60 protein-coding genes and 1 tRNA gene (2 of these 61 only partly in view) are annotated in these 54,542 nt (G+C 64.8%); 33 read left to right on the top strand and 28 right to left on the bottom strand.

All coding sequences use genetic code 11. From position 1 onward, the window contains the following. From ppk2 to H6979_07505, 3 genes are all read right to left on the bottom strand, one after another. Positions 1–577 carry the 5' portion of a polyphosphate kinase 2 gene (gene ppk2 / locus H6979_07515; protein ID MCP5139687.1) on the bottom strand. 203 nt of this gene lie to the left of the window's left edge, so 577 of the gene's 780 nt are visible here — the first part of the coding sequence; its start codon is at positions 575–577; its stop codon lies beyond the left edge, outside the window. Between the two features lie 15 nt (positions 578–592). Further along, on the bottom strand, positions 593–1,096 hold the full coding sequence (locus H6979_07510) for a cytochrome c5 family protein (protein ID MCP5139686.1): 504 nt from the start codon (positions 1,094–1,096) through the stop codon (positions 593–595). A gap of 133 nt (positions 1,097–1,229) precedes the next feature. After that, the gene (locus tag H6979_07505; GenBank protein MCP5139685.1) at positions 1,230–1,952 is read right to left on the bottom strand and encodes a helix-turn-helix domain-containing protein; all 723 of its coding nucleotides are present in this window, start codon (positions 1,950–1,952) and stop codon (positions 1,230–1,232) included. 132 nt (positions 1,953–2,084) lie between these two features. Between H6979_07505 and H6979_07500 the strand changes: the two genes are divergently transcribed. Next, positions 2,085–2,161, top strand: a tRNA-Arg gene (locus H6979_07500). Positions 2,162–2,233: 72 nt separating this feature from the next. On the opposite strand, the gene H6979_07495 is transcribed toward H6979_07500, so the two are convergent. After that, positions 2,234–2,443 carry a hypothetical protein gene (locus H6979_07495; GenBank protein ID MCP5139684.1) on the bottom strand — a complete coding sequence of 70 codons (210 nt, stop codon included), beginning with the start codon at positions 2,441–2,443 and terminating at the stop codon, positions 2,234–2,236. 127 nt (positions 2,444–2,570) lie between these two features. Here H6979_07495 and H6979_07490 point away from each other — a divergent pair, with 127 nt between their 5' ends. The 7 genes from H6979_07490 (at position 2,571) to H6979_07460 (ending at position 6,434) form a co-directional block, all read left to right on the top strand. Further along, on the top strand, positions 2,571–3,146 hold the full coding sequence (locus H6979_07490) for a carboxymuconolactone decarboxylase family protein (protein MCP5139683.1): 576 nt from the start codon (positions 2,571–2,573) through the stop codon (positions 3,144–3,146). 101 nt (positions 3,147–3,247) lie between these two features. Then, on the top strand, positions 3,248–3,574 hold the full coding sequence (locus H6979_07485; protein MCP5139682.1) for a hypothetical protein: 327 nt from the start codon (positions 3,248–3,250) through the stop codon (positions 3,572–3,574). A 127-nt stretch (positions 3,575–3,701) separates the two neighbouring features. Beyond that, a complete protein-coding gene (locus tag H6979_07480; GenBank protein MCP5139681.1) occupies positions 3,702–4,070 on the top strand; it encodes a hypothetical protein in 369 nt (122 codons plus the stop codon). Positions 4,071–4,087: 17 nt separating this feature from the next. Continuing rightward, positions 4,088–5,110, top strand: a complete 1,023-nt coding sequence (locus tag H6979_07475; protein MCP5139680.1) for a hypothetical protein — start codon at positions 4,088–4,090, stop codon at positions 5,108–5,110. Positions 5,111–5,127: 17 nt separating this feature from the next. After that, positions 5,128–5,730 carry a nucleotidyltransferase family protein gene (locus tag H6979_07470; protein ID MCP5139679.1) on the top strand — a complete coding sequence of 201 codons (603 nt, stop codon included), beginning with the start codon at positions 5,128–5,130 and terminating at the stop codon, positions 5,728–5,730. A 9-nt stretch (positions 5,731–5,739) separates the two neighbouring features. Continuing rightward, a complete protein-coding gene (locus H6979_07465) occupies positions 5,740–5,979 on the top strand; it encodes a MoaD/ThiS family protein (GenBank protein MCP5139678.1) in 240 nt (79 codons plus the stop codon). After that, complete coding sequence (locus tag H6979_07460; GenBank protein ID MCP5139677.1) at positions 5,976–6,434, top strand: molybdenum cofactor biosynthesis protein MoaE; 459 nt, start codon at positions 5,976–5,978, stop codon at positions 6,432–6,434. The genes H6979_07465 and H6979_07460 overlap by 4 nt, the downstream gene beginning before the upstream one ends. Positions 6,435–6,473: 39 nt before the next feature. On the opposite strand, the gene H6979_07455 is transcribed toward H6979_07460, so the two are convergent. Then, positions 6,474–7,328, bottom strand: a complete 855-nt coding sequence (locus tag H6979_07455; GenBank protein MCP5139676.1) for a thiol:disulfide interchange protein DsbA/DsbL — start codon at positions 7,326–7,328, stop codon at positions 6,474–6,476. Positions 7,329–7,360: 32 nt separating this feature from the next. After that, positions 7,361–8,014 carry a cytochrome c4 gene (locus H6979_07450; protein MCP5139675.1) on the bottom strand — a complete coding sequence of 218 codons (654 nt, stop codon included), beginning with the start codon at positions 8,012–8,014 and terminating at the stop codon, positions 7,361–7,363. A gap of 97 nt (positions 8,015–8,111) precedes the next feature. Here H6979_07450 and H6979_07445 point away from each other — a divergent pair, with 97 nt between their 5' ends. Further along, positions 8,112–8,708, top strand: a complete 597-nt coding sequence (locus tag H6979_07445; protein ID MCP5139674.1) for a YihA family ribosome biogenesis GTP-binding protein — start codon at positions 8,112–8,114, stop codon at positions 8,706–8,708. 213 nt (positions 8,709–8,921) lie between these two features. Here the strand turns inward: H6979_07445 and polA are convergent, their stop codons facing one another. From polA to H6979_07390, 11 genes are all read right to left on the bottom strand, one after another. Beyond that, positions 8,922–11,684 (bottom strand): DNA polymerase I, encoded by a 2,763-nt coding sequence (polA, locus tag H6979_07440; GenBank protein MCP5139673.1) that lies wholly within the window; start codon positions 11,682–11,684, stop codon positions 8,922–8,924. A gap of 16 nt (positions 11,685–11,700) precedes the next feature. After that, positions 11,701–11,901: a lipoprotein gene (locus H6979_07435; protein ID MCP5139672.1), complete on the bottom strand. Its 201-nt coding sequence runs from the start codon at positions 11,899–11,901 to the stop codon at positions 11,701–11,703. Between the two features lie 41 nt (positions 11,902–11,942). Next, the gene (gene argH, locus H6979_07430; protein ID MCP5139671.1) at positions 11,943–13,139 is read right to left on the bottom strand and encodes an argininosuccinate lyase; all 1,197 of its coding nucleotides are present in this window, start codon (positions 13,137–13,139) and stop codon (positions 11,943–11,945) included. Between the two features lie 22 nt (positions 13,140–13,161). Further along, entirely contained in the window at positions 13,162–14,097 is a 936-nt protein-coding gene (argB, locus tag H6979_07425; protein ID MCP5139670.1) for an acetylglutamate kinase, read from the bottom strand. A 26-nt stretch (positions 14,098–14,123) separates the two neighbouring features. Further along, the gene (locus tag H6979_07420; protein ID MCP5139669.1) at positions 14,124–15,137 is read right to left on the bottom strand and encodes an N-acetylornithine carbamoyltransferase; all 1,014 of its coding nucleotides are present in this window, start codon (positions 15,135–15,137) and stop codon (positions 14,124–14,126) included. Between the two features lie 14 nt (positions 15,138–15,151). Next, complete coding sequence (locus tag H6979_07415) at positions 15,152–16,303, bottom strand: aspartate aminotransferase family protein (protein MCP5139668.1); 1,152 nt, start codon at positions 16,301–16,303, stop codon at positions 15,152–15,154. A gap of 5 nt (positions 16,304–16,308) precedes the next feature. After that, positions 16,309–17,367 carry an N-acetyl-gamma-glutamyl-phosphate reductase gene (gene argC / locus H6979_07410; protein MCP5139667.1) on the bottom strand — a complete coding sequence of 353 codons (1,059 nt, stop codon included), beginning with the start codon at positions 17,365–17,367 and terminating at the stop codon, positions 16,309–16,311. Next, the gene (locus tag H6979_07405; GenBank protein ID MCP5139666.1) at positions 17,364–18,419 is read right to left on the bottom strand and encodes a hypothetical protein; all 1,056 of its coding nucleotides are present in this window, start codon (positions 18,417–18,419) and stop codon (positions 17,364–17,366) included. The genes argC and H6979_07405 overlap by 4 nt, the downstream gene beginning before the upstream one ends. Then, positions 18,416–19,651 carry an argininosuccinate synthase gene (argG, locus tag H6979_07400; GenBank protein MCP5139665.1) on the bottom strand — a complete coding sequence of 412 codons (1,236 nt, stop codon included), beginning with the start codon at positions 19,649–19,651 and terminating at the stop codon, positions 18,416–18,418. Before argG ends, H6979_07405 begins: the two co-directional genes overlap by 4 nt. Positions 19,652–19,672: 21 nt before the next feature. Next, a complete protein-coding gene (locus H6979_07395) occupies positions 19,673–20,143 on the bottom strand; it encodes a hypothetical protein (GenBank protein ID MCP5139664.1) in 471 nt (156 codons plus the stop codon). A gap of 82 nt (positions 20,144–20,225) precedes the next feature. Further along, a complete protein-coding gene (locus tag H6979_07390; protein ID MCP5139663.1) occupies positions 20,226–20,555 on the bottom strand; it encodes a hypothetical protein in 330 nt (109 codons plus the stop codon). Positions 20,556–20,732: 177 nt separating this feature from the next. Between H6979_07390 and H6979_07385 the strand changes: the two genes are divergently transcribed. Then, positions 20,733–21,647 (top strand): hypothetical protein, encoded by a 915-nt coding sequence (locus H6979_07385; GenBank protein ID MCP5139662.1) that lies wholly within the window; start codon positions 20,733–20,735, stop codon positions 21,645–21,647. Beyond that, a complete protein-coding gene (locus tag H6979_07380) occupies positions 21,644–22,012 on the top strand; it encodes a hypothetical protein (protein ID MCP5139661.1) in 369 nt (122 codons plus the stop codon). The genes H6979_07385 and H6979_07380 overlap by 4 nt, the downstream gene beginning before the upstream one ends. Before the next feature lie 51 nt (positions 22,013–22,063). On the opposite strand, the gene H6979_07375 is transcribed toward H6979_07380, so the two are convergent. Further along, positions 22,064–22,756, bottom strand: a complete 693-nt coding sequence (locus H6979_07375) for a DUF4197 domain-containing protein (protein MCP5139660.1) — start codon at positions 22,754–22,756, stop codon at positions 22,064–22,066. 87 nt (positions 22,757–22,843) lie between these two features. Between H6979_07375 and H6979_07370 the strand changes: the two genes are divergently transcribed. From H6979_07370 to H6979_07330, 9 genes are all read left to right on the top strand, one after another. Further along, positions 22,844–23,323 (top strand): LEA type 2 family protein, encoded by a 480-nt coding sequence (locus H6979_07370; GenBank protein ID MCP5139659.1) that lies wholly within the window; start codon positions 22,844–22,846, stop codon positions 23,321–23,323. A gap of 148 nt (positions 23,324–23,471) precedes the next feature. Next, positions 23,472–24,494 carry a MoxR family ATPase gene (locus H6979_07365; GenBank protein MCP5139658.1) on the top strand — a complete coding sequence of 341 codons (1,023 nt, stop codon included), beginning with the start codon at positions 23,472–23,474 and terminating at the stop codon, positions 24,492–24,494. A 12-nt stretch (positions 24,495–24,506) separates the two neighbouring features. Next, a complete protein-coding gene (locus tag H6979_07360) occupies positions 24,507–25,427 on the top strand; it encodes a DUF58 domain-containing protein (GenBank protein MCP5139657.1) in 921 nt (306 codons plus the stop codon). Continuing rightward, positions 25,424–25,882 (top strand): DUF4381 domain-containing protein, encoded by a 459-nt coding sequence (locus tag H6979_07355; GenBank protein MCP5139656.1) that lies wholly within the window; start codon positions 25,424–25,426, stop codon positions 25,880–25,882. The genes H6979_07360 and H6979_07355 overlap by 4 nt, the downstream gene beginning before the upstream one ends. Next, on the top strand, positions 25,879–26,910 hold the full coding sequence (locus tag H6979_07350; protein ID MCP5139655.1) for a VWA domain-containing protein: 1,032 nt from the start codon (positions 25,879–25,881) through the stop codon (positions 26,908–26,910). The genes H6979_07355 and H6979_07350 overlap by 4 nt, the downstream gene beginning before the upstream one ends. Next, entirely contained in the window at positions 26,907–28,943 is a 2,037-nt protein-coding gene (locus tag H6979_07345; GenBank protein MCP5139654.1) for a VWA domain-containing protein, read from the top strand. Before H6979_07350 ends, H6979_07345 begins: the two co-directional genes overlap by 4 nt. After that, a complete protein-coding gene (locus H6979_07340) occupies positions 28,940–30,670 on the top strand; it encodes a BatD family protein (GenBank protein MCP5139653.1) in 1,731 nt (576 codons plus the stop codon). Before H6979_07345 ends, H6979_07340 begins: the two co-directional genes overlap by 4 nt. A 50-nt stretch (positions 30,671–30,720) precedes the next feature. Further along, positions 30,721–31,698, top strand: a complete 978-nt coding sequence (locus H6979_07335) for a DUF3365 domain-containing protein (protein MCP5139652.1) — start codon at positions 30,721–30,723, stop codon at positions 31,696–31,698. A 24-nt stretch (positions 31,699–31,722) separates the two neighbouring features. Beyond that, positions 31,723–32,343 (top strand): hypothetical protein, encoded by a 621-nt coding sequence (locus H6979_07330; protein ID MCP5139651.1) that lies wholly within the window; start codon positions 31,723–31,725, stop codon positions 32,341–32,343. A gap of 9 nt (positions 32,344–32,352) precedes the next feature. On the opposite strand, the gene H6979_07325 is transcribed toward H6979_07330, so the two are convergent. Further along, positions 32,353–33,378, bottom strand: coding sequence for a hypothetical protein (locus tag H6979_07325; GenBank protein ID MCP5139650.1), 1,026 nt, complete (start codon positions 33,376–33,378; stop codon positions 32,353–32,355). Between the two features lie 140 nt (positions 33,379–33,518). Here H6979_07325 and pyrF point away from each other — a divergent pair, with 140 nt between their 5' ends. After that, positions 33,519–34,238 carry an orotidine-5'-phosphate decarboxylase gene (gene pyrF, locus H6979_07320; GenBank protein MCP5139649.1) on the top strand — a complete coding sequence of 240 codons (720 nt, stop codon included), beginning with the start codon at positions 33,519–33,521 and terminating at the stop codon, positions 34,236–34,238. Here pyrF and H6979_07315 read toward each other — a convergent pair. Then, positions 34,207–34,854, bottom strand: coding sequence for an arylesterase (locus H6979_07315; protein MCP5139648.1), 648 nt, complete (start codon positions 34,852–34,854; stop codon positions 34,207–34,209). The two genes, pyrF and H6979_07315, sit on opposite strands and share 32 nt — an antisense overlap. A 31-nt stretch (positions 34,855–34,885) precedes the next feature. Between H6979_07315 and H6979_07310 the strand changes: the two genes are divergently transcribed. Genes H6979_07310 through H6979_07300 form a run of 3 tightly spaced genes read left to right on the top strand, consistent with a single transcriptional unit; the run spans position 34,886 to position 38,532 of the window. Further along, positions 34,886–35,560 (top strand): ATP-binding cassette domain-containing protein, encoded by a 675-nt coding sequence (locus H6979_07310; protein MCP5139647.1) that lies wholly within the window; start codon positions 34,886–34,888, stop codon positions 35,558–35,560. Continuing rightward, positions 35,557–38,055 (top strand): ABC transporter permease, encoded by a 2,499-nt coding sequence (locus H6979_07305; GenBank protein MCP5139646.1) that lies wholly within the window; start codon positions 35,557–35,559, stop codon positions 38,053–38,055. Before H6979_07310 ends, H6979_07305 begins: the two co-directional genes overlap by 4 nt. A 3-nt stretch (positions 38,056–38,058) precedes the next feature. Next, on the top strand, positions 38,059–38,532 hold the full coding sequence (locus H6979_07300; protein MCP5139645.1) for an NUDIX domain-containing protein: 474 nt from the start codon (positions 38,059–38,061) through the stop codon (positions 38,530–38,532). An 11-nt stretch (positions 38,533–38,543) separates the two neighbouring features. Here the strand turns inward: H6979_07300 and H6979_07295 are convergent, their stop codons facing one another. After that, on the bottom strand, positions 38,544–39,764 hold the full coding sequence (locus tag H6979_07295; GenBank protein MCP5139644.1) for a succinylglutamate desuccinylase/aspartoacylase family protein: 1,221 nt from the start codon (positions 39,762–39,764) through the stop codon (positions 38,544–38,546). A 231-nt stretch (positions 39,765–39,995) separates the two neighbouring features. Between H6979_07295 and H6979_07290 the strand changes: the two genes are divergently transcribed. The 6 genes from H6979_07290 (at position 39,996) to htpG (ending at position 46,138) form a co-directional block, all read left to right on the top strand. Beyond that, positions 39,996–41,534 (top strand): LysM peptidoglycan-binding domain-containing protein, encoded by a 1,539-nt coding sequence (locus H6979_07290; protein ID MCP5139643.1) that lies wholly within the window; start codon positions 39,996–39,998, stop codon positions 41,532–41,534. Positions 41,535–41,537: 3 nt separating this feature from the next. Further along, positions 41,538–42,053 carry a L,D-transpeptidase family protein gene (locus H6979_07285; protein MCP5139642.1) on the top strand — a complete coding sequence of 172 codons (516 nt, stop codon included), beginning with the start codon at positions 41,538–41,540 and terminating at the stop codon, positions 42,051–42,053. Beyond that, the gene (locus H6979_07280) at positions 42,054–43,421 is read left to right on the top strand and encodes an LOG family protein (protein ID MCP5139641.1); all 1,368 of its coding nucleotides are present in this window, start codon (positions 42,054–42,056) and stop codon (positions 43,419–43,421) included. Between the two features lie 153 nt (positions 43,422–43,574). After that, positions 43,575–43,865: a hypothetical protein gene (locus tag H6979_07275; GenBank protein ID MCP5139640.1), complete on the top strand. Its 291-nt coding sequence runs from the start codon at positions 43,575–43,577 to the stop codon at positions 43,863–43,865. Between the two features lie 45 nt (positions 43,866–43,910). Further along, complete coding sequence (locus H6979_07270; protein MCP5139639.1) at positions 43,911–44,129, top strand: hypothetical protein; 219 nt, start codon at positions 43,911–43,913, stop codon at positions 44,127–44,129. 116 nt (positions 44,130–44,245) lie between these two features. Continuing rightward, positions 44,246–46,138 (top strand): molecular chaperone HtpG, encoded by a 1,893-nt coding sequence (gene htpG, locus H6979_07265; GenBank protein ID MCP5139638.1) that lies wholly within the window; start codon positions 44,246–44,248, stop codon positions 46,136–46,138. On the opposite strand, the gene H6979_07260 is transcribed toward htpG, so the two are convergent. Then, complete coding sequence (locus H6979_07260; GenBank protein MCP5139637.1) at positions 46,135–46,557, bottom strand: CoA-binding protein; 423 nt, start codon at positions 46,555–46,557, stop codon at positions 46,135–46,137. The genes htpG and H6979_07260 overlap by 4 nt on opposite strands. A gap of 194 nt (positions 46,558–46,751) precedes the next feature. Between H6979_07260 and H6979_07255 the strand changes: the two genes are divergently transcribed. After that, complete coding sequence (locus H6979_07255; GenBank protein MCP5139636.1) at positions 46,752–47,690, top strand: hypothetical protein; 939 nt, start codon at positions 46,752–46,754, stop codon at positions 47,688–47,690. Positions 47,691–47,883: 193 nt separating this feature from the next. Next, positions 47,884–48,987: a PD40 domain-containing protein gene (locus tag H6979_07250; protein ID MCP5139635.1), complete on the top strand. Its 1,104-nt coding sequence runs from the start codon at positions 47,884–47,886 to the stop codon at positions 48,985–48,987. A 31-nt stretch (positions 48,988–49,018) separates the two neighbouring features. Here H6979_07250 and H6979_07245 read toward each other — a convergent pair whose 3' ends face one another. Then, on the bottom strand, positions 49,019–50,401 hold the full coding sequence (locus H6979_07245; GenBank protein MCP5139634.1) for an L-serine ammonia-lyase: 1,383 nt from the start codon (positions 50,399–50,401) through the stop codon (positions 49,019–49,021). Positions 50,402–50,433: 32 nt separating this feature from the next. Further along, on the bottom strand, positions 50,434–51,393 hold the full coding sequence (locus H6979_07240) for a cation transporter (GenBank protein ID MCP5139633.1): 960 nt from the start codon (positions 51,391–51,393) through the stop codon (positions 50,434–50,436). 104 nt (positions 51,394–51,497) lie between these two features. Here H6979_07240 and H6979_07235 point away from each other — a divergent pair, with 104 nt between their 5' ends. After that, on the top strand, positions 51,498–52,151 hold the full coding sequence (locus tag H6979_07235) for an alpha/beta hydrolase (protein ID MCP5139632.1): 654 nt from the start codon (positions 51,498–51,500) through the stop codon (positions 52,149–52,151). 30 nt (positions 52,152–52,181) lie between these two features. On the opposite strand, the gene H6979_07230 is transcribed toward H6979_07235, so the two are convergent. From H6979_07230 to H6979_07215, 4 genes are all read right to left on the bottom strand, one after another. Next, positions 52,182–52,682 carry a DUF4426 domain-containing protein gene (locus H6979_07230; GenBank protein ID MCP5139631.1) on the bottom strand — a complete coding sequence of 167 codons (501 nt, stop codon included), beginning with the start codon at positions 52,680–52,682 and terminating at the stop codon, positions 52,182–52,184. Between the two features lie 76 nt (positions 52,683–52,758). Beyond that, positions 52,759–53,343, bottom strand: a complete 585-nt coding sequence (locus tag H6979_07225) for a YggT family protein (protein MCP5139630.1) — start codon at positions 53,341–53,343, stop codon at positions 52,759–52,761. Positions 53,344–53,347: 4 nt separating this feature from the next. Next, positions 53,348–54,178 (bottom strand): pyrroline-5-carboxylate reductase, encoded by an 831-nt coding sequence (locus H6979_07220; GenBank protein MCP5139629.1) that lies wholly within the window; start codon positions 54,176–54,178, stop codon positions 53,348–53,350. Positions 54,179–54,192: 14 nt separating this feature from the next. Beyond that, a protein-coding gene (locus H6979_07215; protein ID MCP5139628.1) for a YggS family pyridoxal phosphate-dependent enzyme crosses the window boundary here: on the bottom strand, positions 54,193–54,542 show its 3' end. The gene runs 361 nt beyond the window's last position; 350 of the gene's 711 nt are visible here — the last part of the coding sequence; its start codon lies beyond the right edge, outside the window — the gene reads right to left on this strand; its stop codon occupies positions 54,193–54,195.

Genomic DNA, 54,542 nt, shown 5'->3' with positions numbered 1-54,542 from the left:
CCCGGAACATCGCGTCGCGGGCGCGGCCGTATTCCGCGTAGAGCGTGCGCGACTTGAGGTCGATGGGTGACAGCTTCCAGCGCTTGAGCGGATCCGTCGCCCGCTCGGCAAAGCGCTCTTCCTGGTACTTCTGGTCCACGGCCAGCCAGTACTTGAAAAGCAGGATGCCGTCGTCTACCAGCATCTTTTCAAACAGCGGCACCTGGCGGAGAAACTCGCGATACTCGGTGGCGGTGCAGAAGCCCATGACTTTTTCCACGCCGGCCCGGTTGTACCAGCTGCGGTCGAAGAGCACGAGTTCGCCGGCCGCGGGCAGATGCGGGACGTAGCGCTGGAAGTACCACTCCGTGCGTTCCCGTTCAGTCGGCGTAGCCAGTGCGACGATCCGTACCTGGCGGGTATTCAGGGATTCGGCAATCGCGTTGATGGTGCCGCCCTTGCCGGCAGTATCGCGGCCCTCAAGCAGAACGACCATCCGCTTTCCCGTATGCCGCAGCCAGCGCGTGAGCTTGTTCAGCTCAAGCTGGAGCGGCGCGAGATGGTCTTCGTAGTCGCCTTTCTTGAGTTTGTTGCCCAAGTGCCGGTGTCGCCGCTAGCGGCTTTTCGACACCATGAAGTCGACCGCACCCATCACCTCTGCGTCCGAGAGGTCGGTCCGGCCACCCTTGGGCGGCATGAAGCCCGCCGCGCCCTGGAATCCTTCCAGTGCATGCTTGTGCAGCGTGTCCGTGCCCGTTGCGATACGCGCTTTCCAGGCACCGGCATCGCCGAACTTCGGTGCACCAGCCACGCCGCTGCCGTGACAGGCCACACAAGCTGCGCTGTAAACCTGCTCGCCGTCGAGTGCCTTGGCTGCGGCCGCCGGGGCTTCAGCAGCCGGGGCAGCATCCGCAGTCTGACCAGCGACGGCCGCGGGCTCGGCTACCGGTTCTTCGCCGGCTACGCTGACCCGGCCGACCGGCGCAATCCGCTTGTCAACGGCGGCGGCGTAATCCGGGTCCGCCTGTACCCAGGCGAGCTGGGTCTCGCTGCCGACCACGCGTGCCGTGACGATCAGCACCACGGCAATGCCGACCAACACGCCGATCACCACCATGAAGAGGTTGAAGAAATTCTGGTCCTGGCTGCTCAAGGTCGGCCTCTCCGTCTGATTGCTGGGCTTGGGAATCGAAGTACAAAAGTATAGGTGCGAGGGGCGACAGTTTATACGGAATGCGCATTGCTGCGCGTTACATGGATTGGGCAATCCGGCGCGGGGAGGCAAAATCCCGGATGCCGGCCAGCTCTCTCAATGCGGCCAGGTCGAGCACCCTGACATGATGGCTCCCCGATCTCAGGATGACCTGGTCAGTTTCGAGTTCCTTGAAGCTGCGGCTCACCGTTTCCTTCTTGAGACCGAGGAAGTCCGCGATGTCTTCACGACTCATCGGGATATCGATTTCGGTCAGGCGCGGATCGTTGTCGTTGGCCAGGTGGTCGGTCAGCCGGCGCCAGTGGCGCAGGTAGAGCAGGAATACCGCCAGCCGTTCCCGCGCCGTGCGCTGTCCGAGGCTGTAGACCACATCGAGGACGTCCTCGACCACCCGCAGCATCATGTTCAGAAATGCCCGCTCGGCGACCGGGTCGCTGGCCAGCCGCGCGTCCAGCACGTGGCGGGGGCAACAGGCGATCCTCGACGGGGTGACCGCTTCCACGCTGAAGAAGTAGGTCTCGGTGGCCGTCAGACCCACGAAGTTGTCGGGAAACAGGAAAGACAGCACCTGACGTCGCCCGTCAGTGCCCGTACGGCAGACCCGCAGCACGCCGGAGACGATATTGAAGACCTGATCCGCCTTCCCGCCGGCGCTGATGACGACCTCGCCCGGCACCAGGTCGCGCAGCGGCGCTGCATCGAAGATGTCCAGGAAAACGTCCTGGGGAAGATCGAGTGTGGGCGGCTGAGGCGCGGGCATGCGGAAAGGATGGCGGGGCTGCGCCGGACTGGCAAGTGGGCGCTGCGAGCTCCGGCTCTAGACACCTGATGGCGACGAGCCCCTGCGTTGGACGCCATGCGCGGGCGGGCGGTATCATCGCGGCCCCGCCACGCGCCCGTAGCTCAGCTGGATAGAGTACTGCCCTCCGAAGGCAGGGGTCAGAGGTTCGAATCCTCTCGGGCGCGCCACTTTCCAAAGGTCCATACCGGACACATGGTCAGAGTTTCATGCCGGCGACACTGCCGCCGTTCTTCCGGCAATCAGCGATTGTGTGCGTGCAGCCAGGCCATGAGCTGGATCTTGCGGCCCTCGACGATCTCGGTCGCGGTATTCGCGGCCGCTTCACCCGCCACACTCTGGCTGGCGGCGCCGATGAGTTCGACGATATAGGGATCCCAGCCGGTGGAACTCACGTCGGTATCGGAATCCGTGGCGCGTCGTCGGGGTGGAGAGTTGTCTTGAGTAGCCATTGTTGTTCTTCTTGTACAGGCCAGACTTGGCCCGAATATAGTCCCGCTACAGCTTCTTGCGGCGAAGATTGTACATAAGCTTCACACTGATCCTCCATCCGGACTTTCCTCAACGGAGTAGAAGACGATGCGCATTCAGGCAAGGCCAGCCGGCAGCTACCCCTGGTATCTCAAACCGTTTTTCTGGAGCCAGAAGCGTCGCTATGGCGAGGTGCTGCTGCCCGGTTTGCTGTGGGGCCGCGTGCCGCGCCTGTTCATGACCGTGGCCATGCTCTATGGCGCGCTCGATGCGCGCCGCTCGCCGCTCGATCCGGTGCTGCGTTCGCTGCTGACGGTGCGCGTCTCGCAGCTCAACTGGTGCCGCTTCTGCGTGGACATCAATTCGGCGACGCTGGCCCGGCGGGCCGGTTCGATGGCCAGGGTTGAGGCACTGGAAGAGTGGCGAACGAGCGAGCTCTATTCAGCGTCGGAGCGCGCAGCACTGGATTACACGGAGGCCATGACGATCACCGGGCGCGGTGTGACCGATGAGCTCATGGCCGAGCTGCGCCTGCACTATTCCGACGACGCCATCATCGAGCTGACAGCGCTGATCGCCTTCCAGAACCTGTCGAGCAAGTTCAACAGTGCCCTGGATGTGCCACCGCAGGGTTTCTGCCGGTTGCCTTCAGCCACTCCGGACGGGTCTGACGATGCATCCTGATCGGCTAGACTGGCTTCCGGAAACTGAACCGGATCCGCTCCATGCATGCATCGCCTCCACCACGCCCGGGGACCATTGATGGTCCGGGGCCGCTTTCGGATTTGGAGCGCAGCGTTCTGACGGCGCTGCTGCGGGGCGAGGGCGAAGCGCTTTCCGCCCTGCGTGCCCAGCTGGCGCAGGCCCGCGTCGTCTCGCGTACCCACAGCGGTGTCGGTTTCATGACCCGCTTTGCGGTGCCGGATGATGCACCGGCGATTGGCACGGGAGCAGCGCCGCGGCTGCGACCGCTTATGGCCGGTCATCCGCAGCTGTCCGAACCGGCCGAATTCGTTCTGCAGTTGCGCGATGGGCGGCTGGCGAGCCTCGAGGCCTTCTGTTTTGCCGGCAGTTGGCCAGCCGATGCAGGGCACTTTCGCGTGCTGGAATGATGATGGTGCACCAAAGGGTGGATTGGAGAGCCGGCAGCCCTTGCGCCGATCTGGTCTGGGATCCCGGCAGCAGGTACCTTAGGCACTCCTTCCGAGGGAAGCTGGGCTGATGACGGGATACGGCAGGATGAATCTGGCAGGCATGCTGTTGCTGCCTGTGGCGGCGTCAGTGGCTGCGCTGATCGTGTTCGGCACACGCAGCGATACGCTCCTGACGGTATTCGCACTGAATCTCGTCCCCATGCTGATCAGCGGACTGGTGTCGTGGCTGCTGCTGCGCGGAGCCATGCGTGCCGGCAAGGGGCAGGGCATCGCGCTGTGGCCGACGCTCATCCCGGCCACTCTCGGCGCGGTCTGGTATCTATGGCGGGCCTTCATGCCGGATCCGGTAGCGCCGGGTGCCGAATATATTGCCGGCCCCCAATACCTGCTGATGGCTGTCGTATTGCTCAGCGTTGTCGCCTGGATCGGCTGCCGGATCGCCCGCGCCCGCTGAGCTGGCCCCGTCCGTCCGTGCGTTTCATTCCCTGCGCCGAGGCGCGTCAGCAGCCGAATATCGTCGTCGATGGTGCGCCGCTGCCTTCCAGCCTGCTGACCCTTTCCCACTGGCCGAACAACCAGTCCCCCGCGGCCGTCCGGCGTGATACGTCCACGGCCACGGTCTTTGCCTGGCTCGACCGGCCTGAGCCCCGGGTTTCCGTGCCATTCGTTACCAACAATCATTTCGACGAAGACGGACTGTTCAGTGTCTTTGCGCTCACCGAGCCGCAACAGGCAATGGAAGCGCGCGAGCTGCTCATCGCGGCATCCTTCGCCGGTGATTTTGGCGTGGTCCGGCGGCGCGACGCGGCGCGCCTGTGTTTCATCATCGAGTCGCTGACTGATCCGGCGAGCGGCGCCTTGCCGGCCGCCGTCTTTGCCGCGCCCGACCGGGTGGTGGCGCTGTATCAGGCGGTGCTGCCGCTGTTGCCGGAAATCATCCGCGACCTGCGGGATGGCTCGCCGCGTTATGGTGCGCTGTGGGCCGCACAGGACAAGCATCTGGCCGACAGTGAAGCCTTGGTTGCCGACGGAGCGGTGACGATCGAGGAACTGCCGGACATCGATCTCGCCATCGTGCGTATCCCGCCGCAGCTTTCGCCGCGTCCGGTGCGCCGCTATCTGGAGGACGAGCAGGCCGCGGTGCATCCCTTTGCGGTGAATACCGCGACCCGCTGCACGCGCTTGCTGCGTGTGCAGGGACAGCACTACGAGTTCGAATATCGCTACGAGAGCTGGCTGCAGATCGTCTCGCGCCGGGTGCCACTGCGGGTCCGGCTCGATGGCCTGGTCGACCGGCTGAATGCGCTGGAACCGGATGCGCCGCGGTGGATCGCCGATGACCCGATGACCGGCATCGTGCCGCGCCTGCGGCGCAGCGATGCTTCGCCATCGACGCTGAGCCTGGAAACCATGGTCGATGAACTGCGCAGCGCCTTCAACTCGGCGCCGGTCGCCTGGGATCCCTATGACTGGACCCGGCCCGCACCGGCCTGATCGGGCAGACCCGAACGATGAACGTACACAGGCAATCTCCCCAGCTCGCGGGCCTGGTGTTCGCCGCAGGGGCCTCGCTGCGTTTCGGTACACCGAAGCCCCTGGCCCTGTTTCGCGGCATACCGCTCGTGCGCCACACCACTACCCTGCTCGCGCAATTTTGTCCGGTCGGCGTTTATGTCGTGGCGGGCACGGCCGAACAGGCCATACGGGAGCTCGTTGCGCCGGATGGTGTGCAGCTTGTCGTGAATGAGGACTGGGCGAGCGGCCTCGCCAGTTCGCTTGCTTGCGGCATACGCGCCCTGCCAGTTGGCGCGGATGCCGTACTCGTGATGCCCTGTGACCTGCCGGCCGTCACCGCAGATGACCTGGCCCGGCTGGTTGCGGCGTGGCATGCAGCGCCCGAGCTGATGGCGGCGGCGCAGTTCGACGGCCACCCGGCACCGCCGGCGATCTTTCCCCGTGCGGTCTGGTCGCAGCTTGCCCTGCTGCGCGGTGACCAGGGCGCGCGCGCCGTGCTTGAAAGCGCAGAGCAGCGCAGCGTGGTGGCGATGCCCTCGGCAGCGCTCGACGCTGATACCCCGGACGAGCTCACTCGCCTCGAGCGCACGCTGGGCTAAACTGCGCCCATGGTCAAGGTACGCGTCGAATACTTTGCAATCCTGCGTGAGCATGTCGGCTCTGCGCACGAAGCCCTCTCCACCGCCGCCGTGACGGTGGGCGACCTCTATGAGGAACTCGACCGGCGCCACGCCTTCCCGCCGCTCGGGCGTCTCAAGGTCGCGGTAAACGATGAATTCCGTGACTGGAGCACGCCACTGCGGGATGGCGACATGGTGGTGTTCATCCCGCCGGTAGCTGGCGGATGAGTCACTTCGGTTTCAAGCGCGAGCGTTTTGATCTGGCGCCGTACCGGGCGCTGCTTGCTGATCCGGTGGCGGGAGGCTATGCGAGTTTCGAAGGCTGGGTGCGCAATCACAACGATGGACGCGCTGGCGTGCTGTATCTCGAGTATGAAGGCTACGAGCAGCTGGGCGTCAAGGAAGGCGAGCGGATCATTGCCGAAGCTTTCGCCCGCTTCGGTATCAGCAAGGCGCACTGCATCCACAGGCTCGGCAAGCTGGAAATCGGCGAGCTGGCGGTCTGGGTCGGGGTGTCAGCGGCGCACCGGGATGCTGCCTTTGCCGCCTGCCGCTACATCATCGACGAAGTGAAACACCGCGTGCCGATCTGGAAGAAAGAGCACTTTGCCGACGGTGATTCCGGCTGGGTCAACTGCGAGGCCTGTGCCGCTCACGCGGCTGAGACACCGTCGCTGAAATAGTCGGCAATCCGGAACTACGCGCCGCTTCCGGCGCGAGGCTCAGCGATTCTGCCGCTCGCGTTGCACCAGCTCTTCGGCCACGGCCAGCAGGTCGTCGTGGCTCTTGATCTTCGGTCCGTCCGTCAGGTACTTGCCGTCGACGACGAGCAGGGGTACGCCCTTCACGTGGTACTTGGTTGTCAGATCCTTGGCACGGCGCAGCTGGCTTTCGACCGCGAAGGAACGGAAAGTCTTGTTGAAGGTATCGGCCGATACGCCGAATTCCGCGAACAGCTTCTGGATGTCCTGTTCGTCGGTCATCGGCCGGTTTTCGATATGGATGGCCTTGAAGACCGCCGGAGAGATCTGCGCGCGCTTGCCCAGCGCTTCAGCCGTATAGAAGATCCGGCCGTGAATCTCGTTGGTCGGGTTCCACATCACCGGGATGCGCACCAGATTGACATCAGCGGGCAGCCGCTTCTCCCATTCCCCGATCACCGGCTCCAGGTTGTAGCAGTGCCCGCAGCCATACCAGAATATTTCGGCCACCTCGATCTTGCCGGCCGGGCTGCTGCTGCCCTGCGCTGCAGTCAGGGTGGTGTAGTAATCGCCTTCCTTGTACTGCCAGTTGGTCTGCTTGGCGGCCGGCTGGCTGTTCGCCGGCAGCACGATATCCCTGGCCGGAAGCGGCGATTGCGCAGCCGCCTCGACGGTTTCGTCAACCGATGCGGCAACCGCTTCGGCCGTCGGGGACACTTCTGCTGCGGGCTCGACAGCCGGAGCAGCGATGGTCGCGACGCTGTTGTCTTCCGGCGCGCTGGCGGGCGTTGCCACCGCCTGGGGTTCCGATGCCTTGCCGCAAGCCGCGAGGACGCTGAGCAGCGTGATGACGAGAACGGAGCGGAAGAGCTTCATGGCGCGATCTCCGGGAAAGCTGCGGGGGTGGCTCAGGGGTGCAGGCCCTGCAGGTAGGACGTTACCGCCTGGATTTCTTCATCGGTCAGCCGGGATGCGGTGGTGCGCATCATCTGGGTATCGCCATCGGTGGCGCGCTGTTTGCTGCGATAGGCAAGCAGCTGATTGGTGGAATAAGTGGCATGCTGCCCGGCAATCGCAGGCCAGCCCGCCGCACTGTTGCCCTGGCCGCCGGGGCCGTGACAGGCGCCGCAGGCCGGTACGCCGCTTGCCTTGTTACCACCCCGAAACAGACGTTCGCCGCTGCTGACCAGCGCGGGATCGGCCGTTTTGCCGGCAAGCTTCTGCGCGCTGAACCAGGCTGCGAGGTCCTGCATGTCCTGATCGCTCAGCGCCGCCGCCTGGGCATTCATCAGCACATTCTGCCGGCTGCCGTCCTTGAAGGACTGCATCGCCTTGACCAGGTAGCTTTCGTTCTGGCCGGCGAGACTCGGCCACTCGGGGTTGAAACTGTTGCCATCTGCACCATGGCAGCCCGCACAGACGATCGAGCGGGCCTGGCCTGCTTCAGCCGAGCCCGCGGCATGTGCGGGGCTGAGCAGCAGCAGACCGGTGGCGAGGGTGCCGGCACAGCCCAGAAAGCGCCACAGGGAAATCGTTCGACGCAGGGTTTTTGCGGTGTCCATAAGCTTGTTCTGTAAGGAAAATAAGGGGCGAGTCACGTGCTAGACTCGGGCAGCGCCGCATTGTACACGAAAAAATTCTCGCTCCATTCGCCCGCAAATGTCCCTGTATCCCGAAGCCCGTTTCATCACGAGCGCTGCACGCGCTGCCCAGTTCATCACTGATGAGGGCCGCGAAGTTGCCTTCGCCGGGCGCTCGAACGCGGGGAAATCCAGTGCCATCAACGCCATCCTCAACCGCCGCGACTTTGCGCGTACCAGCAAGACCCCCGGCCGCACCCAGCTCATCAACTTCTTTGCGCTGGACGACGTGCGCCGGCTGATCGACCTGCCGGGTTACGGCTATGCACGGGTCTCGAAAGAGATGCGTGATCACTGGCGGGAGCTGCTCGACGACTACTTCCATGCGCGCGATTCGCTCACCGGCCTTTTCCTGATCGTCGATAGCCGGCGGGGACTTGGCGATATCGACTGGCAGATGCTGGAGTGGGCGCACTCCCTGAATGGTCCGATTCATGTGCTGCTGACCAAGGCTGACAAGCTGTCACGCCAGGAAGCCGCAGCGGCGCTGGCAAAAGGGCGGGAAGAGCTGGGCGCCGAAGTGAGCGTGCAGTTGTTTTCTGCGACCAAGAAGCTGGGTCTGGAGGAAGCGCGCGCTCACCTGAATGCCATGCTTGAGGCGCGTCCTGTTGCGTGAATGACCGGCGCGGCCGGTCGCCAGGGGGATGGCCGGTGGCGGAATAAAATTGGCCCCGGACGCCAAGGGGGGATGAAGCGTCCGGGGCCAGCCAGCACTACCGGTCAGGGGTTACCGGCTCACGCTTCGGGCCGGGGGGGCGGGCCGAAGCGGCTTGGTCATGGTTTTTGATGGATCCGGACAGGCGAAGTTCCCGCCGCATGGCGGCGGAAATCAGTGCGCTTCGTCCCAGTTCGCGCCATGCCCGACGTCCACCCGCAGTGGCACGCGCAGCTGAGCTGCCGCGGACATCCTTGCCACGACCTGGCTGCGAACGGTGGCCAGGCTCTTTGCCGGAACTTCCAGCACCAGCTCATCGTGGACCTGCATGATGAGCTGTGCGCCCGTGCCGCTCTGCTGCAGCCAGGCATCGGTGCTGATCATGGCTCGCTTGATGATGTCCGCGGCGCTGCCCTGCATCGGGGCATTGATCGCGCTGCGTTCCGCATACTGCCGCCGTGCCGCCTGCCGCGCACGGATATCCGGCAGATACAGGCGGCGGCCAAACACGGTCTCCACATAGCCCTGTTCGCGAGCCTGTTCGCGGGTGCGCTCCATGTACGCCTTGACGCCCGGATAGCGCAGAAAATACAGCTCGACGTAGCGCGCCGCTTCCTCGCGACTGATGCCGAGCTGGCGGGCCAGCCCGAAAGCCGACATGCCGTAGATCAGGCCGAAGTTGATCGCCTTGGCGGAGCGGCGCTGGTCCTTGCTGACCTCGGCAAGCGGCGTGTCGAAGACTTCGGCGGCAGTGGCCTGGTGTATGTCACGGTCTTCGGCAAAAGCGCCGAGCAGACCTTCGTCACCGGAAAGATGCGCCATGATCCGCAGTTCAATCTGCGAGTAGTCCGCCGCGAGCAGCACGCAGCCCTCGCGCGCGATGAACGCCTGCCGGATACGCCGCCCTTCTTCGGAGCGGATCGGGATGTTCTGCAGGTTGGGATCGGATGAGGACAGGCGTCCCGTTGCAGCGACTGCCTGGTGATAGGAGGTATGGATGCGCCCGGTGCGCGCGCAGACCTGTTCGGGCAGCTTGTCCGTGTAGGTGGATTTCAGCTTGCTCAGCGAGCGGTAATCGAGGATCAGTTTTGGCAGCGGAAATTCATCCGCCAGTTCGGCCAGTGCATCCTCGTTGGTAGACGGTTGCCTGGTCGGCGTGTATTGCCGGACGGGCAGCTTGAGTTCGTCAAACAGCACGGCCTGCAGCTGCTTCGGTGAATTCAGGTTGAAGGGATGACCGGCTTCCTCGTGGGCAAGCTTCTCCAGCACCGCCATCTTTTCGGCAAACTCGCCGGACATGGTGCGCAGCAGCCGCGTATCGACCAGCACGCCCGTTTCTTCCATCCGGGTCAGAACCGGCACCAGCGGCTGTTCGATATCCTCGTACAGCGCGCTGAGTCCGGGCGCCGCAGTGAGCTGCGGCCAGAGCTGGTGATGCAGGCGCAACGTGATGTCGGCATCCTCGGCCGCATATTCGCTGGCCAGCTCGACGCTCACCTGGTCAAAAGTAATCTGCTTCGCGCCCTTGCCGGCCACATCCTCGAAATGGATGGTGTCGACGCCGAGGTATTTCCTCGCCACTGAATCGAGATCGTGTCGGGTAGCCGTGCTGTCCAGTACATAGGACTCGAGCATGGTGTCGTAGCGCATGCCGGCCAGCCGGATGCCGTGGTTGGCGAGCACGTGTGCATCGTACTTCAGATGGTGACCGACCTTGTGTGCGGCCGGGTTCTCCAGCCAGGGTTTGAGCGTCGCGAGCGAGTCTTCGCGATCGAGCTGATCGGGTGCGCCGACATAGCGGTGCGCGACAGGCAGATAGGCTGCGTCACCGGCATCCAGCGCGAAGGACAGCCCGACGATCTCGGCCCGCATGTAGTCGAGGCTGGTGGTTTCGGTATCGAAAGCGACCAGCGCGGCGCTTTCGATGCGCTTCAGCCAGGCCGCCAGCTGGGCCTTCGTGACGATGGTCTGGTAGTTCCGCGTGACTGGATCAGGCAGCCTGGCTGGCGGTGCATCGCTTTTCGTCGTTGCCGGCTCAGCGGCGGCAGGTGCTGCACCTGCCGTTCCTTCGCCCGCATCAGCCTTCGGCTCGATGCCTTTCAGCAGGCTGCGGATTTCGAGCAGTTCAGAAAGCCGCGTGAGCTCTTCCGTATCGGGGTCGCCGGGCCGCATGTCCTCCGGCTTCTCGTCCAGCGGTACGTCGCAGTGAATCGTTGCGAGCTGGCGCGACAGGGGCAACTGGTCCAGATGTGCGCGCAGCTTTTCGCCGACCTTGCCCTTGATCTCGCCGGCCCGCGCGACGATGGCGTCGAGACTGCCGTATTCAGTGAGCCACTTCGCCGCCGTCTTCGGCCCGACGCTGGGCACGCCCGGGATGTTGTCCGAGGTGTCACCGACCAGGGTCAGCCAGTCGATCATGCGTTCGGGCGGGACGCCGAATTTTTCCACCACGCCGGCCGGATCAAGCACCCGCCCGCTGATGCCGTCGAACAGCCGGATGCGTTCGTTGACGAGTTGCGCCATGTCCTTGTCGCTGGTCGCAATCAGCGTGTCGAGTCCTGCCGCGTATGCGCGCTTCGCGAGCGTCCCGATCACATCGTCGGCCTCGACGCCGGATTCGCGCAGCAGCGTGATGCCGAGCGCTCTCACCATTTCCATCAGCGGCGGGATCTGCGCCTGCAGGTCGTCCGGCATTGCTTCGCGGTTGGCCTTGTAGTGCGCGTACAGCTCATCGCGGAAGGTCGGCCCCGGCGCATCCATCACCACGGCGATCAGGTCCGGCGCCTGGACCCGGCGGATCTGCCGCAGCATGTTGAGAAAACCGAAGATCGCGCCAGTCGGCTGACCTCTGGAAGTGGTCAGCGGCGGCAGGGCATGAAAGGCGCGATAGAGATAGGAGTTGCCGTCGATCAGGACCAGGCGGCGTGGTGCAGGCATGCCCGACGCTACCCGTTCAGCGCGACAGTGCGGGATCTGGTGTGGCAGGGATCGTCTTGCGCTCGCCCCGGTCGGCCTGATCCGTGTCGGCGTCGGCCGCAACGGGCGCGGCAACGCTCCCGGCCGGCGCTTCCGGCGGCGGCAGATAGAGATCACCCTTCAGGCCGCAGGCGGCGAGGGTGAATGCCATCATCAGCGCTGTGCCTGCGCGCAACATGCACACAGTATACGGCGATCGCCGGGCCATCACGGTGCGCCTCATTGCCCGCGCTTCCTCTTCAGGTCCGCGGCCACGCGCAGGTAGGCGTCGCGAAAACTCAGGCCTTCTTCCAGCACCAGGCGATTGGCCCGCCCGGCAGCATGAATGGAGTCGTCGAGCCGGATGTTTTCAGGCAGGAACCTGACTCCGTGAATCAGCTGCGCCATCACGCGTGCCGAATCGCCGGCGAGGTCGATGGCCCGGAACAGCGGCGCCTTCATGCGCTGCAGGTCGCGCTGATAGCCTGAGCCGAGCTTGGCCGGCAGACCGAGTATCTCGACGAGTGCTGCCTGCATCGTCGGCCCCGCACCGCGCACCAGTTCGAGCACGTCAGGGTTGCGCTTCTGCGGCATGATCGAAGAGCCGGTCGTCATGTTGTCGGGCAGGCTGATGAAACGGAACTCCTGCGTATAGAACAAGAGCAGGTCAGCAGCGATCCGTCCGAGGTCCTGTGTCAGCAGGCACAACTCGAAGACCAGTCCGGCCTCGGCCTTGCCGCGCGAGATCTGCACGGCGGTCACGGGCTCATGCACTGTGTCGAAATGCAGGCTGCGCCGCGTCGCTTCGCGGTCGATGGGCAGGCCCGGAACGCCATAGCCGGCCGCACTGCCTAGCGGATTGCGGCTGATCCGCCGCCGGCTCGCTTCGATGCCCGTGGCATCGTCACGCAGTTCGGCTGCGAAACCGCCGGCCCACAAGGGTACCGAGCTCGGCATGGCCTGCTGCATGTGGGTATAGCCTGGCAGATCGGTATCGGTTTCCCGCGCGGCGAGTTCGTTCAGCGCGACGGCGACATCCTGTGCGGCTTCGGCGATGCCCGCAGCGGCGTCCAGCAGATAGAGCCGCAGCGCTGTCAGTACCTGGTCGTTTCGCGAGCGGCCGAGGTGCACGCGTTTGCCGGCGTCACCGATCGCCTGGGTCAGGCGCCGCTCGAGCGCGGTATGGCAGTCTTCTTCTTCAAGGCTGATCTGCCATTCGCCGGCCGCATGCGCCACGCCGAGCAGTTCCAGCCCGCTGACGATCGCCGACAGGTCCGCGTCAGACAGCAGCTTCTGGGTGTGCAGCATCTGCGCATGGGCGATGGACGCCTGCACGTCATAGGCGACCAGACGTGCGTCGAGCAGATGATCTTCGCCGGCGGTGTAGCGCAGGATCCGCGCATCCAGCGGCTCGCCCTTGTCCCAGAGACGTTTCATGGCATGCACCTCGATGCTGCGTTCAGGCGCCGGCTTCCTGTTCTTCAGGCGTCAGCGTATCGGTGTCCTCGACGACCAGCGTCCCCGTGCCTTCATTGGTAAAGATCTCGAGCAGCAGGCTGTCGCGAATCTTGTAGGAAATCAGGTGCACGCGCGGCACACCGCCACGCACCGCTGCTTCGATGGCACGCGCCTTGGGCAGCATGCCTTCGGCCAGCGAGCCGTTCTTGCGCAGTTCCTGCAGATCATCGAGATCCAGGTAGGAGACCAGCGAGGAGGGGTCCGCGCGATCCTCGAGGATCCCGGGCATGCCCATGGTCAGGATCAGCTTCGAGGCGCCGAGCGCTGTTGCCAGCGCGGCAGCGACCGTGTCGGCATTGATGTTCAGCACCGTGCCGGAATCATCCGCCGAAAGCGGGCTGACGATCGGCACCAGGCCATTGTCGAGCTGGGCCCGCACCACGTCCGGATTGACGGAGTCGATGTCGCCCACGAAACCGAAATCCACGGGGCCGCCGTCATGTCCTTCGACATTCACGGGCGGACGCTTGTGCGCCTTGATCAGTCCGCCATCCACGCCGCTGATGCCGACCGCAGGCAGGTGCAGTTCCCGGCAGGCCGCGAGGATGCGCGTGTTCACCTGGCCGTTGAGGACCATGGTGCTGACATCGAGGGTCTGCTTGTCGGTGACCCGCCTGCCGCCGATCATGCGCGTCGGCACGCCGAGTGCCTGGGCGAGTTCCGTGGACTGCGGGCCGCCGCCGTGCACGAGCACGACCCGTATGCCGACCTGGTGCAGCAGGGCGACCTGCTCCAGCAGATGATGGGTCGCCGAGTCCGACGCAAAGACCTCGCCACCGGCCTTCAACACGAAGATCTTCTTCTTGTAGAGGCGGATGTAAGGCGCCGCGTGTTTCAGGGCGGAGACGACAACGTCGCGCTCGTGAGTGTTCTGCATGGTCATGTTCCTGCTGGTAGCTGTTGTCAGGCGCCGGGGCCCATCATCTGGTAGACCACGGCCATCTGTCCCCACATGCGGTTCTGCGCTTCGTGGATCACCACGCTGCGTGGCCCGTCGAGGATACGGTCGGTGACGGCGACGCCGCGCCGCACCGGCAGACAGTGCATGAAGCGCGCATCGGGCTGTGCCGTGGCGAAACAGGGCTCATCCACGATCCAGTCCTGCAACTGCTCGCGCAGCTTCTGGTCGCCGACACGGTCGCCGTAATGCTGTGTCGAGGCCCACTCCTTGGCATAGATCACGTGTGCACCTTCGTAGGCCTCGGCGCGTTCGTTCGTTTCGCGCACCGAACCGCCGGACAGCTTTGCGGCCTGCTCGGCCTTGGCCATGATCGAGGGCGGCAGCGCAAAACCGTCCGGGCGTACCACGGTCACGTCCATGCCGCGCATCGCCGCCATGTGCAGCGTCGCGGAGGGCACGGCCAGCGGCAAGGCTTTCGGGTGCCACGACCAGGACAGCACGAACTTGCCACCCTGCTTCGGGATGCCGAGCTCGTCCATGGTCTTCCAGTCGGCCAGGCTCTGGCAGGGATGCTGGATCGCCGACTCCATATTGATGAGCGGCACGTTCACCAGCTCACGCATCGCCATGAATTCCTTGTCAGCCAGGTCGTCGGCGAGGCTCACGCGATTGGCGAAGGCGCGGATGCCCAGCGCATCGCCATAGGAACTGATCACCGGAATCGCCTCGCGCAGGTGCTCCGCCGCGACGCCGTCCATGACGATGCCCGAGCGCGTTTCCAGCCCGTGTATCGACATGTCCGGCGAGATCACGAAGGATCCGCCGCCCAGCCGGATCATCGCTGCCTGAAACGAGGACAGCGTACGCAGCGACGGACTCAGGAACAGGAGCGCCAGCACCTTGCCGGCCAGTGCCTGCGGTTCCGGTTTTTTCTGCAGCCGGCCCGCCAGCTTGAGCAGCGCTTCGACCTCCGGAATGCCGAGTTCGGCCAGATCGTTGAAAACCTTGAGAGCCATGAATGTTCCCTTGTTCAGCCAATATCAGCCAGCGCCGCGCAGAGTGTCTGCACGTGCTGGCGCTCGAGTGTCAGCGGCGGCAACAACCGGACCACGGCCGGGTCCGAACTCGTGCCCACCAGTATGTCGCGATCCAGCAGCGCGGTCTGCACGTCCTTCGCGGGCCGGTTGCAGCGCAGGCCGAGCAGAAAGCCCCGGCCCTGCACACTGGTAACCGGTCCGGTGAGCGCGGATTTCCGCAGCTCGGCGGAGAGCGTGCGGACGTTTTCCAGCAACCGGTCGCGCCTGATCACTTCGATCACCGTGCTGACCAGCGCGCAGGCCATCGGCCCGCCGCCGAAGGTCGTACCCAGGTCACCGGACTTCAGCTTTGCCGCCAGCTCTTCGCCAAGGAGCAGCGCGCTGCAGGGGAAGCCGCCGCCGAGCGCCTTGGCAGTCGTCAGCATGTCCGGCTGCACGTCGTAGAGTTCAGCTGCAAACGCTGCGCCAGTCCGGCCTACACCGCTTTGCACTTCATCGACGATCAGCAGCACGCCATGCTGCTTGCAGGCAGCCGCGACCGCGGCGACAAAGGCCGGGTCCAGGTCGAAAGCACCGGCCAGACCCTGTACCAGCTCGATGATCACGGCCGCTGTCTCTCCGTTGATCAGCGCTTCGGCTTTCGCGATATCGTCGCGCGGAATGAAGTCCACGTCGAAGGGCGTGCGCGGAAAGCCGTACCAGCTTTTCGCTGCACCCCAGGTCACGGCGGCGCTTGCCGCGGTCCGGCCGTGAAAGCCGTGTTCGAGCGCGACCACCCGCGAGCGGCCGGTGGTCCGGCAGGCGATGCGCAATGCGTTTTCGTTGGCTTCCGCACCACTGTTCGCGAAGAACACGCGGCGGAGTCCCGGCGGCGCAATGCTGACCAGCGCGTCGGCAGCCTGCGCACGGACTTCGAGCGCCACAGCGTTGCTCTGGAAGTACATGCTTTTCGCCTGCCGGCTCAGCGCGGCAAGCAGATCCGGGTGCGCATAACCGAGTGCAGCTACGGCGTGGCCGCCGTAGAAGTCGATGATCCACCGCGAGCCGCAGTGGAGGTAAACGCCTTCAGCCGATTCGGGTTCGATCGGCAGCTGCGCATAAACCTGCAGCAGGTGTCGGGCTTCGGACTGTTGTGCTGTGGTCATGTTGTTCAGATCCAGCCGGGTGCGGGCGCATCGAGGCCGGTTTTTTCCGGCAAGCCGAGCAGGCGATTCATCCACTGGACCGCGCCGCCGGCGGCGCCCTTGATGAGATTGTCGAGAGTCACCATCACGGCCACGCTGTGCCCTGAGCACTCCACGCCGATATGACAGTAGTTGCTGCCGGCCACGTCCTTGATCCGCGGCATGCCATCGACTACCTGCACGAATTCACAGCCGGCATAGAAGGCGGCCAGGCGGTCGCGCAGCTCGTCGCTGGTTTGCGGTGCCTTCAGTCGTGCCTGCAGCGTCATGTGTATGCCGCGTGCAAAGGGCCCGGAGTGCGGCACGAAGTTGAGTTCGGGCGCGACGCCGGTGAGCTGTGCACAGATCTGCACCACTTCCGGGGCATGCCGGTGGCGGAGCGGGTTGTAGGCAAACAGGTTCGAGTGCCGCTCGGGGTGATGCGTCGTCGGCGTCGGCGTGCGGCCCGCACCCGTGCTGCCGGTGATGCCGGTGGCATAGATCCGTGGCTCGCAGATCCCCAGCTTGAGCAGCGGCACGGCACCAGCCAGCATCGAGGTCGCGAAGCAGCCCGGATGGCCGATGTGCGGGCCGGGAATGCCGCTGACATGTTCGGGCAGCGCGCAGCTGAACAGCGGCAGCAGTTCCGGTGCGCCATGCGGTGTCTTGTACACGGCCTGGAAATCGACCGCGTTCCTGAAACGGAAGTCCGAAGACACATCGACCACTGTCAGCCGGCACTGCCGGGCCTCTGCTGCCTGCAACAGCGTGGCAATCACGCCGGCGCTGACGGCATGCGGTGCGGCTGCAAACAGCGCCATCCGCGGCGACGTCATGCGCGCGGCGAGATCGGCCTGCGTGATGAAGCCCTCGGCTTTCAGCAGCGGGGCGAGGTGCGGGAACGCGGCGCTGATCGCCGTACCCGCCGCGGTTTCCGAAGACACGCCATGCAGCTCCAGCTGCGGATGTCCCGCCACCAGGCGCAGCAGTTCGCCGGCCACATAGCCGGTGCCGCCGACGATCAGCGCGGGAATCCGTTCGCTCATGTCAGCTTCAGCCCCAGGTGACGCGTAACCTCGTCACCGATCTGCATGGACTCGGTCACCGCATTGATGGCCTTGACGCCCATGCGCTGCACGATGATGTCCTTGCCGACATCGTTGTCGGTGGCCGGGCCGGTGACGATGTGCGGCTCGATACCGAAATCCTCCCGCAGCAGTTTCACGCCACCCCAGGCCGCGACCGGATCGTTGGCGCAGAGCACGAGACTCGACAACGAGGCGCTGACGCCGGCATCGCGCAGGATCGCCTCGACGCCATAGGCGCCGAGAATGCCATCGCCCAGTTCGAAGACGATGCAGTCGGGCTTTTGCGCAGCCAGCCGGTTGAGCATCATGCGCGTGACCGCCGGGCCGTTCTTTCCTGTCGTGCAGGTGACGCCGAAGTCGGAGAAGATCAGCGTCGAGCGCGCGCCGGCGTCCTCCATGGCGAGGATGTCCCGTCGCAGGGCAACGCCGGTGGCCTTGAAGGCATCGACGATGTGGCCGTGATGCCGGAGCCGGCTCACGATGGCGCTCGCCGCGGCAGTCTTGCCCGAATTCATGCAGGTGCCGGCGATGGCCACCACCGGAATGCCCAGCGTGTCCAGCGGTGGCTCGACCGCCAGTTTCTCCATGCCGATGCGCACCGGCACACCGATGCGCTCACCGAGAAACGGAAAGCCGAGCACCACGCCGAGCACGCGCACATCGAAGGGCGGGCCGAAACTCGCGTTGATCGAGTCGCAGGCGCCGATCACGCCGCCCATGTTCAGGAGTTGCAGGGTATCGCCGACGGCGATCTTCTCGGGGATATGTCCGGAGTAACCGAACAGCGCCTTCCGGTGGCCGATCGCACCCACGACGATATCGCCCCGCTTCACCACCGCCATCCGGCCGCTGGTGAGCTCGAGCTGGTTGTAGGTGCTCTTGTTGTTCAGCACTTCCGCGGCGATGAGCACGCCTTCCTCGCAGGGAATATCGGCGCTGACCCGGATCTCGCGCTTGAGGTTCAGGTGCTGGGCGACCGAGGCGATCTTGTCGGCGACGATGGTTTTCATGCTGTGCCTGCCCCCTTGCCGCCGGCGGCCCGCGTTTGCAGGATGCCGGGCAAAGACAAAATCCGTGAATAGCCAAGCGCATCGGCTGGCGTCCACTCGCCGGCCTTCTCGCCGTACACGCCCTTGGTCGCGGCCATGAGCGAGTGCGGCGAAATGACGCCCTCGATGAACAGGTTGCCGGGCCGGAGCACGATCTTCACGTCGCCCGTGACCCGCTGCTGCGATGAGCCGAGCAGCGCCTCGATGTCACGGCACACGGGATCCAGCTGCTTGCCTTCATGCACGAAGTCGCCGTACTGGGCCGCAACCTGGTCCTTGATCCGCTGCTGCGGGCCGGAGAGCACGAGCTTTTCAAGTTCGCGATGGGCGTTGAGCAGGATGTCTGCCGCAGGCGCCTCGAAAGCCACCCGGCCCTTGGTGCCGAGCACGGTGTCGCCCACGTGCACGCCGCGGCCGATACCGTAGGCACCGCCGATGGTTTCCAGGGCTTCGATCAGCGCGACCGGATCCATGGCCTTGCCATCCAGTGAAGTTGGCACACCCTGAGTGAAACCGACGGTATGCCGCGCGGCTGGCTGCGGCTTTTCCAGTGCGTTCGGCGACAGTACCCACGCGTCCTCGGGGATCGATTCCCGCGAGTCCAGCGTTTCCCGGCCGCCGATGGTCACGCCCCACAGGCCGCGATTGATCGAGTACGACGAGCCGCGCACCGGTACCGGCAGCTTCCGGTCTTCCAGGTACTTCTGCTGCTCGCTGCGGATGAAGCCCTCATCCCGCACCGGTGCCAGCACTTCGAGGCCCGGCGCGATCGTGCGCAGCGCGACCTCGAACCGCACCTGGTCGTTGCCGGCTGCCGTGCAGCCGTGGCCCACGGTCTGGCTGCCGCGTTCCCGCGCGAGTTCGGCGAGCAGGGTCGCCTGAATGCCCCGCTCGGCGCCGACGCACAGCGGATACAGGTGCCCGCGCCGGACGTTGCCGAAAATCAGGTACTTGATGACCCGCTCGAAAAACACCTGACGGGCTTCGACCAGGACGTGCTCGACGGCACCCAGCTGCTTCGAGCGCTGTTCCAGGTCCTTGACGGCTGCGGCATTGAGGCCGCCGGTGTTGATCGTCACGGTCACCACCGGCCGGCCCAGCTGTTCTTTCATCCACGGCACCAGGAACGAGGTGTCGAGCCCGCCCGAAAAGCCCAGGATGATCGGCGATTGGTTTTTCTGCTGTGTCGTCATCATTCTCTCCAGGCGCCGGACTCAGTTGCCGGAACCGCTGCTGAACCGGGCCCGAAGCCGTGCCACGAGCCGTTTCTGGTCGCCACCGCTGCCGGTGGCAACAAATATGGTGTCGTCGCCGGATACCGTGCCGACGATCTCCGGCCAGCCCGAGCGGTCCAGTGAAAGCGCCACCTGCTGGGCGCCGCCTTCCACCGTCTTCACCACCGTCTGATAGGGCCCTGCGGTCCGGATCTCCTTCACGAAGTCCGCCAGCACCGCCATGTCCCGGCTGGTGTCCGGCTCCTCATCTTCAGTCACCGGCCGGTATTCCTGGCCCAGCTTGGAGATCCCCAGCTGGCGCAGATCCCGGCTGATGCTCGATTGCGTCGCTTCGATCCCGCGCTTGCGCAACAGCTCGACAAGCTCGTCCTGCCGCGACACATGCCGCTGCCGCAGGATTTTCAGGATCGCCTGCTGTCGTTCATCGCGCTGTTCGGCGCCAACCGGCATTCACAACCCCATGCGCATAGACATAGAAGGATGCGCATAGTATCCAGATTAGGGGTGGTGTCAAGTGGTCGGCCGCAGGGACCTAGCCGAGATACGGTGCCAGCATCGGATGCGACTGCTTCAGGTCCGCGAGCAGTCGGTCGGTGTGGTGGACTCCGCGGATGGCCCGCACGACCAGATAGGCGCCGAGCAGCACCAGGCCGGCGTTGATCACCATGATCGGGATGAAGAGGCTCAGCACCTTCTCGATGTCATAGTATTTCGAGGTGGCAATCAGCGCGCTGATCGTGGCGAGTGGCAGCGCAAAGACCGCGATGCCGGTGCGCATCAGCGACAGCGCCGTGCGCTTTTCGGCCAGTATGAGCTGGGCGGCGCCGACGACCAGCTCATCGTGTCCATCAGGGGTGGCCATAGCCGCTGAGAATAACAGCCGCCACCGGCCTCGCGATGCCAAACCGGGGCTGTCGTGTCTGCGGCATTTGGCGCCGCAACAGTCCCGGCGGAAGCCGACACAATTGATTGCAATGTCGATAAACCGGCGTAGACTCTGTCCAGGCACCTCTTGAGACAACGCCAGCGAGGCCAGACCATGACAGCAACCACTGTTGATGCAGCGCCATCCAACCCGATCCTCCGTGCCATTTATCGTCCACCTTTCATCGGCATCATGGCGTTCACCGCCGCGCTGATGATCATTCCCATCGCTCACGGCGTAATGGTGCTCACCGAACACCTGTTCGGTGAGGAACATCGCTACACAGCAGCCTTTCTGATGGGTGCGATTGGCATCTACATCCTGTGGATCGGCGTCAAGCTCCGCAGGGAAGCGATCGGTACGTGGCTGGGGTTCTTTGCCGGCACCCTGCTGTGGACCAGCTGGGTCGAGTTCGCATTCATGTTCTACGGCCGGATACTTTACGGCGTACCTGTGCAGCTCGAAGGTACCGAGATCATTCAGCTGCCGGAATACATGATGATGACCACCTCGGTGGGCGTCATGATGACGTCGTTTTTCTATTTCTTCTTCAACAAGGAAACCCGCTGCAATTTCTTTGTCTGGTTCCACCAGCGTCTCGGCATGTACATGGGTGAGCGGACCAGCGGCCGGGACCGCAACTTTGCCGCGATCACCTTCATGGAGACCGTGTTCATTACCTGGTTCTTCTATCTGGCCCAGCTGACAATCTATGACCCCTCACTGGTTGGCGCCCGTCACTGGATCGCCTACGCATCGTTCTTCGCCTGCTTTGTCTGGGGGATCTACCTGTTCATCCGCCTGATGAAGTACAGGCGGGTCTCGTCGGCCGTACGCTATGCCATTCCGACTTCGATCATCCTCTGGGTTGACGTCGAGTTCCTGAGCCGATGGAACATGTTTACCGAGGTCTGGTTGCACCCGCAGGACTATATTCTCGAGTGCACGATGATCGTCGTCGGCTGCGTCATCGTGACAATCCTGACCATGCGCACGCCAAAAAAACCTTCCGAGCTGGAGGCATCATGAGAACCGCCTTTCTCACTCTGGTGATGACGCTGGTTTCGACGGCCAGCGCGGCCTTCGATACAGGCGGGTCTTCATTCGGGGCGGATGATCCCGCTGCGATCCACTGTGAACTGCTGGAGAAGATGTACGAGCGTGCGCCAACCGGTACCGAGCGGCAGTTCTATAACTGGGCGCAGGGCTATTTTGCAGGTCGCAGCGCGAGCGGTCCGGCGGCAGCAAAGCGCGCATTACCGGCCACCGGTGAGGCCAGGGAACACGCATTCAGCAAGATGCTTGCGTTCTGTGCAAGAAATCCCGAGGCAACGTTCAGCGAGGCCGTGCTCGCCGAGTGGCAGGCTTCAGCGCCATTGCCGGCACCCAACTGATAACTGATGTGCAGCGCGTCCTGCCCGCGATAGCCATGGACCAGGCGCCAATCAGAGCGCGCTGAAGACCTTCCGGGCGAGGCCCGTCGCGGCGCCCAGCGGATCCTGACGCATTGCGCGCTCCTGCTCGCCGATGACCAGGAACAGGCCGTCCAGGGCCTTGCGGGTCACGTAGCTGTCGATACTCGCGTCTTCCGATTTCACGAGGCCCAGTCGCTCGCCCTGGCCGGCAAGGCTGTTGTATTGCTCGGCCAGCTGCACCTTGGCGGTCGCCCGCTGGACGATGGGCAGGAACTTGATCGTCAGCGTTTCCGACGTGGTCTTGCGAAAGTAGTCGGTCGCAGCCGTATCGCCGCCGGTGAGGATGCCCTTTGCATCCTGGACGCTCATTTTCTTCACGGCATCCAACAGTACCGGGCTTGCCTCACTCACGGCCATTTCTGCGGCGCGGTTCATGCTGGTGACCAGCTGATCCGCCTCATCGCCTTTGCCCATGAACTTGAGACCGCGTTCGATCTTCCGGAGTGAATCGGGCAGCGGGATGCGGACACTGGAGTTGCCAAGAAAGCCGTCAGCAGCACCCAGCTGGCTGACAGCCCGGGTGGCACCCTGGGTCAGGGCGTCCTTGAGGCCCCTGACCGAGTCGGCATTGGAGAGGCTGTCGATACCGGCCGCGAAGCCGGGCTGTACAGCCGACAGCAGGGTTAGCAGGCCGAGGCTCATCAACAAGCTTGGATTGCGCATGGCCCGATGCTACTCCTGTTGAGCGAATTGCCAATCGCCTGAGCCGCCGCCAGACTGTCATCCGGTTTGCTGATCCGGGATCCACCCATGCGCTACCGCTTTCGCCTGCCCGCGCTCCTGCTCTCGGCCGTGCTCGGTGCCCAGCTCGCGGGATGCGCCAGCCTCACGCCAGGAGACCCGCTGCAGGTCACGGTGGCGGGCATAGAGCCGTTGCCGGGCGAGGGGCTGGAACTGCGGCTGATGGTGCGGCTGCGGGTGCAGAACCCGAACAGCACGCCGGTGGACTACGACGGCGTCTACCTGCAGCTCGATGTGCAGGACAAGACCTTCGCGACGGGCGTCAGCGACCAGGGCGGTAGTTTGCCCGCCTTTGGTGAGTCGCTGATCCGCGTACCCGTCAGCGTGTCGGCGATGCGCATGGCGCGTCAGTTCACGGGTGTGCTCGACGGCAAGCCCGTGGACCAGATCAGCTACAAGCTGACCGGCAAGCTGGGCGGCGGCCTGCTGGCGACGCGCCGGTTCGAGACCCAGGGCGAATTTGCACTGTCGGGATCAAGCGTCCGATAGGCAGAACGCTGTCGTTGCGGAAACGCCCTGACAGCGGGTCACCTTAAGACCGTCTAAAGAAATCTTAATTCTCCCTCGCCGGCCGGACTGGTTGAAAATCCGGCGACAGACCCTAGTCTGGTCTCATGGCCTGCGGAGAGACTGCTTGATGACCGCTCTCGTTGACCCTGCTGCTGCTGCGGAGAATTCTCCGCCCGCCAACGACGCCCTGCACGCCCGGTTCCGGGCACTGCGGGACGTACTCTCGACGGCCATCATCGGCCAGGCTTCGCTGGTGGACAGCCTGCTGATCGCCCTGCTCGCGGACGGGCATCTGCTGGTCGAGGGTGCGCCCGGTCTTGCCAAGACCACGGCGGTGAAGACGCTCGCATCGCACGTCGAGGCTGATTTCCAGCGTCTGCAGTTCACGCCGGACCTGCTGCCCTCGGACCTCACCGGTACCGATATCTGGCGACAGCAGGAGGGCCGCTTTGAATTCCAGCCGGGACCGCTGTTTCACAACCTGCTGCTCGCCGACGAGATCAATCGCGCACCGGCGAAGGTGCAGTCGGCACTGCTGGAGGCGATGGGCGAAAGACAGATCACGGTCGGCGGAAAGACATATTCATTGCCGAAACTGTTCCTGGTGATGGCCACGCAAAACCCGATCGAACAGGAGGGCACCTATCCCTTGCCCGAAGCGCAGCTCGATCGGTTCCTGATGCTGGTGCGGGTCGGATATCCGGATGCCAGCGCTGAAATGGAGATCCTGCGGCTGGTACGCAACCAGGTGCGCGATGCCTTGCAGGCCGCACCGGTGCTTCCGCAGCGCGTATCGCAGGCTGAGGTCTTCGCGGCACGCGCCGCGATCCTCGACGTGCATTTCGCCCCTGCGCTCGAGCAGTATGTCGTGGAACTGGTGCTCGCCACGCGCGACGCCAGCCCCTACGACAAGACGCTTGCAAGACGCATCGCCTGGGGTGCAAGTCCGCGCGGTTCGATCGCGCTCGAGCGCTGCGCACGCGCACGGGCCTGGCTGGGCGGGCGGGATTTCGTGACGCCAGATGATGTACACGCTGTTGCCCGCGATGTGCTCGGTCATCGCGTGCTCCCCAGTTACGAGGCCACCGCCGAAGGCTGGGACGGCCCGCGCCTCGTGGATGAAGTGCTCAGGCACGTGCCGCTGCCGTGACCGGCCGAAACGATGGCACGGGAATCACTCCAGCCTGAGGGCCATGGCATCCGGCCGGCATTGGCCGAGCTGATCGCGTTGCGTGCAAGAGTCCTCGCATGGCCGCCGCCACAGCGTGGCAGTGCGCCGCAGGACGGACCGGCGCTGTCGCCCTTGCGCGGGCGCGGGATGGACTATGCCGAATCGCGACTCTATGCGCAGGGTGACGATGCGCGCCACATCGACTGGCGCGTCACCGCGCGTACCGGTCGTCCACACACCAAGGTTTTCCATGCTGAACGCGACCGGGTGAGCTTCATCGTGGCGGATACGGCACCGGCGCTGTATTTCGGTACCCGCCAGTGCTTCAAGTCCGTGCAGGCGGCCCGCGTCGGTGCGCTTGCCACCTGGGCTGCGCAGCGCAGCGGCGATCGCATCACGGCCTTGCGCGGCACGCCCGGCGAAGCCCCGCGCCCGCCGTCCGGTGGTCCTCGCGGTGCGCTGCGTGTACTCGATGCGCTGGCACGGTGGTATGCGCGGCCGCCGGTGGACGATGCTGGTCTCGACTTTGCGCTGCGGGCGGTTCAAAGGCTCGGCAAGCCGGGTTCGCGCATCCTCACTCTCGCCGACCCACGCAGCATCGAGGCGCTGGTCGACGCGCGGCTGACGGCCCTGTCTGCGCATCACGACGCGATTGCGGTGCTGATCGTGGATCCGCTGGAGCTCGCGCCGCCGCAGGCGCGGCTTGCTTTCGCGGCAGGTCGCGCGCGGATCGAACTCGATCTCGCCGATCGTGCGGGCCGCGAGCGCTGGCACCACGCCTTTGCGGAACGTTTCAGTCTCACGCAGGAACGACTCAAGCGCCTCGGCTGGCGGACGCTGACGATCCGTACCGACCAGGCGCCTGAACAGGTACTCGGCGCGCTGTTGCCGCGGCGGCGGGAGGCGGCATGAATCCGCAGCTGCAGCTGCGCGATATCCATTTGCCGGCCGAACCGTCCTGGTGGCCGCCCGCGCCCGGCTGGTGGCTGCTGGCGATCCTGCTGATCCTCGCCGCGGTGCTGCTCACGCGCTGGATATGGCGCCACGTTCGCCGGCGCCGTCGTCTCACCCGGTTGATGGCGGAGTTTGATGCGGCGGCGAGTCTCGGCGATCCCGGCGCGCGACTGGCCGCCATCTCCCAGCTGCTTCGCCGTGCCGCCCGCCTGCGCGATCCGCGCGCTGCCAGCCTGCAGGGTGAGGACTGGCTGCGTTTCCTGACCCGGGTCGATGAGCAGCAGCCGCCTGCAACAGAGACCTGGCGCATCCTGCTCAACGGACCCTGGCAGCCGCAGATCGATGCGGCGGCAGTGGACGCCCTGATCGACGTCGCGCGACGGTGCTTCCTGAGCCTGGTGACTTCGCCATGAGCGACAGTTATTCGAACCTGGTATTGGCATGGCCATGGCTGCTGCTGGCTTTGCCGCTGCCCTGGCTAGCGGCACGCCTGCTGCCGGCCGTCCGCACCGGGCTCGAAGCAGCGCTGCGCATTCCCTTCGGTGATGACGTACGCGCGCTGCAGACGCAGGCCGATCGTGCGCCCGGCATGCGCTGGCCTTTGCTCCCCTTGCTGGCCTGGGCTCTGCTTTGTGTTGCGGCTGCGCGGCCACAGCAGCTGGGTCCAGCGGTTCAGCCACCCGAGACCGGCCGCGACCTGCTGCTGGCGGTCGATCTCTCGCAGAGCATGGGGACGGAAGACATGCGCCTCGGAGCCTATGCCGTCGATCGTCTGACCGCGGTGAAAGCCGTGCTGGGCGACTTTCTGGACCGGCGGGTGGGCGACCGCGTGGGCCTTTTGCTGTTCGGTGAGCGTGCCTATGCCGTCACGCCACTCACCACGGATCGTGACGCTGTCCGCCAGCAACTCGAGGACAGCGTGGTCGGGCTGGCCGGAACGCAGACTGCGATCGGCGATGCGATTGCACTGACGGTGAAGCGCCTGACCCGGGATGCCGGCAACGATCAGGGACAACGCGTACTGATCCTGCTGACCGATGGCGTCAATACCGCCGGCGCGATTTCACCGGAGCAGGCCACGCAGCTCGCGGTCGATGCAAAGGTTCGCGTACACACGATCGGCTTTGGCGGCGAGCAACAGGCGCTGGGCATGTTTGGCTTGCGCCTGCAGCAGCCCGCGGAGATCGATGAAGCGACGCTGCGCTCGATCGCAGAGCAGACCGGCGGTCGCTACTTTCGCGCCCGTGATACCGATGAGCTCGCCGGCATTTATGCCGAACTGGATCGCATCGAACCATCGCCCCGGCCTGGCGAAGTGCAACGTCTGCGCATCGAGCGCTATCCGTTGCCGCTGGCGCTCGCCCTGGTGGTTGCAGCGCTGGGCTTCGCGCAGCGCCATGTGCGTTTTGGCGGGCGCATTCCCGTGAGCAGCAGCCGATGAGCGCGGACTTCATCTTCCTGCGTCCCTGGTGGCTGCTGGCGCTGTTGCTGGTGCCGGCGCTGGTCTTTCTGCAGCGTTCGCGACGCGACGGGCGCAACGCCTGGCAGCAGGCGGTCGATCCGCATCTGCTGCCGCACCTCATCGAGACCACGCGCAAGGATCCCGCCTCGCTGCGCTCCTGGCTGATCCCCCTGGGTGCGGCGATCGCCATCGTCGCGCTGGCCGGGCCCTCGTGGCAGCAGCAGAAGGCGCCGCTGTGGCAGGTAAAGGCACCGCTGGTGATCGCGATGGATCTCTCTTCGGCGATGCTCGCCACCGATCTCGCGCCATCGCGCCTGCAGCAGGCACGCGCGAAAGTCAGTGCCTTGCTCAAACAACGACGTGGCGGCGAAGTCGGCCTGGTCGCCTGGGCCGGTGACGCGTTCACGGCTGCGCCGATGACGCGCGATGCGGCTACAGCAGAGGTCGTGGTCGACAGCCTGGCGCCTGATCTCATGCCCGTAGATGGCCAGCGTGCCGATCGCGCCATCGAGCACGCCGTCAGCATCATGAAGCGCGCGGGCTTCGAGCGCGGCGATATCCTGCTGGTCACGGACCACGCCGATGCACGGGCGGAAGCGGCCGCCGCGCGCGCCCGCTCGCAGGGTTTCCGCGTGTCGGCGCTCGGGGTCGGCACGGCAGCAGGTGCGCCGATGACGAGCGCCAGCGGCTTCATCAGCGATGCGCAGGGTCAGGTGCAGCTCGCGCGCCTGGACATGGGCAGCCTGCGCGCGCTTGCGGCCCGCGGCGGTGGCACGGCGGTCGAGCTGACGGTGGATGGCAGCGACCTCGATGCACTGGGCGTGCTCGATCCGCAGGGTCCGGCAAGCCAGGCGACGAGTCCCGGCACGACTGGTGCCGATGGCGAGGCTGCGGCGAGGACAGCAACCACCGTTCAACGCGGCGATGATGGCTATTGGCTGGTGCTCCTGCTGTTGCCGCTGGCGCTGCTCGGCTTTCGTCGGCACCAGGTGCTGGCGCTGTTGCCGCTGGTGCTGACGCTGGCGGTCCTGTGGCAGCCAGCGCCGGCGGCGGCCGCAACGGCCGTTCCCGCAGGGTCGTCCGGCGGCGCACCAGCGCCAGCAGTGCCACCTGCATCCGCAAAGCCGCCATCGGTTCCGGCTGCCGCCTGGGACCGGTTGTGGCAGCGCCAGGACCAGCGCGCCCGCGCCGCGTTTGAATCCGGCGATCTCGCCAGGGCGCGCGAACTCGCACCGGACCCGTCGCTGCGCGGCGCGGCCGCGTATCGCAGCAAGGACTGGTCGGCCGCCGCGCGGGATTTTGCCGCCGGTGACAGTGCGGACGCGCAGTACAACCTCGGCAACGCGCTCGCCATGGCCGGTGACTATGAGCAGGCACTCGCCGCCTATGACAAGGCGCTCGCGAGGGAACCCGATATGGCGGATGCGCTCGCCAACCGGAAAGCCGTTGAGGATGCGCTCAGGCAACGGAAGCCGCCGGAACAGGAGCAGCAGGACAAGCAGGATCAGCAGGGCGAGGACAAGACCGGTCAGCAGAAGCGGGGCGAGGGTCAGCAGGATCAGGACAGTCAAGGCCAGGGCAAACCGGATAAGGGCAAATCGGACCAGGACAAGCAGGACCAGGACAAGCAGGACCAGTCCGCCGAATCGGGAAACCAGTCAGCAAAGCCTTCCGGTTCCGCCGCAGCAGACTCAACCGGCAGTGATCGGGCGGAGCAGCAACCCGAAACCGGACCGGCTGCATCGGCAGACGCGCAGCGCGAAGCCGACGCCGCGGCAAAGCGCGAGATGCAGCAGGCGCTGGCGCGTCAGTCCGCAAGTGAGCAGGCCGGCCAGGCGGACCAGTCTTCGACGCCCGTTGCCCGGCTGGGCCCTGAAGACCGCGAAAAGGCCGAGCATCGGCAGGCGCTGCAACAGTGGTTGCGGCGTGTACCCGACGATCCGGGCGGCTTGCTGCGCTGGAAGTTTGCGCTCGAATACGAGCGGCGTCAGGAGAAGGGAGAAGCACCATGAACCGGCTCGCCGCCCGCTGTGTGCGCCAGGGCATGTTTCTCTGCCTGTTGCTCACGGCCATCAGCGTGTCGGCGGCGCCGCGCGCATGGCTGCAGCCGGAGCGCATCGCACTCGGCGAAAGCACCACGCTGCATGTGGAAGCCGAAGGCGACGGGAACACCGCGCCTGACTTCAGCGCCCTGCAGAAAGACTTCGATCTGCGCGGCCAGTCCAGCAGTACCAGTACGACCATCCGGAACTGGCAGACCGAGTCGCACATCAGCTATGAGGTGATCCTCGAGCCACGTGCATCCGGTGTCTACACGATTCCGCCAATCAAGGTCGGCAATGGCAGTACGCAGGCACTTTCGCTGACCGTGACACCGGCCACCCCGGGATCGGCACAGCGAGGCGACCAGATCTATTTCGAAACCGGACTTTCAACGCACGAGCCCCGGGTGCAGCAGGTCGTCGGCTATACCGTGCGCCTGTACTACGCCGTGCCTCTCGTGGAAGGCCAGGTCGAGGTCAATGCGCCGGAAAACGCGAGCCTTGAGCAGGTCGGCGAAGACCAGACCAGCGAGCAGTACATCGATGGCCGGCGCTTCCGGGTACTCGAGCGCCACTATCTGCTGACGCCGGAAAAGAGTGGCCCGATGACACTGCCGCCGCCCCGCTTTCGCGGCCGCGCGCGCAGCAACAACGCGATCGGCTTTTTCAATAATCTCGCCCCGGTCAGCCAGGTCGGCAGACAGGAAACGCTGGAGGTGCGGCCGCTGCCGGCGGGTGCGCCCACACCGTGGCTGGTCGCTGACCGTCTCAGCCTCAGCCGCAAGGATGTGGTCGGCGAAGTGCGCGCGGGTGAGCCGCTGATGCTCGAATACAGCCTGTTTGCGGAGGGCGCGACAGCCGTCCAGTTGCCTGAACTGCAGTTGCCGGCCATTCCCGGCGCCCAGGTGTTCCCGGAACCGCAGCAGAGCCACGATGACATCGTCGATGGTCGCCCCGAGGCGACGGTGACGCGCCGCTTTGCGGTGGTGCCCGCGCGCGCCGGCAGCCTGCAGCTGCCGGAAATGCGCCTGGACTACTGGAACGCGACGACCGATCAGGCTGCGACAGAGACGGTACCGGGCATGACGGTCAATGTGACCCCCGGTGTCGTCACGCAACCCGGCAGCACCGGGGCTGTGCCGCCGGCACCGGCTGTCCCGCCGGTGGTGGCACCCGTACCGGTCACACCCGACGGGCAAGCAAATGGAGCGGCCGCAAACAGCGCTGCGCCGGACGATGTCACGACCCTGAGGCTGTGGCAGGCGCTGACGGGCGGCCTCGTCCTTGCCCTCGTGCTGGCATTGGCCTGGGGCTGGCGACGCGGCCGCAAGCCCGAATCCGCGGTCGCCGTCCTGCAGGCGTCCGGCGCGCGCGCCGAAGATGCCCTGCCTGAGCTGCAGCGCGCACTCGGCAGCGGTGAGCTGCACCAGATCGCCGCCGCGCTCCGCGCCACGACCTCGCCGGCCAGTGCGTCGCTCGGCGCGCTCAAGTCGAAACTGGGCGATGCACGGCAACGCACTGCCATCGAGGCACTCGAACGCAGCCTGTGGGCCAGCGGCGGCAGTGATAAACAGAAAACCCTGGAACAGCTGCGCGAGGCGTTTCACGCCGGCCCGCAATTTGTCGCCCGGCCGGTGCGGGCAGACCACGATGGGCTACCATCGCTGTATCCAGCGCGAGACCGGTCCGGGGTCTGATTGCCCCGTGCTTGCCGGACTTCGGACCTATGGCCATGAGGGCAACCGACATGCAGCAAGGAAAGGGTTTGTGGGCACTGCGCGGCCTGATACTGGCCGGAATCCTGCTGGGCGCGCCATTCAGCGGTTTTGCCCAACATGAGCACGACGATGCTGCGGGCGGTGCGCTGCTGCTGGACCATGGCGCAAAGTGGGCGACCGATGCGCCACTGCGCCGTGGCATGGAACAGATCCGCAATCTGGTCGCGGCGCCACAGGCGGCGGTTGCTGCCGGCGCAGCTCCTAACCCCGCTGACTCGCGCCAGCTCGCGGGGGAAATACGTCACCAGGTCGATGAACTGATCCGCAACTGCAAGCTTGAGCCGGAAGCCGATGCGGTGCTGCACGTACTGATTGCCGGCATGCTGCAGGGCGCGGCCGCGCTTGCCGGTGAGTCGCCATCGACCGATGGTCTTTCGCGTATCCAGCATGCGCTCGATCAGTACCCACAGTATTTTGCCCATCCGGGATGGGAAGCCGGCGGCATCGCCGCGCCAGCGGCGCTGGCCGCACAGTTCCAGCAGGAGCTGGCCGGAAAACTCCAGGCGGCGATGCAGGCCGGTGGACCGGTCAATGCCATCGCCGTATGCCGGGACGAAGCGCCGGCCATCGCGAGCCGCCTGTCGCGCCGGAGCGGCTGGCAAGTGAAGCGCGTCGGCACCCGCGTGCGTAATCCGCTGACCGGCATGCCCGATGCCTGGGAGCAGCGCGGCCTGGCGCAGTTTCAGCAACGTCTGCAGGACGGTGAAGCGGCGAAGCAGATCGACACGCTGGAGGTCGCCGAGGGCCCGCAGGGCCAGTCCGTGCGTTACATGAAAGCGATCGTCACGGCACCCCAGTGTCTGGCCTGTCACGGCGCACCGGAGTCAGAGCCGCCGGCGCTGCGTGCCGCGCTTGAGCGCGACTACCCGCACGATGCCGCCACGGGCTATGCTGCGGGCGAACTGCGCGGTGCGTTTTCCCTGCAGCGCCAGTTGGCGTCGCCATAGACCCTGGCGCTTCGGAGTCTCGCCATGCCCGTTTCTGCATTTCCCGGTTTCTACGGCCAGGCCCCGGTGATCACCGTACGCGACCCGCTCGCCGACTTCCTCGGTGCTGCTGCCGGCGGTGTATTCGAGTACCGCTACGCTGATGCGGTCCGGCTTGCCGGCCACAGTTGCCCGACCGTTGCCTCGGCCTTCCTGATGACGCGTGCGGCGCTGGCCGCGCTCTACGGTGATGATCTGCCAGTACGTGGCGACATCCGCGTCGACCTCGCGGAAGCCCACGATGCCGGCGTAGCCGGGGTGATCGCGAGCATCGCGACGCTCATTACCGGAGCGACGAGCGATACCGGCTTTCGTGGCCTGGCCGGTCAGTTCAACCGCCGCAACAAGCTGTACTTCAGCCAGCCGCTGACTCACGGTGCGCTGCGATTCACGCGCCTGGACAGCGGCGCAGCAGTTGAAGTCGCTGCCGATCTGTCATCCATTCCCGGTGTTCCGCGCATGGCTGAGCTGATGCGCTCGTGTCTCGCCGGGCAGGCGAGTGCTGCGGAATGCAAGGAGTTTCAGGCGCTCTGGCAGGATCGCGTGCGTCGTCTGCTGCTCGAGTTTGCAGACGATCCGACGATCATCCGGCTGCAACCGGCATGAGTTTCGAAGTCAACCAATCAAGCAGCGTCGCCGCCAGCGTCGCCAGGCACCCAGTGCGGAAAGCCCCGTCAGCAGCATGAAGTTGGTGGCAGGCAGCGGTACCGGTGATGCCGTGGCAAGCCGGTAATCGACGCCGCTGCCCGATTCCAGGTTGAAGTCCACCACCGGCGCACCGCCGCTGCGGAACACGCCGCTGATACCGCTCCAGGAGAGTGTGTGCGCATAGTTTGCGAGGCCGGTGGCCGAACCGGCGACTGCCAGCTCATCCCATGAAATCGCCTGGGCGGTGGCTTTGGCCTTGAGCGTATATCCCAGGTAAAACTCCTGACCAAAGGTGAAGGGGACAAGCACCGACAAAGCCCCGAACTCGTAGTAACCGCTGGGGGGTGCGCCGCCGATATTGGAGGCGCCCGCGAAGGCGTATGCACAGTAAGCCGCCGCGCTGAGACACTGCCCTGCAGGGACTGCACCGGTACCCATGGGTGCAAGCCCGGTGCCCTTGACGGACAAAGTGGCGAAGGCGCTCTCTGTATTGCTGGCGGTCTGGTTCTCGGCCTGCACGAACAGATTGCCGTCGAGTATCAGGCTGGCCGTGAAGTAGCCGGACTGGCCCGTCAGTCCAGCCTTGTTGATCACGACGCCATCCCACCAGCTGACTGTAGTCTCGGCGGTACCGGATCCGGAGTTCAAATTGCCGCCACCGGTGGTCACGGCAACACCGGCGTGCACACCCATCAGCGCGGCACTGGCCGAGCCCAGGGCAGCACTCTGCGTGGTGGTGAAGGGCGAGCCTTCCAGGGCTGCGCTGCTGTTGCTGTCAGTGAGGATACCCGTGGTTGCAGATGCACTTGTATAGGGACTGTCCTGGCTGTGGTTGTCCTGGATCTCGGGCGCTCCCGGATAGGGCCGGTAAGCTGCGTGTGCGCTGGTTGCGGAGTAACCATCCGCTTCGCCCGGGGTTGCCGCCTGAATCGTTGCGGCGGACAGGCCGGCCAGGAACACAATCGACAGTGATGCAGCAGCGTGACGAGTCATGAAACCGTTCTCCAGGGCGGGGAAGCAAATGTCGGGAGCAAATCTATCCCGGCTTTGCATCGCCGCATAGATGCTTATGTCCAGTCGCACAAGTATTTGTTGTCTTAGAATGTACGCCCTTGCCTGCTCCGGACGCTGCAATGAGCACCTCAACGATCAACCCCCGTGACCGCCTCATCTTTGCCCTCGACGTACCGGATGCCACCGCAGCCCGGCAGCTGGTGGAGCAACTCGGCGACGCGGTGACTTTCTACAAGGTCGGGCTGGAACTGATGGCAGCGGGTGGTTACTTCGAGCTGGTCGAGTGGCTGCTGAAGCGGAACAAGAAGGTCTTTGCTGACCTGAAGTTCTTCGATGTACCGGCCACGGTCAGCCGTGCTGTGTCGCTGCTGGCGAAGCGCGGCATTACCTTTGCCACCGTGCACGGCAACCAGGGCATCATGGAAGCGGCCGCTGCGGCCAAGGGTGAGCTGAAGATCCTGGCGGTGACGGTGCTTACCAGCCTCGACCGGGGTGATCTCGACGATCTCGGTTTCAAGTGCGATGTGGAAGCACTGGTGCTGTCGCGGGCGCGGCGCGCGCTGGAGGCGGGCTGTGACGGTGTGGTCGCGTCCGGGCTCGAGCTGCCCGCCATGCGCCGGGCCATCGACAAACGCCTGCTGGTCGTGACGCCCGGCATCCGGCCGGTCGAGAACCGGCCGAGCGATGACCAGAAGCGCGTGGTCACCGTCGAGCAGGCCTTTGCCGACGGCGCCAACTACATCGTGGTCGGCCGCCCGATCCGCGATGCCAAGGATCCACGCGCTGCTGCCGAGGCCATCCAGCAGACTATCGCGCAGCGGTTTTCGGCAGCTTCCTGAGTTTCTTTTCCAGTACCGGCCAGACGTTGTCGAGCAGCAGGGGCTGCGCTTCCGCGGTTGGATGTATGCCGTCGGGCTGGATCAGTTCCAGATCCAGCGCGACACGCTCGAGAAAGAATTCGACCAGATCCACCCGGTACTGTCTTGCCAGTTCGGGATAGACAGCCGTGAAGGCCGCGGTATAGCGGCTGCCGTAGTTGGTGGGAATCTGCATGCCGGCAAGGATGACTTCAGCGCCGGCTTCACGACTCAGTTCGATCATTTTCGCCAGGTTGCCGCGCACGACCTTGATCGGCGTGCCGCGCAGCCCGTCGTTGCCGCCCAGTTCGATGATGACGATGGCCGGTCGATGAAGCGCCAGTGCGCGTGGCAGGCGACTCAGACCGCCGCCCGTGGTATCACCGCTGAGGCTGGCGTTGACCACCTCATAGCCGTACCCTCTGGCTGCCAGCCGGTCGCGGAGCAGGGACACCCAGGATTCCTGTTCGCTCATGCCGTAGCCTGCACTGAGGCTGTCGCCGAGTATCAGCACGGTGGGGTTGCGGTCTGCCGCCGCAGCCTGCACAACTGACGTCAACAACAGCAGGGCGATGGCGGCAAAGAGCGCCTGGCGCATGAATGACGGGTTTTTATGAATGGCGGATCGCATGGATAGTGATGCCGTGCTGCGTGCAGCGGGACTGGTAAAAGAGGTTAGCAGTCCGGAAGGGACGCTGACCATCCTCGACGGCATTGATCTCGCCATCGTGCGGGGTGAATCGGTGGCACTGGTCGGGCCCTCGGGCGCCGGCAAGACCACGCTGCTGGCCCTGCTCGCCGGACTCGATCGTCCGACGCGGGGCAAGGTCTGGTTGTGCGGGACGGAGCTCACTGCGCTGAATGAAGATGGCCGGGCTGCCTTGCGCGCACGACGCGTCGGCTTCGTGTTCCAGTCCTTTCATCTGCTGCAATCGCTCACCGCACTGGAAAACGTGATGTTGCCGCTCGAGCTGGCGGGTGAGGCGAAGGCGGCGGCAATGGCGCGCGAGACCCTGGCGAACATCGGTCTCGGTGCCCGGCTCGGCCACTATCCGCGTCAGCTCTCCGGTGGTGAGCAGCAACGCGTGGCCATCGCCCGGGCCTTCGTCACGCGACCGGAGGTGCTGTTCGCCGACGAGCCCACCGGCAACCTCGACACCGCCACCGGCGAGCGCATCGGGCAGTTGCTCTTCGATCTCAATGCCGAAGCGCGCACCACGCTGGTGCTCGTTACCCATCAGCGCGAACTGGCCGAGCGCTGTGATCGCACCATCCAGCTGGTCGCGGGCAAGATCCTGCCATGAACCTCAAGGTACCGGTCTTTGCCTGGCGCGCCTTCGTCAGGGATCTGCGCGCCGGCGAACTGTCGGTACTGCTCGCCGCGATCGTGCTGGCTGTCACCGCCATGACAGCAGTGAGTTTTTTCACTGATCGCGTCGGCACCTCCATGAAGGAGCAGGCCAGCCAGGTCCTCGCCGCCGACCTGGTGCTGCGCTCGGCCGCGCCGTTGCCGCCGGATTTTCAGGCCGAGGCGCGGGAACTGGGGCTCGCAACTGCCGAGACGCTGGCTTTTCCCACCGTCGTGCTCTTTGGCGAGGAAACTGCGCTGGCGGCCGTCGATGCAGTGAGCGATGGCTACCCTCTGCGCGGCCAGCTCACCATTGCCGATACGCTGTTTGGCGGCGGCCGGCCGGCAGAGGGCATTCCCGCGCCGGGTGAAGCCTGGGCGGAGCCCGGTCTGCTCGGGCGTCTCGGTATCGACGTCGGCGCGACATTGACCGTCGGCAACCGGTCGCTGCGCATCACGCAGGTCCTGCAGTACAAGCCGGACCAGAACATCGGCTTCGTCAATCTCGCGCCGGGGCTGATGGTGAACCTGGATGACGTGCCGGTGATGGGCGTGGTGAAGCCCGGCAGCCGCGTCACATGGCAGCAGATGTATGCCGGCAGCGATGCACGGATCGCGAAGTTCCGCGCCAGCATCGAGCCGCGCCTGCGGCCGGATACCAGCATTCGCGGCCGCGAGGATGCCGGCGAGCAGATCAATGCGGCCATCGATCGCGCGCAGCGCTTCCTGACGCTGGCCTCACTGGTGACGGTGATACTCGCCGCGGTGGCTGCGGCGATGGCCGCTCGCCGCTACGCGATGCGACATCTGGACAACATCGCCTTGCTGAAAACGCTGGGCGCAAGCCAGCGTTTCGTCGTTGCCGTGACCATGGGCGAGCTCGGCCTGATCATCGTTGCGACCTCGGTGCTGGGCGTGCTGCTCGGTTATGGCGCGCAGTACGGGCTCGCCGTGATCGCTGCGGAGCTGGTCGGATTTGTGCTGCCGCCTGCATCGGGGCAGCCCTTTCTGCTCGGCATCCTGACTGCTGCGACGGTTGTCATCGGTTTCGCCTTGCCGCATCTGCTGCGTCTTGGCTCCACGCCGCCGCTGCGGGTGCTGCGCAAGGACTTGCCGGCGCCGCGTCTCGGCGCGCTGGCCACATTCGGCACGGCGCTTGTGGCCATCGGCGCGCTGGTCTTCGTGATCGTCAGGGATGCGCTGCTGGTGGGACTGATTGCCGGTGGCCTGGTGGGCATGGCGCTGATTGCCGGCGGTATCGGCTGGCTGCTGGTGCAGGCCCTGGGTCGGTTCCGCGGCGCGGCGGGAATCGCCTGGCGCTATGGTCTTGCGAACATCTCGCGGCGTGGTCCGGAAAGCATCGTGCAGATCGTGGCGTTCGGCCTGAGCCTGATGGTGCTGTTGCTGCTCGGTGTGGTGCGCAACGATATTCTTTCCGCCTGGGAAGAGACCCTGCCGGCCACCGCGCCGAATCACTTCATGATCAATATCGAGCCCGGGCAGTTGCCCGGCCTGCGGGATTTTTTCAGGGCAGAGATCGGTCGCGATGTGACGGCCTTGCCGCTGATCCGTGGTCGTCTGACCCGCATCAACGGTCAGCCTGCTGCGGAGTTCAAGGCGCCTGGCGCGCAGGGTGCTGCCTTTCTGCAGCGTGAGACCAATCTGACCTGGATCGCCGCATTGCCAGCCAGCAATACCGTGACCGACGGAAAATGGTGGGGCAGCGACTACGCCGGGCCACCGCAGGTATCGCTGGATGCGAAGCTCGCCGCCAGTCTCGGTGTCAGCGTTGGCGATACCCTGCGCTTCAACGTGGCCGGGGAGGACATCGAGGCGCCGGTGACCAGCCTGCGCAGTGTCGAGTGGGATTCCTTTCAGCCGAATTTTTTCGTCGTGCTGTCGCCCGGGCTTGCTGCCGAGCTGCCGCAGACCTGGCTGGCCAGCGTCTACGTGCCGCGTGATCGTGTGACGGTGCTCGGCCGGCTGGTGCGGGAATTCCCCGGCGTGACCGTGATCGACCTCGAAGTGATCCTCGCCCAGGTGCGCTCGGTCATCGACCGGGCCGCGCTCGCCGTGCAATACGTCTTTGTCTTTACCCTGCTGGCCGGTCTCGTCGTTCTGCTCGCTGCCGTCCAGATCACCCGCGACGAGCGACGCTTCGAGAGCGCGATCCTGCATACGCTGGGTGCCGCGCGCCGCAAGATCCTGCAGGGTGTGGCGGTGGAATTCCTGACGCTGGGCAGCCTGTCCGGAGCGCTCGCCGCCTTTGGCGCGACTGCGCTCGGCTGGGCGCTGGCGCACTATGCATTCAGGCTGGAGTATGGGGTGAGTCCTCTGCTGTGGCCGCTGGGGCTGGTGGCCGGTGCGCTGATCGTCGGCGTCGCCGGTACGCTGGCAACGCGCCGCGCGGTCAGCGAGCCGCCTGTTTCAGTACTGCGGGACGGGGCGTAGGTCATGCCGTTGAGGGCGCGCGCGACGGGCAGGGTCCGCAAGGCGGGACAGGTGTCCTGTGGCGCAATCGTATTGCGCGAAACACCGGAAGGCTGGCGCGTGCTGATGCTGCGCGTGTTCCGGCACTGGGATTTTCCCAAAGGCCTCATGGAGGCCGGTGAAGTCCATCTGCAGACTGCCCGGCGTGAAGTGCGCGAGGAATCGGGTATCAGCGATCTCGAGTTTCCCTGGGGTGAGGGCTATGTGGATACCGGGCCCTACAATCGCGGCAAGATTGCCCGCTACTACCTGGCACAGACCGCGCAGTCCGAGGTTGCGCTGCTGCCGAGTCCGGATACCGGGCGGCCGGAACACAGCGAGTACCGCTGGGTTGGTCTGCCCGAGGCGTACCGGCTGGGTTCACCGCGCGTCAGGCTGGCGCTCAGCTGGGCAGAGGATGTGCTCAGCAGGGCGGGCGTGATTGCGCCGCCACCGTAGGCAGCTCGCCGTCATTCTTCCGGTCGCTCATCGGTCGGCGTTCCCGGTGCCGGCGCTATCGACTCATCAGGTACGCTGCTTGCCGCGATGCCGAGATTGAAGGTGGCAAAGCCCGGCATCACCATCTGGTTCAGCGCCATGCCGATCACCCGCCCCTCGAGCGGCGAGTAGATCAGGTTCTGCTCGTTGCTGATCGGGTCGGTAATCGTCCCCAGCACATCGCCGGCTTCGACGATCTGGCCCAGCCGCACCAGTGAAAAAAGCAGTCCGCCGTGATCGGCACGGACCCACTTCGACTGGTAATAAACCGGCCGGGCCGCGTTGAGCAGATTCACGCGATTGACGATATTCAGCGCATCGAGCAGACGGACGATACCCGCGGTGCCCTCGCGCACCTGCGCTGACTGCAGGCGGCCGGGTTCACCGGTTTCGAGCGTGACGGCCGGTATGCCGGCCTGGGCCGCGGCATAGCGCAGCGTGCCTGGCCGACCCGCGTTGTGCAGTACCAGCATGCCGCCAAAGCCCTTGACGAATTCCCTGACCTTTTCGTTGCGCAGGTCAGCGCGCAGCTGGGGCAGGTTGGTGCGGTTGAGCGAGCCGGTATGCACATCGACCAGTCCGTCGCAGTGACGGATGATGCCGTCAAAAAGCGACCAGGCAATTCGTGATGCCGCACTGCCGTTGGGGTTGCCCGGGAAGTATCGGTTGAGGTCCCGTCGGTCGGGAAGATAGCGCGAGCCGCGACGAAATCCCTGCAGGTTGACGATCGGAATGCCGATCACCGTGCCACGTATCCGGGCGGGTTCCAGATCCTGCGTGACCCGGCGCACGACCTCGATGCCATTCAGCTCATCGCCGTGTATGGCGCCGGTCAGGCACAGGATCGGCCCGCGGCCCGTACCGTTGATCACCAGTACCGGTGTGCGATCCGAGCCGCCATCGAAGGATTGTCCGCCGGACCAGAACAACCGGTGCGTTGAGCCTGGTGCAATGGTTTCGCCGAGCAGTTCCATGGTCTGGCCGCCGCGCATGCCGTTTGCCTGCGGCGTGGCTGCTGCCGTGCCGGTCTGTGCAGCGGTCGGCGCCGGTTCGGGCGCCGGGGCTGGCATTGCGGCCGGTTTCCGGTCGCATGCGCTGATCAGTGCAATGCCGAGCGCACAGGCGGCGATACGGCAGAAGGCCCGGGCCATGTCCGTACGACAGATGTCATGAGCTCGCAGCAGTTGATTCAAGGTGGGCATTCTCGATGCGGCAGGCCGTGATTCCGGGGTCTACAATAAAAGCCGGTCCGTTCGGTCCGGAGCGTCTCGGGCACGATCGGCATATTATTGCGTGACACCGGCCCGCGTTTATGTGAAACGTGTGCGAGTTCGGAATCAGCAACGGGGCGTAGTCTTGGCCATCGGCTGATCATTATGGAGAGCGGACGGGAGAATTTCCGCTCCACGCCGGTCAGACATTTCATGAAGAGGGTGGTTTTGTTGTCGATGCGTCCGGCAAGAGCAGTTGTTCTGGTACTGCTGCTGACCTTTGGCGGCGGCCTGCCGGCGCTCGCCGATGAAGCCTTGCCACGGCCAGCCGGGCTGGAACCGGATATCGGTTTCTGGCGGCAGGTCTTCACGGAAGTCTCCAGCACACAGGTGGTTGTCCACGACAACCGCTACCTGGGCGTCGTGTACGAGAAATTCGATATTCCGGCCAGTGCCACCGACTCGGCCCGCCGACGCATGATGGATGCCGCCGCGGCCAGATATGAAGGCATACTCAAGGTGCTGGCCTCCGGCAAGCGCAGCGGCTTGAGTGCCGAAGAGGCGCGCGTGCTGGCACTGTGGTCCGGACGTGCCGACAATGACAGCCTGCGCGCCGCCGCCGGCCGGGTCCGGACCCAGCAGGGACTCGCCGACCGCTTTCAGCAGGGCGTGGTGCGGGCAGGGCGCTGGAAGGACCATATCCAGCTGAATCTGCGCGAAGCCGGCGTACCCGAGAGTCTGGCGGCACTGCCACATGTCGAGTCTTCATTCGATCCGGAAGCCCGCTCCTTTGTCGGCGCTGCGGGTCTGTGGCAGTTCACGGCGGGGACCGGACGCAACTACATGCGCATCGATCAGGTGGTCGATGAACGCCGCGATCCGTTCCGCTCCAGTGAAGCTGCAGCGCGCCTGTTGCGTTCCAATTACCTTGCCCTGCAATCCTGGCCGCTGGCCATCACCGCCTACAACCATGGTGCCGGTGGGATGCGGCGCGCCGTACGCGAGATGGGCACGACCGACATCGAGCCGATCATCCGCAATTACGATGGGCCTTCCTTCGGATTTGCTTCACGCAACTTCTATGTCTCGTTTCTTGCCGCAGATGAAGTCGATCGCAACCCGCAGAAGTTTTTCGGCAATCTTCAGCCCGAACCGCCCGAGCGCGGCACGACCATCGTTCTGGCTGACCATGTGCGGGCGGATACCCTGGAGCGCAGCCTCGGTGTTTCGCGCGAGACCCTGCAGACCTACAACCCGGCCCTCCTGTCACCGGTCTGGTCCGGCCGCAGGGAGGTGCCGCGTGGTTTCACCCTGCGCTTGCCCGAGGGCGCGGCCGATGCAAAGACGGTGGCCCGGCTGGCCGCTGCTGATCCGGAGGCCGAGCGCGAGCGGGCACGGAAGGCGGCGCTCAACGCTGCGACCCATCGCGTGAGCAGCGGCGAGACCCTGTCCGGAATCGCACAGCGTTATGGCACCTCGCCGTCACGGCTTGCTGAACTCAATGGTCTCTCGAAGAAGAACCTGATCCGCGTCGGCCAGGTACTGAAGCTGCCGGGCGATGCACGCGCCGCTCCCAGCCAGGGGGAAAGCCCCTCGACCTATGTGGTCAGACGCGGTGATTCGCTGGGCGCCATTGCCAGACGCACCGGTGTGACGCAGCGCCAGCTCATGGTGCTCAATTCGCTGGATAATCCGCACCGTATCTATCCCGGCCAGCGTTTGCGGCTGACCGCAGCACCCGGAGGCGGCTGAGTCATGGTTTCGCGGCGTATCCTGCTGAACAGTTGTTGTGCCGCCGTGCTGAGCGGCCTGTTGCTGTCGACCGGTGCCGGTGCCTCGACACTGGAGACTGCCGACCGGATCGTGGTGCACAAGTCCGAACGCAAGCTCCTCCTGCTGCGCGGTGAGCGGGTTTTGCGCAGCATCGATGTCGCCCTCGGCCTGTCGCCGAAGGGGCCGAAGCTCCGGGAGGGTGATTTCCGCACGCCCGAGGGCAGTTACCGGCTCGCTGGCCGCAATGTGAACAGCGACTACTACCTCGCCCTGAAGGTTTCCTACCCGAATGCGGTCGATCAGCAGCGTGCGGCGGCCGAAGGCGTATCACCCGGTGGTCTGATCATGATCCATGGCCAGCCGAACCGGCCGACAAAGCCCCTCGAGTATTACCAGAAGAACGACTGGACCAACGGCTGCATCGCCGTTTCCAATTCAGACATGGTGGATATCTGGCTGATGACGCCTGACGATACGCCGATCCAGATTCTCCCCTGAATGAATTCGCGGACCGTTATCGAGGTCATGCCGGAAGGCGCACTCGAGGTGCTTTCCCAGCATGAGGTCGACCGCCTGCGCAGCACCGGCGAAGGCGGCTATCACGAGTTGCTGCGCCGCTGCGCGCTCGCGGTGCTGAATTCCGGTGCCGAGACCGACGATACCCGGGAAGTACTCGAGCGCTACCGGAATTTCGAGATCGGCATCGTGCAGCAGGATCGCGGCGTGAAGCTCGCGCTCACCGATGCTCCGGAAACCGCCTTCGTCGACGGCCAGATGATCCGCGGCATCCGCGAACTGTTGTTCGCGGTCCTGCGCGACGTGATCTACATAAACAACGAGGTCACGGTTTCCGGCCAGTTCGACCTCAACAGCACCTACGGCATCACCAACGCGGTGTTTCACATTCTGCGCAATGCCGGCGCACTGCGCCCCGGTGCCGACCTCAACGTGGTGGTGTGCTGGGGCGGCCATTCCATCGGTCGCGAGGAATACGAATACACCAAGGAGACCGGCTACCAGCTCGGGCTGCGCAAACTGAACGTATGCACCGGTTGCGGTGCCGGCGCGATGAAGGGCCCGATGAAAGGCGCGACCATCGGTCACGCCAAGCAGCGCATCCGCAATGGCCGCTACATCGGGCTCACCGAGCCCGGAATCATCGCTGCGGAGTCGCCGAATCCGATCGTCAACGAGCTGGTGATCATGCCGGACATGGAGAAACGTCTGGAGGGGTTCATCCGCCTCGCCCACTCGATAGTCATCTTTCCCGGCGGGGCTGGCACTGCGGAAGAGATCCTGTTTCTGCTTGGCATATTGCTGCATCAGGATAACGCGGATATTCCACTGCCGATGATCCTCACGGGCCCCGAGTCGAGCCGGCCCTACCTGGAACGCATCGATGCCTTTATCGGCGCGACGCTCGGAGCCGAAGCGCAGAAGCGCTACTCGATGATCATCGGCGACCCGGCAGCCGTCGCCGCCTGGGCGCAGTCCGGAATGCAGCATGTGCGCGATTACAGGCACAGCCAGAGCGATGCCTACTATTTCAACTGGCGCCTGACCATAGACCCGGTCTTTCAGCGACCGTTCATCGCCACGCATGAGGCGATGGCGGCGCTTGAGATACGGCGCGACCTGCCGCCCGCGGTGCTCGCAGCGAACCTGCGCCGCGCCTTCTCCGGCATCGTCAGCGGCAATATCCGCGAAGAAGGCATCCGTGCGATCGAAGAGCACGGGCCATTCGAGATTCGCGGCGATCGCAGCCTGCTTGCCGAACTCGACGGTCTGCTGCGCGCGTTCGTCGCACAGCACCGCATGCGCCTGCCCGGGCGCGCATATGTGCCCTGCTACCGCGTGGTGATCTGAGCGCGATTTTACGATTGCTGCCGGTTTGCGCGACGCCGTCGACACCTGCGATGTGTAGCGTTCGCGTTGCATTTGGCCTGTGAACCAGGTCCTTCCGGTAGAGGCAGTGCGTCGCCACGATTCGCCCAACGCTGGATTCCCGGGACCCTTCACATGACCGATCACAAGAGTCAGTCGCTCAGTTCGCGCTATCCGGAACTGCATGACGGCAAATCCGGTGGCACGCACAATCGCATGTCGCCACAGACCGATCACCGCAGTCCGGGTCTCGTTGCCCAGAATGGCAAGGAGGTGACCAACTGGGATGCCTACCGGAGATGGCTGAGCCGCGTGCAGTTGCCGGACAAGCGGCGCACCGCGATGGACCCGTCTCTCTATACCTGGAAGGGATACCGGAGCTGGGCGGACAAGGTTCGCCGCGACTGGACTCCCGAGGAAAAGTAGCTGATTCCGTGCCGGAAGCTTCCGGCCCTGCACCAAAACCAGAAAATGTCCGACAAAGAAAACGAGCAAGCCGCTTTCAGAAACGCAGACACCCTGCACCGCAGGGCGTGGATCGACAGGGCACTGTCAGGTGTCCGCGGCCGTCTGCATCCGGACGACGAGGGTGACCTTGTCGCGGCGGCACCACCGCCGGTGACCGGTCCCGAGACGATCCCGGCGGCCCGCCCGCGCCTTTACGTCGTCCGGAACCGGGCCAGCCGCTGAAGCGAGGCCGTATTACGGCCTGCACCTTGAATTTCCGGCAACTGCCCCTATAAAGGCAGTTCGCCGGAGCGGCCCTTGAGCCGGCTCCCTGAAGAAAACGCAGGCCAGGTGCTTCCATGACAGTCGAGACACGTGAAACCCACGGTTTTCAGGCCGAGGTGCAGAAACTCCTGCACCTCATGGTCCATTCGCTCTACAGCAATCGCGAGATCTTTCTCCGTGAGCTGATCTCCAACGCCTCCGATGCTGCCGACCGACTGCGCTTCGAGGCGATTTCCGCGCCGGAGCTCCTCGAGCCCGATCCCGAACTGAAGATACGCATCGAATTCGATACCGAAGCCCGCACCGTCTCCATAGAAGACAACGGCATCGGCATGTCGCGCGAGGAGACCATCCGTCAGCTGGGCACGATTGCGCGCTCCGGCACCGGCGACTTCCTGAGCAAGATGACCGGTGAGCAGCGCCGCGATGCCAACCTGATCGGTCAATTCGGTGTGGGCTTCTATTCGGCTTTCATCGTCGCCGACCGGGTCGAAGTGCTGACCCGCCGCGCCGGCGCACCCGACAGCGAGGGCGTGCGCTGGGAATCCGATGGCCAGGGCGAGTTCAGCATCGAGACCATCGATCGTCCGCAGCGGGGCACGCGGGTCACCCTGCACCTGCGCGAAGACGCAGCCGAGTTTGCCGACGAGTTCCGGCTGCGTGCGCTGATCCGCAAGTATTCGGACCACATCGCCTTCCCGGTGCTCATGAAGAGCAAGGCCGGCGACGAGGGCGAAGCAAAGGAGGAATCGGCGAATACCGCGAGGGCACTCTGGACCCGTCCGCGTACCGAGGTCAGCGACGAGGAGTATCGCGAGTTCTACAAGCACATCGGCCATGACTTCCAGGACCCGCTGGTCTGGAGCCACAACAAGGTGGAGGGCAAGCACGAATACATCAGCCTGCTCTACATACCGGCGCATGCACCCTGGGACCTGTGGAACCGGTCGGGCTCACGGCACCTCAAGCTCTATGTGAAGCGCGTCTTCATCATGGACGATGCCGAGCAGTTTCTGCCCTTGTACCTGCGCTTCGTGCGCGGCGTGGTCGATTCCAGCGACCTGTCGCTCAACGTATCGCGCGAACTCCTGCAGCAGGATGCCGTCGTCGAAACCATGCGCGGGGCGATTACCAGGCGCGTACTCGACACGCTCGACAAACTGGCAAAGGAAGATCCGGAAAAATATGCCATTTTCTGGAAGGAATTCGGTCGCGTACTGAAGGAAGGCCCGGCGGAAGATCCCGGCAACCGGCAGCGCATCGCCGCGCTGCTGCGTTTCAGCTCCACCGCCAGCGACAATCCGGTTCCGGACCGCTCGCTCGCCGACTACATCGCCGCACGCGATACGGCGGCCGATGATCCGCTGGCCAGCCAGAAAGTCATCTGGTACCTGACCGCTGACAGCTTCAATGCGGCGCGCTCCAGTCCGCATCTGGAAGTGTTCCGCAAGAGCGGCATCGAGGTACTGCTGCTCACCGATACCATCGACGAGTGGCTGATCAGCCACTTGCATGAGTTCGACGGCTGGGAGTTTCGCGACGTGAAGCGCGGCGACCTGCCAGCCGGGAAATCCGCAGAGGAAAGCGAAGACAAGCAGCCGGCCACGAGCGAACACAGCGCGCTGATCGAGCGATTGAAAAAGCAGCTGGATGCCCAGGTCTCTGAAGTCCGCGCCACGACGCGCCTCACCGAGTCCCCCGCCTGCCTGGTGCTCGGCGAGTACGAGCTGGGCGCGCAGATGCGCAAGCTGATGCAGGCTACCGGTCAGACGGTGCCCGAGACCAGGCCGATCCTGGAGATCAACGCCGCACACCCGCTGCTGCGGCGTCTCGATGCAGAGCAGGACGAAGCGCGCTTTGCCGATCTGGCCCAGTTGATCTTTGATCAGGCCAGCCTGGCCGAGGGCGGCCAGCTCGAGGATCCGGGTGCCTTCGTACAGCGGCTGAACCGGATTCTGCTGGGCTAGCCCAGTCCCAGACGCCCCCACTCGATGGCCGGGCAGCGGTCCATGATCACCGTGAGCCCTGCCCGCCGGCCGCGCTCCGCGGCGGCCTCGTTGACGACGTCGAGCTGCATCCACACGGCTTTCGCGCCGATGGCGATGGCCTCGTCGACTACCGGACCGGCGGCCGCAGCGTTGCGGAAAACATCGACCAGATCGACCGGCACGGGAATGTCTGCAAGCTTTGCGCGGACGGTTTCCCCAAGCAGTATCTCGCCGGCGTGGCCGGGATTGACCGGAATGCAGCGGTAGCCCTTGCCCTGCAGGAAACGCATCACGCCGTGGGAGGCGCGGTGGGGTTTGGGAGAGGCGCCGACCACTGCGATGGTCCTGGCATTGCGCAGGGTCGCGATGATCACCTCGTCGGGTGTGGAATCCGTCATATGCCCCATGCTGCCTCAGGTGGCGCGTCTCTGCACAGTCTTCCCGTGCTGTGGCGCGGTTGGCAGGGCAGACTGGTCATTCGACATAAGGGGGCGTACACCCGCCGCACTATTGACAGCAAATATCCTGCCAGCGCAGAGTTTGCACCACAACAATAACAGTGATGTGCGCACTGGGATCCCGGAGTATCGTCATGCCCAAGCTCGCTCGGTACCGTCTGCTCACTGCAGTAATCCTGCTTGGTATCCCCTTCGTTTTGACGGCCGCGCCTACCCCGGTCGGCGAATGGTTGTTCAATGAGACGGGCACGATCGCCAATTCCACCGGAAGCAATACAGCGCTGGACCTGACCCTGCGAAATCAAACCGGTGCAGTTGCCGACATGCACTCCGCGGACGGACTGGGGGTCACAGGACTTGCCGGCGATCGCGCCTTCGACAACCGCGGTGCGACGAACATGGGTGTGGGGCCCAGCGGTCGCGCGGATATTGCGGACAGTGCATCCAACGTACTCGACAGTCTTGGCAACTTCACCCTGGCCGGCTGGTTCCGTACCGATCCCACTGCAAGCGGCACTGGCGCGGGCTGGCTGTTCAACAACTACCTGTACTCGCCGGGTACCGGCTTTACCGGCTACGGCTTGTACTACACGGATGGCCAGCTCCGGGTGGTTTCTGGCCACTACAATGGCTATGACCTCGCGATGTCGACCCCGGGAGCCTATGCCGGCAGCGATACATGGATATTCTTTGCCGCGGTATATAAAGGTTCGGGTGCGTGTCCGGCCAATTGTCCTTCGGTCACTTTCTATACGGGCACGAGAAGCAGCCCTGTGACGCTGGTCAATACGGTGAGCGGCAACGGCGTATTTCAGGGTGGCGCGCCGTATCCGGAGGGCCAGTATTTCACGATTGGCAGTACCTCCTATTTCAGCGGTGGCAATATCGTCACCGGCTCGCCGTTTGACGGGCTTCTTGATGACATGCGTATCTATGGTTCCACCCTGACGGCAAGCGATGTGGAAAGCGTCCGCTCCCTCGCGGCAGTGCCGGTGCCGGCAGCTGCCTGGTTGTTCATGTCGGCGCTGGGCGCGCTGCCGGTATCAAGGCGGAACGGCCAGCGATTCCTCTGAGCGTCCGTTCCGCTCGCTGTCCGCCGGGAATCACGGTGAGGCTCACCGCACATAAATAAATCCGGCACCTTTCCCCGCGGCACCTTTCCCGGCTCTGCTCCGTCTTTTCCGCTGTGCTAACCTCGCCCCATGCGGCGACAAGATGGATTTCCTGTCCCGGATGCGCAGTCCGGGCATTTGAACGGGGGCGATCATGAGCAAGTACCAATCGGCAAAGTTGAACAATGGCGCGGTGCTGGTAGCGGGCCTGCTGTCAGTTCTGTTGTGGTCCAGCGACTCCTTGCTGGCCGCTGACGCTCCAGCGGCAGATCCGCGGGAGCTGCCCTATTTCATGGTTCCAATCGGTCCGGACGCCGCCGAGGCTTACTGGGCGCCGGACTCCCGCCACCTCATCGCCCAGACGCGGGATCCCCGGGCCATCAAGACGCTGACCGGTGGCGACGGGGCGCTGACCTACATCTTCAGCGATGACGGCAAGGACATCTGGGCAGTCAACGACAGGGGGCAGGATGCCTGCTCGTTTTTCTTCCCGGACGGCAAGCGCATCGTCTGGACGTCCACCCGCGACAACATGGATATGCCCGTCGGCAACTGGTCCGACTCGGACAACTATCCCCAGGGCGGTGAGTTGTACGTGTCCGACTGGCACGGCAAGAATATCCGCCGCATGACCAACAACAAGTATTACGAGGCGGAGGTATCGGTTTCTCCGGACGGCAAGTGGCTCGCCTTCGGGCGCCAGATCGACGGCAACATGGATATCTGGGTCATGAACGTCGACACCGGCAAGGAATTCCAGGTAACCCGCACGGACGACTGGCAGGAGGGCGCCCCGTTCTTCATGCCAGACAACGAGCACATCATCTTCCGGGCCTGGAAGCGCTCCGAGTACAAGAAAATCAAGCCCACGCCCATGACGATCTTCACCATTCGCAAGGATGGCACCGAGTGGCGCCGGCACACCTACGATACGGGCATGAACTGGCATCCCACGCCGGCTCCGGACGGCCATCACTACGTCTATGTGAAGGCACTCACGCCGAGCAACTGGGAGATATACCTCGGTGATCTGGCGGGAGGCGAGCCTCGGCGACTGACCTACTACGACAAGCTGGATATGCTTGCCCACATCTCGCCCGACGGCAAGAAGATGAACTGGGGCCGGGCAGTTGGCGAGGGGTTCATGAGCAATATCCGCACCCATGTGATGGACGTATCGTCCCTTGACCTGGGCAAGGAGAATTACGTGCCATTTGACCCCACCTGGGGGGAGGCCATGCCTGCCAGCGCACCCTGAGCCGGCATGACCTGAGTCCCTTCATTCCGCGTCAGCACTCGATCACGTTGACGGCAAGGCCGCCGCGCGAGGTTTCCTTGTATTTGTCCTGCATGTCGCGTCCCGTGTCGCGCATGGTGCGAATGACCTTGTCGAGCGAGACCCGGTGCTTGCCGTCGCTGCGCAGGGCCAGGCGCGACGCGTTGATCGCCTTTACCGCGCCCATCGCATTGCGCTCGATGCAGGGTATCTGCACCAGTCCGCCAATCGGATCACAGGTAAGCCCGAGATTGTGCTCCATGCCGATTTCGGCAGCGTTCTCGACCTGCTGTGGCGTGCCGCCGAGTGCCGCAGTCAGCCCACCCGCTGCCATCGAACAGGCGACCCCGACCTCGCCCTGGCAGCCCACTTCGGCGCCCGAGATCGAGGCATTCTGCTTGTAGAGGAGGCCGATGGCGCCGGCCGTCAGGAGGGCATCGAACACACCGCGCTCACTGGAGCCGGGCACAAGATGCAGGTAGTAATGCAGCACGGCGGGAATGATGCCGGCAGCGCCGTTGGTCGGCGCAGTGACCACACGGCCACCGCCCGCATTCTCCTCGTTGACCGCAAGTGCCCACAGGTTTACCCAGTCAAGAATGGCGAGTGGATCCTGCCGGGCGCCCTCCGGCCGGCTTTCCATGCCCGCGGCCAGTGCGGGCGCACGCCGCGCAACCTTCAGGCCACCAGGCAGGATACCCCGGGCATGCATGCCGCGCACGATGCAGTCCTGCATGACCCGCCAGATCCGTCGGAGACCGTCCTCGATTTCCGCGCGACTACGCCAGACCTGCTCGTTTTCCCACATCAGTTCCGCAATGGAATGCTGTTTGCTCCGGCACAAACCGAGCAACGCATCCGCACTCGCAAAGGGATGCGGTAGTGGCGTCACATCGGGCACGATCCGGTCTTCGGCTGCTTCGTCCGCATTGACCACGAAGCCACCGCCGACGGAGTAGTAGTCGCGGGTGGCCAGCTCGGCTCCGTGCGCATCGAAAGCGGTGAAGCGCATGCCGTTGGAGTGGTGGGGCAGTTTCTGACGCTTGTTGAAAGCCAGATCGTTTTTTTCGTCGAAAGCGATGCGGTGGCGGCCGAGCAGATTGATGGACTTGTCCGCGCGAATCGCCTTTAGCCGGGCCTCGATGCCGTCAATATCAACCGTGTCCGGCGAGGCACCTTCGAGACCGAGGATGACCGCCCGGTCAGTACCGTGGCCGCGGCCGGTATGGGCCAGGGAGCCGAACAACTCGCATCTCACCCGCGCGCACTGTTCGAGATTGCCGCGTCCGTCGAGCCACTGCGTGGCGAAGCGCGCCGCGGCGCGCATGGGTCCCACGGTATGCGAACTCGACGGCCCTATGCCAACCGTGAACAGGTCAAATATGCTGACGCCCATGAACCAGCCTCCAGGAGCACGATACTCCGACCCTAGCGGCTGCAGCCATCCCCCGCATCCATGCGCTCGATCTGCACCGTGGTGTGGCCGATACCGAAGCGCTCTTCGAGACCTTCGGTGAGCCCGTGCAGAAAATGATCGTCGCTGCCATCCGGCATCACGAGGTGCACGGTCAGTGCGTTTTCCGTCGTGCTCATCGCCCAGATATGCAGATCGTGGATCCGCGTCACACCCGGAAGCGCGCTGAGCCAGGCTGAAACCGCGACCGGATCTATGCTGCGCGGAACGGCGTCCGTTGCCAGTTCAAGCGATTCGCGCAACAGATCCCAGGTACCCCAGACAATCGCGGCCACGATGACGAGGCTGATGACCGGATCGAGCCACTGCCAGCCGTACATCAGTATGGCGATGCCGCCGATCACCACGCCCAGCGACAGGAGCGCATCTGCGGCCATGTGCAGAAAAGCGGCGCGGATGTTCAGGTCGCCGTGCCGGCCGCTGGCAAACATCAGTGCAGTCGCTGTGTTGATGACCACGCCGATGCCGGCAACCACGATCATGGTCATGCCATTCAGCGGTGCAGGTTCGGCAAAACGCCCGATCGCTTCCCAGGCGATGCCACCCATGGCCAGCAACAGCATGCCGGCACTGAGCAGCGAGGCGAGGATCGTCGCCCGGCGATAGCCATAGGTCCAGCGCAGCGAGGGCTTGCTGCCGGCGAGTCCGGCTGCGCCCCAGGCCAGGCCGAGCGACAGCACATCGCTGAAGTTATGTCCGGCATCGGCGATCAGCGCCAGTGAACCGGCGAGGTAGCCATAGCTGGCCTCGACGACTACGAAGGCCAGATTCAGTGCGATGCCGGCGGCAAACCTGCCCCCGAAGCCCTCGGGAGGCGGGCCATGGTCGTGGTGATGATGTCCGTGTCCTGCTGCGTCGGCGCTGCCGGAGCCATGATCATCATGTCCGTGGTCGTCATGGTCGTGCGGGTTCATCGTATGGTTTCATCAACCGGGAAATATTTTTCAAAGTTGAGATTAGCATGCTGTTTTCTCCGGCTACCAAAATCTAAGCTCGGACGATCATGGAGTTGCTCTAGATGCCCAGCGGTCCGCCCTTCAGGGATGCCCTCAGCCTGCGCGGTCCGGCGGGTCGCATCGAGGGGCTGCTCGACATGCCGACGGGCATCGCTGTACCGGCTGTCGCAGTGATCTGTCATCCGCACCCGCAGCATCAGGGCACCCAGCTGAACAAGGTGGTGCACACCATCAGCCGGAGCATGAACGAGCTTGGCGCGCCGGCGATCCGCTTCAATTTCCGCGGTGTGGGTGCCAGCGAGGGCGCCTATGCCGACGGACTGGGCGAGGCTGAGGATGTGATTGCCGTGGCCGAGTGGGCGCGAAGCCGTTTCCCGCAGAATGAACTGTGGCTCGCCGGATTCTCCTTTGGTGCCGCCGTCGCGATCCGTGCCGCCGAACGGCTCAAGCCCGCGCGACTGATCAGCGTGGCGCCGCCGGTTGCGCGCATGGCCGATCTGCTCGCCCATGTACGGCCGGCATGTCCATGGCTGATCGTGCAGGGTATGGCCGATGAGGTGGTTGCTGCCGGAGACGTGCAGAACTGGGTGCAGACACGGCACCCGGCAGCCAGGCTCGTGCTGCTACCCGATGTCGGGCATTTCTTTCACGGCCGGCTGACCTTGTTGCGGGAAACGCTGACTGCATGGGTTGCTGGCGCAGACCCGGCCGGATAGCCAGCGCGGCGTTCGCTGCGCTGGCTGTATTCAGTTGCCGTAAAACTGTCGCTGAAAGCGCACCGAGAGCGGTACGCCCGTGGCGCCATCCGGCTGTGCGTCGACGCTGAATACCAGCGCTTCCTCGCCGGATATGGCGACATCACCCACGTAGTAGATGGCCTCACCTTCACGGATTTCGCGCACACTCAGGTTCTTGGCCTGGCCATTCAGATTCACGGCGCTGGCGCTGACCTTGCCGGCTACCGGCACATCCGCTCCGCCTTCGGTCTTTTTCAGTATCGAGACGTTCAGCAGCACGCGGTTGGCGCTGCGCGTGATGGCGTAGCTGCGGGCGATCTCCGGCGTCAGCGAGTTGGTCGGAATTGCCGTGAAGTGCAGGACGTAATCGCCGAAGTCCCGCGAGGAGGCATTGTCCGGCTCCATCGCCTGCGTCGAAGATACGGTCGCGGGTGAGCCGGCGGGTTTGCCGCAGGCGACCAGCAGGCCGGCCGTGATCAGTACAGCGAGAATTCTTGCAGTGACGTACATGGCGACACCTCACAAGTAACCGGTTTGATGGCCCAACTATAGCGCGCCACAACGACCGCGAGTACAGCCGGGCACCTCAAAGCACCGGCACGATCGAATTTGCACAAAGCATTGCAGACCAGAGCTGCCGGGTTGGCAGGACCATCATCAGCGCCTGCAGTGCGATCAGCACGAATATCGGTGAGAGATCGATTCCACCGATCAGCGGAATCACGCGTTGCACCGGTCTGAGCAGTGGCTCGGCGAGCGAGGAAACCAGTGCCGCACCCGGGTTGTAGCCGCCCGGACTCACCCAGCTCAGCACGGCGTAAATGATGATCGTCCAGAAGTAGACGGTGAGAATGAGTCGCACGATGCCGAGTACGGTGATGAGCAGTATCGGCACGACGCCGGGCCTGCCGATGCAGCCGACCTGCACGAGGACCGCTGTGCCCAGCATCTGCAGGCCGAGCAGGGCCATCAGCGTCGCGCTGTCGAGGCGCCCGATCGGTGGCAACAGGCGCCGCAGCGGCATCACCAGCGGGTTCGTCACGCGCAGGATGAACTGCACGAATGGATTGCGCGTATCGACCCTCGTCCACTGCATCAGCAGGCGCAGGACGAAGACCAGCACATAAAGATCGAATAGCGTGCGCAGTATGAATATCAGCGCGCTCTGCATCGGCTCAGCTCCCCTGTTTGCCCAGTTCCGCCGAACGGTTGCGGGCGGCGGTCAGTGCCTGCTGAACGATACCGGCAAGATCGGCCTGTTCAAATACCCGCAACGCGGCGGCGGTAGTACCGCCAGGTGAAGTGACTGCTGCGCGCAGGGCGGCTGGCCCGGTCCGTGTTTCGACGACAACCCGTGCGGCGCCGAGCGCAGTCTCGCGGGTCAGTGCTGCGGCCAGATCGGGCGGCAGTCCGAGATCGATGGCGGCACGCTCCATGTGTTCCATTAGCAAATAGAAGTAGGCCGGACCGCTGCCCGATACGGCAGTGACTGCGTCCATCATGGTTTCATCCGGCAGCCACAGGGCCCGGCCGGTGGTGCCTGCGACGTATTCGGCCAGCTGCCGGCCGGCGGTGTCCACCGAGCCTGAAGCCGCGAGTGCCGATACGCCGGCGCCGATCGTTGCCGGCTGATTGGGCATGACCCGGACCAGCGGCGTGCCCGTGCCCAGCCAGCTGGTCAGTGAACCGAGCGTGATGCCTGCGGCGACCGACATCACGAGCTGGCCAGGCGGTCGCCGCTGGCCGGCGAGCGCGACGGCGACGGCCGGCAGGATCTGCGGTTTGACAGCCAGCACCAGCACCGCCGCGTTCTGCGCCACGGGTGTGTTGTTGGCATCGAGTACGAGACCAGGATCCAGGGCGGCAAGCAGCTCGCGCTGGCCGGCATCCGGCTCGGCGATGCAGATGTGCTGCGCCGGATGTCCCGCTTGCAGCAGCCCGCGCACCAGCGCGCGGGCCATGTTGCCGCCGCCAATCAGTCCGATAGTGAGGTTGTGATAGCTCATGTTTGCTCGCCGGGTCATTCTTCTGCCGCGACCGGCCGTGGCCCGAACAGGGCTGTACCGATACGTACCATCGTACTGCCTTCTTCGATCGCCAGCTCGAAGTCCTCCGACATGCCCATCGACAGTGTATCGAGCGCGTGGCCGGCGGCGACGAGCTCGTCAAACAGCTGGCGTGTCCGCCGGAATTCCATGCGCAGTTCCCCGGCGCCGAGGTCTGCATGCGGAATCAGCATCAGACCGCGCAGCCTGAGCCGGGGCAGAGTGGCGACAAGTCCCGCCAGTGCGGCCACCTCGGCGCGCGGACAGCCATCCCGGAGGGCCGCGCTTGTGCTGGCACCAGCCACGGGCTGGATCTGCACGCAGA

Source organism: Chromatiales bacterium (assembly GCA_024234935.1).
Taxonomy (GTDB): Bacteria; Pseudomonadota; Gammaproteobacteria; order Steroidobacterales.
The sequence above is the reverse complement of the archived record's forward strand: the minus strand, read 5'-3'. Positions and strand labels throughout refer to the sequence as shown.

Bases quoted from the DNA above. Each gene is read 5' to 3' on its own strand.
- H6979_07510 (MCP5139686.1), bottom strand. From the start codon at position 1,096: ATGGTGGTGATCGGCGTGTTGGTCGGCATTGCCGTGGTGCTGATCGTC.
- H6979_07505 (MCP5139685.1), bottom strand. From the start codon at position 1,952: ATGCCCGCGCCTCAGCCGCCCACACTCGATCTTCCCCAGGACGTTTTC.
- H6979_07495 (MCP5139684.1), bottom strand. From the start codon at position 2,443: ATGGCTACTCAAGACAACTCTCCACCCCGACGACGCGCCACGGATTCC.
- H6979_07490 (MCP5139683.1), top strand. From the start codon at position 2,571: ATGCGCATTCAGGCAAGGCCAGCCGGCAGCTACCCCTGGTATCTCAAA.
- H6979_07480 (MCP5139681.1), top strand. From the start codon at position 3,702: ATGAATCTGGCAGGCATGCTGTTGCTGCCTGTGGCGGCGTCAGTGGCT.
- H6979_07470 (MCP5139679.1), top strand. From the start codon at position 5,128: ATGAACGTACACAGGCAATCTCCCCAGCTCGCGGGCCTGGTGTTCGCC.
- H6979_07465 (MCP5139678.1), top strand. From the start codon at position 5,740: ATGGTCAAGGTACGCGTCGAATACTTTGCAATCCTGCGTGAGCATGTC.
- H6979_07460 (MCP5139677.1), top strand. From the start codon at position 5,976: ATGAGTCACTTCGGTTTCAAGCGCGAGCGTTTTGATCTGGCGCCGTAC.
- H6979_07455 (MCP5139676.1), bottom strand. From the start codon at position 7,328: ATGAAGCTCTTCCGCTCCGTTCTCGTCATCACGCTGCTCAGCGTCCTC.
- H6979_07450 (MCP5139675.1), bottom strand. From the start codon at position 8,014: ATGGACACCGCAAAAACCCTGCGTCGAACGATTTCCCTGTGGCGCTTT.
- H6979_07445 (MCP5139674.1), top strand. From the start codon at position 8,112: ATGTCCCTGTATCCCGAAGCCCGTTTCATCACGAGCGCTGCACGCGCT.
- polA (MCP5139673.1), bottom strand. From the start codon at position 11,684: ATGCCTGCACCACGCCGCCTGGTCCTGATCGACGGCAACTCCTATCTC.
- H6979_07435 (MCP5139672.1), bottom strand. From the start codon at position 11,901: ATGTTGCGCGCAGGCACAGCGCTGATGATGGCATTCACCCTCGCCGCC.
- argH (MCP5139671.1), bottom strand. From the start codon at position 13,139: ATGAAACGTCTCTGGGACAAGGGCGAGCCGCTGGATGCGCGGATCCTG.
- argB (MCP5139670.1), bottom strand. From the start codon at position 14,097: ATGCAGAACACTCACGAGCGCGACGTTGTCGTCTCCGCCCTGAAACAC.
- H6979_07420 (MCP5139669.1), bottom strand. From the start codon at position 15,137: ATGGCTCTCAAGGTTTTCAACGATCTGGCCGAACTCGGCATTCCGGAG.
- H6979_07415 (MCP5139668.1), bottom strand. From the start codon at position 16,303: ATGACCACAGCACAACAGTCCGAAGCCCGACACCTGCTGCAGGTTTAT.
- argC (MCP5139667.1), bottom strand. From the start codon at position 17,367: ATGAGCGAACGGATTCCCGCGCTGATCGTCGGCGGCACCGGCTATGTG.
- H6979_07405 (MCP5139666.1), bottom strand. From the start codon at position 18,419: ATGAAAACCATCGTCGCCGACAAGATCGCCTCGGTCGCCCAGCACCTG.
- argG (MCP5139665.1), bottom strand. From the start codon at position 19,651: ATGACGACACAGCAGAAAAACCAATCGCCGATCATCCTGGGCTTTTCG.
- H6979_07395 (MCP5139664.1), bottom strand. From the start codon at position 20,143: ATGCCGGTTGGCGCCGAACAGCGCGATGAACGACAGCAGGCGATCCTG.
- H6979_07390 (MCP5139663.1), bottom strand. From the start codon at position 20,555: ATGGCCACCCCTGATGGACACGATGAGCTGGTCGTCGGCGCCGCCCAG.
- H6979_07385 (MCP5139662.1), top strand. From the start codon at position 20,733: ATGACAGCAACCACTGTTGATGCAGCGCCATCCAACCCGATCCTCCGT.
- H6979_07380 (MCP5139661.1), top strand. From the start codon at position 21,644: ATGAGAACCGCCTTTCTCACTCTGGTGATGACGCTGGTTTCGACGGCC.
- H6979_07375 (MCP5139660.1), bottom strand. From the start codon at position 22,756: ATGCGCAATCCAAGCTTGTTGATGAGCCTCGGCCTGCTAACCCTGCTG.
- H6979_07370 (MCP5139659.1), top strand. From the start codon at position 22,844: ATGCGCTACCGCTTTCGCCTGCCCGCGCTCCTGCTCTCGGCCGTGCTC.
- H6979_07365 (MCP5139658.1), top strand. From the start codon at position 23,472: ATGACCGCTCTCGTTGACCCTGCTGCTGCTGCGGAGAATTCTCCGCCC.
- H6979_07360 (MCP5139657.1), top strand. From the start codon at position 24,507: ATGGCACGGGAATCACTCCAGCCTGAGGGCCATGGCATCCGGCCGGCA.
- H6979_07355 (MCP5139656.1), top strand. From the start codon at position 25,424: ATGAATCCGCAGCTGCAGCTGCGCGATATCCATTTGCCGGCCGAACCG.
- H6979_07350 (MCP5139655.1), top strand. From the start codon at position 25,879: ATGAGCGACAGTTATTCGAACCTGGTATTGGCATGGCCATGGCTGCTG.
- H6979_07345 (MCP5139654.1), top strand. From the start codon at position 26,907: ATGAGCGCGGACTTCATCTTCCTGCGTCCCTGGTGGCTGCTGGCGCTG.
- H6979_07340 (MCP5139653.1), top strand. From the start codon at position 28,940: ATGAACCGGCTCGCCGCCCGCTGTGTGCGCCAGGGCATGTTTCTCTGC.
- H6979_07335 (MCP5139652.1), top strand. From the start codon at position 30,721: ATGCAGCAAGGAAAGGGTTTGTGGGCACTGCGCGGCCTGATACTGGCC.
- H6979_07330 (MCP5139651.1), top strand. From the start codon at position 31,723: ATGCCCGTTTCTGCATTTCCCGGTTTCTACGGCCAGGCCCCGGTGATC.
- H6979_07325 (MCP5139650.1), bottom strand. From the start codon at position 33,378: ATGACTCGTCACGCTGCTGCATCACTGTCGATTGTGTTCCTGGCCGGC.
- pyrF (MCP5139649.1), top strand. From the start codon at position 33,519: ATGAGCACCTCAACGATCAACCCCCGTGACCGCCTCATCTTTGCCCTC.
- H6979_07315 (MCP5139648.1), bottom strand. From the start codon at position 34,854: ATGCGCCAGGCGCTCTTTGCCGCCATCGCCCTGCTGTTGTTGACGTCA.
- H6979_07310 (MCP5139647.1), top strand. From the start codon at position 34,886: ATGGATAGTGATGCCGTGCTGCGTGCAGCGGGACTGGTAAAAGAGGTT.
- H6979_07305 (MCP5139646.1), top strand. From the start codon at position 35,557: ATGAACCTCAAGGTACCGGTCTTTGCCTGGCGCGCCTTCGTCAGGGAT.
- H6979_07300 (MCP5139645.1), top strand. From the start codon at position 38,059: ATGCCGTTGAGGGCGCGCGCGACGGGCAGGGTCCGCAAGGCGGGACAG.
- H6979_07290 (MCP5139643.1), top strand. From the start codon at position 39,996: ATGAAGAGGGTGGTTTTGTTGTCGATGCGTCCGGCAAGAGCAGTTGTT.
- H6979_07285 (MCP5139642.1), top strand. From the start codon at position 41,538: ATGGTTTCGCGGCGTATCCTGCTGAACAGTTGTTGTGCCGCCGTGCTG.
- H6979_07280 (MCP5139641.1), top strand. From the start codon at position 42,054: ATGAATTCGCGGACCGTTATCGAGGTCATGCCGGAAGGCGCACTCGAG.
- H6979_07275 (MCP5139640.1), top strand. From the start codon at position 43,575: ATGACCGATCACAAGAGTCAGTCGCTCAGTTCGCGCTATCCGGAACTG.
- H6979_07270 (MCP5139639.1), top strand. From the start codon at position 43,911: ATGTCCGACAAAGAAAACGAGCAAGCCGCTTTCAGAAACGCAGACACC.
- htpG (MCP5139638.1), top strand. From the start codon at position 44,246: ATGACAGTCGAGACACGTGAAACCCACGGTTTTCAGGCCGAGGTGCAG.
- H6979_07260 (MCP5139637.1), bottom strand. From the start codon at position 46,557: ATGACGGATTCCACACCCGACGAGGTGATCATCGCGACCCTGCGCAAT.
- H6979_07255 (MCP5139636.1), top strand. From the start codon at position 46,752: ATGCCCAAGCTCGCTCGGTACCGTCTGCTCACTGCAGTAATCCTGCTT.
- H6979_07250 (MCP5139635.1), top strand. From the start codon at position 47,884: ATGAGCAAGTACCAATCGGCAAAGTTGAACAATGGCGCGGTGCTGGTA.
- H6979_07245 (MCP5139634.1), bottom strand. From the start codon at position 50,401: ATGGGCGTCAGCATATTTGACCTGTTCACGGTTGGCATAGGGCCGTCG.
- H6979_07240 (MCP5139633.1), bottom strand. From the start codon at position 51,393: ATGAACCCGCACGACCATGACGACCACGGACATGATGATCATGGCTCC.
- H6979_07235 (MCP5139632.1), top strand. From the start codon at position 51,498: ATGCCCAGCGGTCCGCCCTTCAGGGATGCCCTCAGCCTGCGCGGTCCG.
- H6979_07230 (MCP5139631.1), bottom strand. From the start codon at position 52,682: ATGTACGTCACTGCAAGAATTCTCGCTGTACTGATCACGGCCGGCCTG.
- H6979_07225 (MCP5139630.1), bottom strand. From the start codon at position 53,343: ATGCAGAGCGCGCTGATATTCATACTGCGCACGCTATTCGATCTTTAT.
- H6979_07220 (MCP5139629.1), bottom strand. From the start codon at position 54,178: ATGAGCTATCACAACCTCACTATCGGACTGATTGGCGGCGGCAACATG.